The organism is uncultured Apibacter sp. (assembly GCF_946479295.1).
GTDB lineage: Bacteria > Bacteroidota > Bacteroidia > Flavobacteriales > Weeksellaceae > Apibacter.
This window is the reverse complement of sequence record NZ_CAMLFD010000005.1, coordinates 1-57,671: the sequence shown is the minus strand read 5'-3', so window position 1 is coordinate 57,671 and position 57,671 is coordinate 1. Positions and strand designations below refer to the sequence as shown.

At 30.4% G+C, this 57,671-nt stretch carries 44 protein-coding genes and 1 riboswitch (1 of these 45 running past the window's edge); of the genes, 15 read left to right on the top strand and 29 right to left on the bottom strand.

Annotated elements, in window-relative coordinates; all coding sequences use genetic code 11:
• Together Q0T35_RS05230 and Q0T35_RS05225 are read left to right on the top strand one after the other, a co-directional pair.
• Nucleotides 1-1,104, top strand: partial view of a C10 family peptidase gene (locus Q0T35_RS05230; RefSeq protein WP_295841243.1) — the 3' portion only. Its footprint begins 1,248 nt before the window's first position; the window shows 1,104 of its 2,352 coding nt (coding positions 1,249-2,352); its start codon lies off the left edge, out of view; it ends in the stop codon at nt 1,102-1,104.
• Between the two features lie 434 nt (nt 1,105-1,538).
• Nucleotides 1,539-3,902 (top strand): C10 family peptidase, encoded by a 2,364-nt coding sequence (locus Q0T35_RS05225; protein ID WP_295841242.1) that lies wholly within the window; start codon nt 1,539-1,541, stop codon nt 3,900-3,902.
• 60 nt (nt 3,903-3,962) lie between these two features.
• On the opposite strand, the gene Q0T35_RS05220 is transcribed toward Q0T35_RS05225, so the two are convergent.
• The 8 genes from Q0T35_RS05220 to Q0T35_RS05185 all read right to left on the bottom strand — a co-directional run bounded on the left by Q0T35_RS05220 (nt 3,963) and on the right by Q0T35_RS05185 (nt 17,841).
• Nucleotides 3,963-5,231: an amino acid permease gene (locus tag Q0T35_RS05220; protein WP_293918085.1), complete on the bottom strand. Its 1,269-nt coding sequence runs from the start codon at nt 5,229-5,231 to the stop codon at nt 3,963-3,965.
• 23 nt (nt 5,232-5,254) lie between these two features.
• The gene (locus tag Q0T35_RS05215; RefSeq protein ID WP_295841241.1) at nt 5,255-7,699 is read right to left on the bottom strand and encodes a TonB-dependent receptor; all 2,445 of its coding nucleotides are present in this window, start codon (nt 7,697-7,699) and stop codon (nt 5,255-5,257) included.
• A 113-nt stretch (nt 7,700-7,812) separates the two neighbouring features.
• Nucleotides 7,813-7,913: riboswitch (SAM riboswitch) on the bottom strand.
• Between the two features lie 72 nt (nt 7,914-7,985).
• Nucleotides 7,986-9,134 carry an MFS transporter gene (locus tag Q0T35_RS05210; protein WP_295841240.1) on the bottom strand — a complete coding sequence of 383 codons (1,149 nt, stop codon included), beginning with the start codon at nt 9,132-9,134 and terminating at the stop codon, nt 7,986-7,988.
• Nucleotides 9,135-9,220: 86 nt separating this feature from the next.
• The gene (locus tag Q0T35_RS05205) at nt 9,221-11,752 is read right to left on the bottom strand and encodes an ATP-dependent Clp protease ATP-binding subunit (protein WP_295841239.1); all 2,532 of its coding nucleotides are present in this window, start codon (nt 11,750-11,752) and stop codon (nt 9,221-9,223) included.
• A gap of 160 nt (nt 11,753-11,912) precedes the next feature.
• Complete coding sequence (locus tag Q0T35_RS05200) at nt 11,913-12,248, bottom strand: DUF2149 domain-containing protein (protein WP_293918076.1); 336 nt, start codon at nt 12,246-12,248, stop codon at nt 11,913-11,915.
• Between the two features lies 1 nt (nt 12,249).
• On the bottom strand, nt 12,250-12,846 hold the full coding sequence (locus tag Q0T35_RS05195; RefSeq protein ID WP_293918074.1) for a MotA/TolQ/ExbB proton channel family protein: 597 nt from the start codon (nt 12,844-12,846) through the stop codon (nt 12,250-12,252).
• A 41-nt stretch (nt 12,847-12,887) separates the two neighbouring features.
• Entirely contained in the window at nt 12,888-13,574 is a 687-nt protein-coding gene (locus tag Q0T35_RS05190; RefSeq protein ID WP_295841237.1) for a hypothetical protein, read from the bottom strand.
• Between the two features lie 19 nt (nt 13,575-13,593).
• The gene (locus Q0T35_RS05185) at nt 13,594-17,841 is read right to left on the bottom strand and encodes a cobaltochelatase subunit CobN (protein ID WP_295841236.1); all 4,248 of its coding nucleotides are present in this window, start codon (nt 17,839-17,841) and stop codon (nt 13,594-13,596) included.
• Nucleotides 17,842-18,450: 609 nt separating this feature from the next.
• Between Q0T35_RS05185 and Q0T35_RS05180 the strand changes: the two genes are divergently transcribed.
• A complete protein-coding gene (locus Q0T35_RS05180) occupies nt 18,451-20,622 on the top strand; it encodes a TonB-dependent siderophore receptor (RefSeq protein WP_295841235.1) in 2,172 nt (723 codons plus the stop codon).
• A gap of 3 nt (nt 20,623-20,625) precedes the next feature.
• Nucleotides 20,626-21,678, top strand: coding sequence for an HmuY family protein (locus Q0T35_RS05175; RefSeq protein WP_295841233.1), 1,053 nt, complete (start codon nt 20,626-20,628; stop codon nt 21,676-21,678).
• A gap of 64 nt (nt 21,679-21,742) precedes the next feature.
• Here the strand turns inward: Q0T35_RS05175 and Q0T35_RS05170 are convergent, their stop codons facing one another.
• The 6 genes from Q0T35_RS05170 to rsfS form a co-directional block, all read right to left on the bottom strand.
• Nucleotides 21,743-22,627: a bifunctional 5,10-methylenetetrahydrofolate dehydrogenase/5,10-methenyltetrahydrofolate cyclohydrolase gene (locus Q0T35_RS05170; protein WP_293918063.1), complete on the bottom strand. Its 885-nt coding sequence runs from the start codon at nt 22,625-22,627 to the stop codon at nt 21,743-21,745.
• A 189-nt stretch (nt 22,628-22,816) separates the two neighbouring features.
• The gene (locus Q0T35_RS05165; RefSeq protein ID WP_293918061.1) at nt 22,817-23,473 is read right to left on the bottom strand and encodes a phosphatidylserine decarboxylase family protein; all 657 of its coding nucleotides are present in this window, start codon (nt 23,471-23,473) and stop codon (nt 22,817-22,819) included.
• Nucleotides 23,470-24,333 (bottom strand): phosphatidate cytidylyltransferase, encoded by an 864-nt coding sequence (locus Q0T35_RS05160; protein ID WP_295841231.1) that lies wholly within the window; start codon nt 24,331-24,333, stop codon nt 23,470-23,472. The genes Q0T35_RS05165 and Q0T35_RS05160 overlap by 4 nt, the downstream gene beginning before the upstream one ends.
• 11 nt (nt 24,334-24,344) lie before the next feature.
• Complete coding sequence (locus tag Q0T35_RS05155) at nt 24,345-24,914, bottom strand: hypothetical protein (protein ID WP_293918712.1); 570 nt, start codon at nt 24,912-24,914, stop codon at nt 24,345-24,347.
• Nucleotides 24,915-25,024: 110 nt separating this feature from the next.
• The gene (gene ftsH / locus Q0T35_RS05150; protein WP_293918714.1) at nt 25,025-27,028 is read right to left on the bottom strand and encodes an ATP-dependent zinc metalloprotease FtsH; all 2,004 of its coding nucleotides are present in this window, start codon (nt 27,026-27,028) and stop codon (nt 25,025-25,027) included.
• A gap of 50 nt (nt 27,029-27,078) precedes the next feature.
• Nucleotides 27,079-27,453 (bottom strand): ribosome silencing factor, encoded by a 375-nt coding sequence (rsfS, locus tag Q0T35_RS05145; protein ID WP_293918716.1) that lies wholly within the window; start codon nt 27,451-27,453, stop codon nt 27,079-27,081.
• Nucleotides 27,454-27,591: 138 nt separating this feature from the next.
• Between rsfS and Q0T35_RS05140 the strand changes: the two genes are divergently transcribed.
• The 4 genes from Q0T35_RS05140 to Q0T35_RS05125 all read left to right on the top strand — a co-directional run bounded on the left by Q0T35_RS05140 (nt 27,592) and on the right by Q0T35_RS05125 (nt 30,857).
• Nucleotides 27,592-28,287 (top strand): biotin--[acetyl-CoA-carboxylase] ligase, encoded by a 696-nt coding sequence (locus Q0T35_RS05140; RefSeq protein WP_295841229.1) that lies wholly within the window; start codon nt 27,592-27,594, stop codon nt 28,285-28,287.
• A 108-nt stretch (nt 28,288-28,395) separates the two neighbouring features.
• The gene (locus tag Q0T35_RS05135) at nt 28,396-29,772 is read left to right on the top strand and encodes a tetratricopeptide repeat protein (protein ID WP_295841228.1); all 1,377 of its coding nucleotides are present in this window, start codon (nt 28,396-28,398) and stop codon (nt 29,770-29,772) included.
• Between the two features lie 45 nt (nt 29,773-29,817).
• A complete protein-coding gene (locus tag Q0T35_RS05130) occupies nt 29,818-30,453 on the top strand; it encodes an ACP phosphodiesterase (RefSeq protein WP_293918722.1) in 636 nt (211 codons plus the stop codon).
• A 2-nt stretch (nt 30,454-30,455) separates the two neighbouring features.
• Nucleotides 30,456-30,857, top strand: coding sequence for a thiol-disulfide oxidoreductase DCC family protein (locus Q0T35_RS05125; protein ID WP_295841226.1), 402 nt, complete (start codon nt 30,456-30,458; stop codon nt 30,855-30,857).
• Between the two features lie 31 nt (nt 30,858-30,888).
• Here Q0T35_RS05125 and Q0T35_RS05120 read toward each other — a convergent pair whose 3' ends face one another.
• Nucleotides 30,889-33,036, bottom strand: coding sequence for a DNA mismatch repair protein MutS (locus tag Q0T35_RS05120; protein ID WP_293918726.1), 2,148 nt, complete (start codon nt 33,034-33,036; stop codon nt 30,889-30,891).
• A gap of 337 nt (nt 33,037-33,373) precedes the next feature.
• On the opposite strand from Q0T35_RS05120, the gene Q0T35_RS05115 reads away from it, so the two are divergent.
• The gene (locus Q0T35_RS05115; protein ID WP_295841225.1) at nt 33,374-33,613 is read left to right on the top strand and encodes a hypothetical protein; all 240 of its coding nucleotides are present in this window, start codon (nt 33,374-33,376) and stop codon (nt 33,611-33,613) included.
• A gap of 95 nt (nt 33,614-33,708) precedes the next feature.
• Nucleotides 33,709-33,987: a hypothetical protein gene (locus tag Q0T35_RS05110; RefSeq protein ID WP_295841224.1), complete on the top strand. Its 279-nt coding sequence runs from the start codon at nt 33,709-33,711 to the stop codon at nt 33,985-33,987.
• Between the two features lie 122 nt (nt 33,988-34,109).
• Here Q0T35_RS05110 and dgt read toward each other — a convergent pair whose 3' ends face one another.
• The 4 genes from dgt to Q0T35_RS05090 all read right to left on the bottom strand — a co-directional run bounded on the left by dgt (nt 34,110) and on the right by Q0T35_RS05090 (nt 41,700).
• Nucleotides 34,110-35,483, bottom strand: a complete 1,374-nt coding sequence (gene dgt / locus Q0T35_RS05105; protein WP_295841223.1) for a dGTP triphosphohydrolase — start codon at nt 35,481-35,483, stop codon at nt 34,110-34,112.
• Nucleotides 35,484-35,715: 232 nt separating this feature from the next.
• Nucleotides 35,716-37,383, bottom strand: a complete 1,668-nt coding sequence (locus Q0T35_RS05100) for a formate--tetrahydrofolate ligase (protein ID WP_295810429.1) — start codon at nt 37,381-37,383, stop codon at nt 35,716-35,718.
• 233 nt (nt 37,384-37,616) lie between these two features.
• Nucleotides 37,617-40,037, bottom strand: a complete 2,421-nt coding sequence (locus Q0T35_RS05095; RefSeq protein WP_295841222.1) for a TonB-dependent receptor — start codon at nt 40,035-40,037, stop codon at nt 37,617-37,619.
• On the bottom strand, nt 40,024-41,700 hold the full coding sequence (locus tag Q0T35_RS05090) for a M23 family metallopeptidase (protein ID WP_295841221.1): 1,677 nt from the start codon (nt 41,698-41,700) through the stop codon (nt 40,024-40,026). The genes Q0T35_RS05095 and Q0T35_RS05090 overlap by 14 nt, the downstream gene beginning before the upstream one ends.
• Nucleotides 41,701-42,161: 461 nt before the next feature.
• On the opposite strand from Q0T35_RS05090, the gene Q0T35_RS05085 reads away from it, so the two are divergent.
• The 3 genes from Q0T35_RS05085 to Q0T35_RS05075 all read left to right on the top strand — a co-directional run bounded on the left by Q0T35_RS05085 (nt 42,162) and on the right by Q0T35_RS05075 (nt 45,082).
• Nucleotides 42,162-42,686, top strand: a complete 525-nt coding sequence (locus Q0T35_RS05085) for an energy transducer TonB (RefSeq protein ID WP_293918144.1) — start codon at nt 42,162-42,164, stop codon at nt 42,684-42,686.
• A 631-nt stretch (nt 42,687-43,317) separates the two neighbouring features.
• On the top strand, nt 43,318-43,776 hold the full coding sequence (locus tag Q0T35_RS05080; RefSeq protein WP_293918142.1) for an energy transducer TonB: 459 nt from the start codon (nt 43,318-43,320) through the stop codon (nt 43,774-43,776).
• Nucleotides 43,763-45,082, top strand: coding sequence for a M20/M25/M40 family metallo-hydrolase (locus Q0T35_RS05075; protein ID WP_295841220.1), 1,320 nt, complete (start codon nt 43,763-43,765; stop codon nt 45,080-45,082). The genes Q0T35_RS05080 and Q0T35_RS05075 overlap by 14 nt, the downstream gene beginning before the upstream one ends.
• 74 nt (nt 45,083-45,156) lie before the next feature.
• Here the strand turns inward: Q0T35_RS05075 and deoD are convergent, their stop codons facing one another.
• Nucleotides 45,157-45,873, bottom strand: coding sequence for a purine-nucleoside phosphorylase (deoD, locus tag Q0T35_RS05070; RefSeq protein WP_293918138.1), 717 nt, complete (start codon nt 45,871-45,873; stop codon nt 45,157-45,159).
• Between the two features lie 109 nt (nt 45,874-45,982).
• Complete coding sequence (locus Q0T35_RS05065) at nt 45,983-47,179, bottom strand: aspartate aminotransferase family protein (RefSeq protein WP_295841219.1); 1,197 nt, start codon at nt 47,177-47,179, stop codon at nt 45,983-45,985.
• Between the two features lie 337 nt (nt 47,180-47,516).
• Here Q0T35_RS05065 and Q0T35_RS05060 point away from each other — a divergent pair, with 337 nt between their 5' ends.
• Nucleotides 47,517-48,875, top strand: a complete 1,359-nt coding sequence (locus Q0T35_RS05060) for a hydroxymethylglutaryl-CoA synthase (protein ID WP_295841288.1) — start codon at nt 47,517-47,519, stop codon at nt 48,873-48,875.
• Between the two features lie 71 nt (nt 48,876-48,946).
• Here Q0T35_RS05060 and Q0T35_RS05055 read toward each other — a convergent pair whose 3' ends face one another.
• The 4 genes from Q0T35_RS05055 to Q0T35_RS05040 form a co-directional block, all read right to left on the bottom strand.
• Nucleotides 48,947-50,077, bottom strand: a complete 1,131-nt coding sequence (locus Q0T35_RS05055; protein WP_295810414.1) for a DegT/DnrJ/EryC1/StrS aminotransferase family protein — start codon at nt 50,075-50,077, stop codon at nt 48,947-48,949.
• 128 nt (nt 50,078-50,205) lie between these two features.
• Nucleotides 50,206-50,982 (bottom strand): FKBP-type peptidyl-prolyl cis-trans isomerase N-terminal domain-containing protein, encoded by a 777-nt coding sequence (locus tag Q0T35_RS05050; RefSeq protein WP_295841218.1) that lies wholly within the window; start codon nt 50,980-50,982, stop codon nt 50,206-50,208.
• 30 nt (nt 50,983-51,012) lie between these two features.
• Nucleotides 51,013-51,753: an FKBP-type peptidyl-prolyl cis-trans isomerase gene (locus tag Q0T35_RS05045; RefSeq protein WP_295841217.1), complete on the bottom strand. Its 741-nt coding sequence runs from the start codon at nt 51,751-51,753 to the stop codon at nt 51,013-51,015.
• Nucleotides 51,754-52,156: 403 nt separating this feature from the next.
• Entirely contained in the window at nt 52,157-52,579 is a 423-nt protein-coding gene (locus tag Q0T35_RS05040; RefSeq protein ID WP_295810405.1) for a hypothetical protein, read from the bottom strand.
• Nucleotides 52,580-52,589: 10 nt separating this feature from the next.
• On the opposite strand from Q0T35_RS05040, the gene Q0T35_RS05035 reads away from it, so the two are divergent.
• Nucleotides 52,590-52,802, top strand: coding sequence for a hypothetical protein (locus tag Q0T35_RS05035; protein ID WP_293918127.1), 213 nt, complete (start codon nt 52,590-52,592; stop codon nt 52,800-52,802).
• Here the strand turns inward: Q0T35_RS05035 and dnaX are convergent.
• The 4 genes from dnaX to Q0T35_RS05015 all read right to left on the bottom strand — a co-directional run bounded on the left by dnaX (nt 52,780) and on the right by Q0T35_RS05015 (nt 57,611).
• Complete coding sequence (gene dnaX / locus Q0T35_RS05030) at nt 52,780-53,868, bottom strand: DNA polymerase III subunit gamma/tau (protein ID WP_293918126.1); 1,089 nt, start codon at nt 53,866-53,868, stop codon at nt 52,780-52,782. The genes Q0T35_RS05035 and dnaX overlap by 23 nt on opposite strands.
• Nucleotides 53,869-53,914: 46 nt before the next feature.
• Nucleotides 53,915-54,334 carry a transcriptional repressor gene (locus Q0T35_RS05025; RefSeq protein ID WP_293918125.1) on the bottom strand — a complete coding sequence of 140 codons (420 nt, stop codon included), beginning with the start codon at nt 54,332-54,334 and terminating at the stop codon, nt 53,915-53,917.
• Nucleotide 54,335: 1 nt separating this feature from the next.
• Complete coding sequence (argS, locus tag Q0T35_RS05020; protein WP_295841214.1) at nt 54,336-56,099, bottom strand: arginine--tRNA ligase; 1,764 nt, start codon at nt 56,097-56,099, stop codon at nt 54,336-54,338.
• A 177-nt stretch (nt 56,100-56,276) separates the two neighbouring features.
• Nucleotides 56,277-57,611, bottom strand: a complete 1,335-nt coding sequence (locus Q0T35_RS05015; RefSeq protein ID WP_295841213.1) for a PAAR-like protein — start codon at nt 57,609-57,611, stop codon at nt 56,277-56,279.
• Nucleotides 57,612-57,671: the final 60 nt, after the last annotated feature.

Sequence of the window (57,671 nt, the reverse complement as noted above, 5' to 3'; positions counted from 1 at the left end):
GTTGAAAATTACACAGTAGAATATAAGGCAAATACTGATACTACATGGAAGGTAGCTACTACCACAGCTAATGCCTCTTATACTCTTACCGGACTAAGAGCAAACACCTCATACGATTGGAGAGTAAAAGCTAATTGTTCTTCTGAAAATAGTTCTGACTATGCTCAAGATGAATTTAAAACTTTATCAGATTGTTCTACACCTGAAGGACTAAAAGCTTCTTACCTATCTACTAACAGTGCTCTTCTAAATTGGAAGGCAATACCAAATGTTCAAAATTATACGATAGAATATAAAGCTAATAATGATACTCAATGGAATATAGCTGCTACTACATCAGAAAATTATTACACTCTTTCCGGATTAAAAGCAAACACCCCATACAATTGGAGAGTGAAAGCTAATTGCTCCTCAGAAAGTAGCTCCAGCTATATACAAAATGAATTTACCACTTTATTAAATGACGTATATAATTATGAGCCGAATAATTCTTTTGATACGGCTTATCCTATTGATTGCAATATTACCTATTCAGCTGGTATTGATAGTCGAGTGGATGTAGACTATTATAAATTTACTATTACTAAAGTATCCAATATAATAATTACTTTACAAAATCTTCCTAAGAATTACGATTTAGTTTTATATGATTCAGATAAAAATTATATCTCCAGCAGTACCCGTAAAGGTAAACTCGATGAATTTATTGTTCTAGATAATTTAGAAGCAGGAACTTATTATGTATATGTTTATGGATATAAGAATGCTTATAAAGACAAAAAATGTTATGATTTAACTGTATATAATAAGACTCCTGACAAAAATATTAATAACGTCGATTTGCATTCTGATTTAAGTAATGAGAAAAATAAAAACTCTATAGTTATATATCCAAATCCTGTAACAGATATTGTAAACATTAAAGGAATAGCTTCTGATCTACAAAAATCTACCACAGTAACTATACATGATAGAAATGGAAATGTAGTAAAAACTCTTCAAATAAATATAGAAGAAACCATCTCTATAAATGTATCAGATTTACCTCCAAATCATTATTTCTTACAGATTCAAAGTAAAATTTACAGGTTTATTAAAAAATAAAAATTTTTTATAAAGCAAAAAAAACGAAAGAAATATCTTTCGTTTTTTTTGCTTTTCACCTATCAATTTAAGCATATAACTAATAAAATTAAATTTTATTAATTTTACATACAATAATTTAATTAATATATGATTATAACATTTATCATATTGTTTTATATATTAACTAAATATAATTTTGTTAAATTTGAACTATAATTAATTATTAAAATATCAAATGCTTATGAATTAAATTATACTATCTTCTAATACATATTTTTATGTTACATAAAAATTTTTCAATTTTATTATTTATTTAAAAGATATAATAAAATGCAAATGCTCTTTAACTTTCTATAACTTCATGGATGGATGATCCATCCGGTTATATGAAATGACACTTATTCTTATTACAATTTTATTTTACAATTTTTATTAAACATTTATTTATTATTATGAATTTAAAATCTATTCTTTTAGGTATAGCTATATTTATATCTTATTTATTCCATGGGCAGGATATATCTGAAAAAACGGCCCGTATTGTTGCTAATAACTTTTTAAATCAAAAAAATATAAAAAAAACTTCTAACAATGAAAAATTAATTAATATTACCGCTCGTATTGATAAAAAATACGACGGATTTTACATTTTTAATAGTGAAAATGGTTTTTTTATTATTTCTTCACAAAGTGAAAACCATCCGATCTTAGCTTATTCTTTGGACTCTTCAATACCTGTTGGCGAAAAACAATCTCCCGAATTTTTATATATTCTTAATGAATACCAAGCAGCTAATGAATACTTAAGAAATAATAAGATAAAAAAAATAAACGATGATGAGAGCATTTTAATAAAAGAAGAATGGAATGCTTTACTCAATGGAAGACAATTATCCTCAGCTAAAAATAATACAAATAAAAGTGATGCTACTGATCCGGCATTTGTATTACCCTTGATTAAAACAAAATGGAAACAACGACCATTATATAATAAACTTGTTCCTAAAACTTATGAAAATTATGATTGCCCTACCGGATGTGTTGCAACTGCGATGGCTCAACTCATGAAGTATTGGGGTTACCCGAAAAAAGGAATGAGTAATCATACTTACAAAATTTCTAGTAAATATTATGACTGGAATGGAAAAACATTATCTGCTAACTTTGAAAATACTACTTATAAATGGAGCAATATGCCTACTTCACTTGACGATAGTTCCTCAAAAGAAGAAGTAGATGCAGTAGCAACATTAATGCTTCATGCAGGTATCTCAGTAGATATGATCTATGGTCCAAATAGTTCGGGTGCATATAGTTCTGATGTTCCTAATGCTTTAGTAAAATATTTTAGATATAATTCGGATCTAGATATGGAATCTAAAATTGATTATGACAATACAGAATGGATTAAACTTATAAAAAGTCAATTATCAAAAAATTATCCAATTTATTATAAAGGTTCTTCCTCAAAAGGTGGACACGCTTTTATTGCAGATGGATATGACACTGATAATTTAATCCATTTTAATTTCGGTTGGGGAGGCAAATCTGATGGATATTACCAAGCATCTAATCCAGTTGGTTACACATCAAAGCAAGCTATTATTATAAATATTTATCCTGGAGAAGATTATTGCTCAAAACCTTCCGGCCTATCAACTTCCAATTTAGCAAACTATAATATTACCCTAAATTGGAAATCAATTTCTGGAGTTGAAAATTACACAGTAGAATATAAGGCAAATACTGATACTACATGGAAGGTAGCTACTACCACAGCTAATGCCTCTTATACTCTTACCGGACTAAGAGCAAACACCTCATACGATTGGAGAGTAAAAGCTAATTGTTCTTCTGAAAATAGTTCTGACTATGCTCAAGATGAATTTAAAACTTTATCAGATTGTTCTACACCTGAAGGACTAAAAGCTTCTTACCTATCTACTAACAGTGCTCTTCTAAATTGGAAGGCAATACCAAATGTTCAAAATTATACGATAGAATATAAAGCTAATAATGATACTCAATGGAATATAGCTGCTACTACATCAGAAAATTATTACACTCTTTCCGGATTAAAAGCAAACACCCCATACAATTGGAGAGTGAAAGCTAATTGCTCCTCAGAAAGTAGCTCCAGCTATATACAAAATGAATTTACCACTTTATTAAATGACGTATATAATTATGAGCCGAATAATTCTTTTGATACGGCTTATCCTATTGATTGCAATATTACCTATTCAGCTGGTATTGATAGTCGAGTGGATGTAGACTATTATAAATTTACTATTACTAAAGTATCCAATATAATAATTACTTTACAAAATCTTCCTAAGAATTACGATTTAGTTTTATATGATTCAGATAAAAATTATATCTCCAGCAGTACCCGTAAAGGTAAACTCGATGAATTTATTGTTCTAGATAATTTAGAAGCAGGAACTTATTATGTATATGTTTATGGATATAAGAATGCTTATAAAGACAAAAAATGTTATGATTTAACTGTATATAATAAGACTCCTGACAAAAATATTAATAACGTCGATTTGCATTCTGATTTAAGTAATGAGAAAAATAAAAACTCTATAGTTATATATCCAAATCCTGTAACAGATATTGTAAACATTAAAGGAATAGCTTCTGATCTACAAAAATCTACCACAGTAACTATACATGATAGAAATGGAAATGTAGTAAAAACTCTTCAAATAAATATAGAAGAAACTATCTCTATAAATGTATCAGATTTACCTTCAAATCATTATTTCTTACAGATTCAAAGCAAAATTTACAGGTTTATTAAAAAATAATAATTTTTATAATACTAAAAAAACCGAAAGAAATATCTTTCGGTTTTTTTATTTTGCAATCTAATCATGTCTTTTATTTTTATCGAAAAAATAGAGCATTATACCTACTCCTATTATACCTAATCCAATAATACTTTCTATTGGATGATTCTTAAAGGTAAAATATAATATATAAAAGCTAAACAGTAAAAAGGTGATTGGTAATAGTAAAAAAACGTTGCTTTTAAAAAAGACACGATCTTTTTTCTTTAAAAATAAGGAAGTACTTACCGCTGTCGTTGAAAGCAACTGGAGTACAAAAGCGGTATATATGAAAATTTCTTCAAATTTACCACTCAAAATAATAATAATACTAATCAACGTATGTGCTGCTATCGCCCATATGGGTATTTTATTTTTATTTTCTTTACCTAAGGATCGCCATAAATGATTTTCTTTAGCTGTTGCTTGAGTTACTCTAGACCCTACCCATAAATTAGCACTTATAGTTGCAATCAATTGTAAAGCAATAAAATAACTTATCCACTTTACTCCTTTAACACCTAATAAATTATAAAAAGCTATATTTGCGATATCTTCCTTTCCTTCCAATTGTTCAATAGAAGCATTTCTTAAAAACACAAAATTTACCAAGACATAACTTATGGTAACAAAAATAGTTCCGGTAATGATTGCTTTGGGAAGATTTATTTTAGGATTGTCAATCTCCTCCACAATATAAGATGCAGAATTCCATCCTGTATAAGCGTAAGTAACAAATACTAGTGAACTTGCAAAAGTAGGCAACATAATTTCTTGAGTCCACGAAGAATCAAATAATAGTGCATTGGATGAAGACGGCGCAAAACTGATTCCAATGATAACAAGCGAAATAATGAAAACAACTTTCAATAGGGCAAAAGTATTCTGAAAACGACTGCTTACTTTGAGGCTAAAACTTTGAAAAGAAGCAATTACAAGAATAATAAGTATGGCAAAAGTCTTTTCATTTTCAATTCCCAGATATTTAGTCATAGCCAAAGCTGACAAAGAAACCGGTCCTGAAAATCCTACTATTAAAGAAACCCAGCTTGAAACATATCCCATAACCGGATGATAAGTTCTTGAAAGATATATATAATCTCCTCCCGATTGTTTAAAATGAGCACCTAACTCTGCATATATAAAGGCTCCTATTAAAGCTAAAATACCTCCTGCAATCCATAAAAGAAGTAAAGTAATGGTATTATGAAGGTCTGTAATCTGATATCCCAAGCTGGTAAACACACCGGTTCCAACCATATTGGAAATAACAATAGCTGTTGCTGTTTTCCAGCCAATTTTTTTCATTTTAGTTATTTAATAAAATTCTCTTAAAAATTCATAGTAAGTCTTGCAAACCAATTAGCACCAGTTGTACCCATTTGGACCGGAGCATATTTAAAAACATTATAATATGAATTTTCATATATTTGCTTATCAGGAAAAACATCAAAAACATTATTTCCGCCAAGTGTAAATACCCAATCTTTATTAATCGTATAAGCAATACTAAAATCGGTTACCAACTTTGGATCATGATGTTGCACGCCTCCAAAAGGGTATCCATCCCTAGTAACTTTCCCAAAATAAGTATTTCTTATTAAAACATTCCATTTGGGTAAGCTGTATGTTAAGCCTAAAGATGCTTTTGCTTTAGGACTCAATGATTCTATAATATTGGTTTGATCCGGTCCAAAATATTCATCTCTATTTCCTTCAAAAACATCCGGGAAATGAAAATCTACTATCTCCGTTTCAGTATAATTTCCTGACAAGCTAATGTCTAAATTTCCTTTTCCTAAGCTTACTTTATAAATAGCGACAACATCAATTCCTTTGGTTTCTGTATCGACTGCATTTGTAAAAAATCGTGCACCTTCCACTCCATAAGATTCAACTTTAGCATTAACAAACTCACTAGTCAGTACAATTCGATCTTTAACTTTTATATAGTAGGCATCTGCCGTAACGTATATTTTATTTGTAGGTTTAAATGTCAAACCTGCGCTCGCATTTATTGATTTTTCTTCTTTAAGCTTTTCAATTCCTAAAGCTTTGGCAAGTTGACTGTCATTAGTAAAAATTCCTTTAGAAACTATGCCAGAACCTGAGTTTGCTATACTTGCAAAAGAATTATTAAAATATTGTTGTTGCAAAGATGGAGCTCTAAATCCATTGCTAAAAGCCCCTCTTACAGCAAAACCATTAAGATATTCATATCTCAGAGCCAATTTTCCTATCAAGGAATTACCAAAATCGGAATAATGCTCATATCTTCCTGCTAAATCACTGGTAAATTTTCCTTTCTTAAAAGCAATATCGGTATAACCGGAAGCATTATTCCTATCTTTTTTTAATGCATTCTGGGGTGAAAATCCTATAAAGCCTTGTGATCCCCCTTCGCCTAATATATCTGAGGGATTTGTTGAAACCGTTATCGGATTTCCAAATTTATCATAACGCATCCAAGAGCCATCCTCTCCTGCCTTAATTTCATATTGTTCATATTTAAATTCTCCTCCAAAGGCAATCGTAAATATTTCATTTATTTTTTTAGAAATATCTAAATTTAATGTATTCTGTAAAAATTCATGTCCTCCTGCTTTGAATTCGGTAGGCGAATGAACACCTAAAGAAGCATTATTAGTTTGGGAGGTTTTATAATCAAATATGTTTTCTCCAAAAGTATTACTAAGGTCTATAAACCAATTATTGTGGTTATATCGTGCACCTGTAGAATTAGAAATATCATATATGTTTGATTTTAATAACGGTTGAAAGCCTACTGGGTATAATTCCGCTACGACATTTTCTTTTTCACTAGGAAGTCTTCTGAATTCCGCTCCTTCTCCCTGCCTTAAACTGGCACCGCCGAAAGAATAAAATTCAATTTTTTCAGATAATGGGTAAATGGCATTTACAAAAAACTGCTGATTTTTGATTTGGGCATCTCCGACCCGAAATCGAAAATTCTTTTGGGAAAGCTTCTTTTCAGCCATAATCTTTTCATCATCTAATCTTGCTTGGTTGGGATCGGACGCAAAATCATAGGCAAAGTTATCTCCAAACTTATCCAGATTATTATCATAGGAACGATTCGTTTTATTTCTTTGGCTCACTACAAATGACAGATTTATACTACCTCCTTGATCTCCCAATTTTGTACCGTAGTTTCCGCTGAAATTATAATTTTCTCCATCATTTCTATTAGTTAACCCATAGGTTACTGACGCTGATCCTCCTTTATTTTTCTTTAAAATAATATTAATAACACCTGCTATAGCATCTGAACCATATTGCGCAGCTGATCCATCACGTAATACCTCTATTTTTTCAATTGAAGACACCGGTATTGCGCTCATATCCGTGCCTACTGACCCATTCCCAACTGTATTTTGATAATTTACTAAAGAAGTTGTATGTCTTCTTTTGCCATTAACTAAAACTAATACCTGATCGGGGCCCATTCCTCGTAAAGTAGCAGGGTCGATATGTTCGGTACCGTCAGAAGAAGATTGTCTAACAGAATTAAAAGAGGGAACTAAATAATTCAATAAATCATTCACTGTTAGTTGTGGAGATGATTTTTCAATTTTCCTGACATCTATTACATCAACTGCGACGGGAGAATTTACCTTAGTACGGTCGGAATTACGACCTCCTACTACCACAATCTCCTCAAGGTCTAATGAATCAACTACCTGCTTTACTTGAGCATTAAAAACATTAGTAAATTCTAAAAGTATACTTACAATTAACAAAGAAACTTTTTTCATTATTTTTCTTACAGTTACTAAATTATATTTTATTGAAACTGTATCAAGAAAAACCAAAAAAGGAAAAAAGAAATTATTCACTAACTAACCAAACAACACACCAACTAGTGAATTACTCATCTTCCCCCATTTAGGGTTGGAATTAGCACCAAGCCCAGTCAGGCCGGTTGCCAAGGTATCATAGGGCCAGTCCCTCCTCCTTTCTTGATAAGCAATGTAAATATACCATTATTTTTATAAAAAAATAATTTTATATTATATATTTTTATCCCGAATGCTAAGGTAGTTATTTTATCTTAAAAAATCTAACTAAAAGAACTATTCCTAATCCGAATAAGGAAATAAATGCAAAAGAAACTTGTAATGAAAATTTTTCTGATAAAAATCCTATACAGGGAGGGCCTAGAAAAAAACCGATAAATCCTATGCTGGTTATTATTGTTAATGCTTGTTCAGGGGAAGTTGTTTTAGAATTTCCGGCTAAGGTATATACTAAAGGAACAATGGCAGATATTCCCAATCCAACAATTATAAAAGAAATAAGAGTGACGATAAGAGAAGGAAATAAAACAGCGCTCATCATTCCAATAAATATTAATATTCCACTATAAGTTAAAGTAATTGTACTGCCAAACTTACGAACAACAAAATCAGAAATAAATCTTCCTGACGCCATAGCTGCCATATAGGCAGTCAATCCATAACCTATATATCTTTTATCTGATTTTACTATAATTTTCATATATTCATTTGACCAGTCGGTCATGGTGCCTTCAGCGACCATAGCAAAAAAAGCTAAAAAACCTAATACTATAAGATAATTATCGGCTATTCTGAATTTTAATGTTGAGTTGCTTTCTTTTGGCTTGTCTTTATCTTCATCTGCTAATAAAAATCTGAAGAATAACAAGGATACTACTATTCCTGTGGAAGAATAGAATATAAAATGTTCAGAAGGCGGAATACTTTTGGCAATCATTATAGCTCCTAACCAAGAGGCAAAAAATCCACCGATACTCCAAGTACCATGCATTGAACCAATAATCTGTCCTTTATAAGATTTCGATACATTAACCGCTTGGGTATTAATGGCTATATTAGTTAGATTCCCTAAAGCACCGTAATATATTAAATTTAATTTCAACTGCCATAATTTTCCGCAAAATCCTATCCCTATTAAGCATATAAAATATAGAATTATACCTATAAGGGTAGATTTTTTACTTCCGATCATTTTAATTAAATGCCCAGCAAAGGGCAAGGTTATCAACGTACCTATTGATAAAAATAACAGTACCAATCCCCAATCAGCATCAGATACTTGTAAGGATGATTTTATGGTAGGAATGCGCGATGCCCAAGTTGCTGAACTTCCTCCAAAGAAAAAGAATAAAAAGGTTACGGCTATTCTGGGCAAATGCTTTTTATTAATCATGACTTATTAAAATATCAAATTTTTATCTAAAAAAAGCCTGCTTGATTGAATCAAGCAGGCTTTCACTTAATTTAATAATTAAAATTTTATTTGCTATTAGGAGATTCATTTTCAACCTCCATCACTTTTATATCAGTGCTATCCTTTTCTTTATTTAAACCTATATATAAGTGATCTCCATCATGAATAGATGAATTAATTATCTCTTCAGCAATTACGTCTTCTACATATTTTTGTATAGCTCTTTTAAGTTGACGAGCACCAAAATTTTTGTCCCAACCTTTTTCTATGATAAATTCTTTTGCTTCCGGCGATAATTCAACTTTATAACCGATTTTAGCTATCCTATCATAAACGTTTGCTAACTCTAAATCTATGATTTTAGAAATATCATTTTTTTCAAGGTTATTAAAAATGATTACATCATCAATTCTGTTCAAAAATTCAGGAGCAAAAGTTCTTTTTAGCGCATTTTCCAGTGTCGATTTAGCTCTGATATCTGAAGAGGATTTTTTGGCAGAAGTTCCAAACCCTACTCCATCACCAAATTCTTTTAATTCACGCGTACCGATATTTGAAGTTAAGATAATTATAGTATTTCTAAAATCTACTTTTCTACCTAGACTATCGGTTACATGTCCGTCATCTAAAATTTGTAATAAAATATTAAATACGTCCGGATGTGCTTTTTCAATTTCATCTAAAAGAATTACTGCATATGGTTTTCTTCTTACAGATTCGGTAAGCTGCCCCCCTTCTTCATATCCTACATATCCTGGAGGAGCTCCTACTAATCTGGAAATAGCAAATTTTTCCATGTATTCACTCATGTCGATTCTGATAAGTGCATCGTCCGAATCGAATAATTCTCTTGCAATAACCTTTGCCAATTGAGTTTTTCCAACTCCTGTAGCTCCTAAAAATATAAATGTTCCTATAGGTCGATTAGGATCTTTTAACCCTGCTCGATTTCTTTGTATGGCTTTAACCACTTTATTAACAGCTTCGTCCTGACCTATAATTTTACCTTTCATTAAATCCTTCATTTGAGCTAATTTTTTAAGCTCTCCTTCTGCTACTCTTTGCACGGGAACTCCACTCATCATAGAAACTACTTCTGCAACATTGTCTTCGGTTACTATCTCTCTATGCTCTCTTGAGGATTTTTCCCATTCTCTCTGTGCATTTGCTAATTTATTTTCTATTTCTTTCTCTGTATCTCTTAATTTAGCGGCTTCCTCATATTTTTGACTCTTTATGACCTTTGTTTTTTCCGCTCTAATTTTCTCAAGTTCTTTTTCATAATTAACAATTTCCTTAGGAACTTTAATATTTTTGATATGAACTCTGGATCCAGCTTCATCTAAAGCATCAATAGCTTTATCCGGCAAGTATCTATCTGTGATATACCTTGTTGTTAGATTTACACAGGCTTTTATCGCCTCATCGGTATAAGTCACATTGTGATGCTCTTCGTATTTATCTTTAATTTGATTCAAAATAATAATAGTTTCTTCCGGTGAAGTTTGTTCAACCATTACTTTTTGAAAACGTCTTTCTAAAGCTCCGTCTTTTTCAATGTATTGTCTATATTCATCTAATGTTGTAGCTCCTATGCATTGGATTTCTCCTCTAGCTAAGGCAGGCTTAAACATATTAGAAGCATCTAGCGAACCTGTGGCTCCTCCAGCTCCTACAATAGTATGAATTTCATCAATGAAAAGAATGATATCTGAATTTTTTTCAAGTTCATTCATTATTGCTTTCATTCTTTCCTCAAACTGCCCCCTATATTTGGTTCCTGCAACTAGACTTGCTACATCTAAGGTAACTACTCTTTTGTTATATAATACTCGGGAAACTTTTTTTTGTACAATTCGTAATGCCAATCCTTCTGCAATAGCAGATTTTCCAACACCTGGCTCTCCTATTAATAAGGGATTATTCTTTTTTCTCCTACTTAAAATCTGTGATACTCTTTCTATTTCCTTTTCTCTTCCTACTACAGGATCTAACCTTCCTTCCATCGCAGCTGCGGTCAAATCTCTACCAAAATTATCCAACACAGGAGTTCTACTTTTTGATTGATTGGATCTTCCTCCTTTGGGTGCTTCGTATTGATTGCCCTCACTAATGCTCTCTTCTTCAGAAAACTCATTGACTGGTTGATCGGTAAAATCCTCTTGAAATTGAAATCTGTACTCTTCCCTCACTGTATTTGCATCTATATTATACTTTTTAAAAATTTGGGTTACAGGGTCACTTTCTATTCTCAATATACATAATAACAAATGTATAGTTTCTATTTCCGGGCTTCTAAAAAGTTTTGCTTCTAAAAAGCTGGTTTTTAATGCTCTTTCGGCAGCTTTAGTAAATGGAATACTACTCCTATCTACTTTTATATTAATGTCTGGTTTATTAAGATTTTCAATTTTTTGTTTTAATTCTCCTAAATCAACATTTAAACTTTGAAGTATGGTTATAGCTTTACTATTACCTTCACGTAAGATACCCAGTATAAGATGTTCTGTACCTAAATGGTCATTACCTAAACGTAATACTTCTTCATTACTGAAGCTTATTACATCTTTTACTTGTTGTGAAAAATTTTCGTTCATGTATGACTTACTGTTCTATATTTAACTATTTTATGATTTGAATCTTGCATTTATCATGCCAGTTTAATTATCGGTTATTTTGTCATATATTTAAGGGATATATAATCTTTTTTTATGATAAATATAACATATTATTTTAAAAAATCATATAAGGCCCATGCTATTTTTCAGGAACGTATATTATTTCTCCACTTTCAAGCTCATAGGCAATACCAACCTTTTTCCCTTTTTTACCCGATGATTTTTCTTGAGAAGGTGTATATTTATTTATTTTATTTCCTTCTTTGGTAATGATTTCCATGTCATCTTTTCCCGGATTTTTGACAATTGTAAAATCTTCTTTTGAAAAGACTTCACTCATATTTAAATTCATCACCATTGCCACCATTAAAGCTACCGCAAATACCATAGCTACATCGAACAAATTTACTATCACACTAAGTGGATCGGTATCTTCTTCTTTTAAAAATCTGTTGATTCTTTTTCTCCTTCTCATTTTAATTTATGTTTCCTGTTGCTATTCTTGCTACATAATCTAAATTATTAACCTCTTTAGCATACCATCTTTGTTTAACTTGTAAGGTTACTAATCCAATGGCACTTACTACCAATCCAACTACAGTGGTAGCAAATACTACTTGCATATTATACGCCATGCCTGAAATATCGCCGGTAGATAATCCAACTAAAGCAGGGCTCATTGCTATTAATGTACCTATTAATCCTAATACAGGACCTAATTTTGCGAGCATTTTTGATAACGACAAATCTTTTTCCAGATCATTTTCGAAATTAGAAATAGTGAAATCCGCATATGCTTCATTAATTGTATTATCCAATAGTGATTTTAAATATTTTATATACAAAGAATTATCTTTTTTTGGCAATGCTATTTGTAATTCTTTTATGGATTCTTGAGTCAGAGTTTCAATTAGAGGATTTACTATTTTATCATTTTTTCTTTTTGTTATAAACTGATTGTAAAAACCTCCTAAGAGAAGCAACGAACGTGCAAATAAAATAAGTAAGATAATGATATCCGGAATTAATAAACTATTTGCTACCCAAAATAATACTTTTGATATAATTTCCATTTTTAGTTACTTTATTTTTATTATTTTTTTAGTTTTAACGATTATTTAATCTTTTTCAACTTCCATTTAATTCTATTTCCTAAAAAGCCTACAATAAAAAAGATAAGAAAAAGTCCTATAGATAAGAATATATATTTTAAGTTTATCGATTCTTCAGACGTTTTATATACTATTTTTCCATCAACCGTTGTAATGAGACCTAAAATACATATCAGTAGGCTAACAATAAAATGTACTTCGAGCCTTATATCAATTTCAGGAATAACTTTTTTGATAAACAAAATTCCCATAATTATAAGCAGGAGGAAAAAAAATGCATAAAGGAATGTTATGGTGAAAAAGCTTCTGCCGGTAAATGTAAAGATAGATTGGGTCAAACCATAGAATATTACTAAAAAGAGCAATAATCCCGGATAATATTTTAATACAATCATGACTAATTTACTTTTTTTCTTTCCAAACAATTCCTTCAATGCGGCAAAACAAAAGGCAAAACATATGGTGGATTCTACGGTTATAAGTACTGACACATTTTGCATCATAACCATATTAGATAAAAAATCCTCAATCTGTGTTTTAGATTGTTTAATAGCCAAAGGATAAATCAATAATATAAAAGCTGCATACATTACTATCATTATCCCAATCTGTCCTATTTTCCAAAAACTTAGCTTAACCATGCTATTTATCACTATAAGCACCATTAATAGTTGTAGGATTAATTCCATAAGCTCAATTTATTTTATCTTAACCGTTTTTTCTTCTTTTCTTGATATAAATTATAAGTAAAATAATAACGATGCATATGCCTGCGACAATAATAATACTGTTTATATTAGTTTTTTCTGATTTAGAAATACCTTTGGATACTTCTTCTTTTTTCAGAACCATACCATCCTTGTTGGCAGATGTGGATTCTCCTACTTCTATTTTAGTAAGTTGTTGCTTATATTCTGCAGCTTGTTGAGATTCTACCTTATTGGCAATATAATTCTGTAATTTTTTGTTATTCCCTGAAAATCCTGCACCTGAATGTCCAAACTCTTTCACGATCTGTGTATGTAACAAAGCCGTTTGCTTTAGTTGTTCATCAGTTGCCTTCCACATGCCTTTTCTGGATGTTTCTAACATAATCGCCGTTATTTCTTCTAATGCAGCAGGACTAACTTTTTTGAAAAATTCTTTCGTACCCAGATTAGTTTTATCTTTTACATATATATCATAAATTTGATTCCACATTTCATTATCAATTACTTCAGGCTTCATGACATTCCAACCATAGGTATTGGTCACTACTTCTGTTATATCGGCAGCACTGGAAGCTCCTCCTTTCATTTTTTCTTTTATATATGCCGGATTGAAGATGGTCGTACGTGCTTCTACTCCAATGGTCTCTTTTAATTCCTGCATTTTGAAATTATTGTGATTTCTATAATCTGCAAAATAAGCATCAGGGTCTTTACCTGTTACATTGCGTATAGCTAAATTCATTCCTCCCATGAATTCATATACATGATCTAAGCTTAAAGCTCCCCAGGTATTACTCTGTCTAGGATGTACAACCATATCTGTATTTTTTAATACAGCTTTCAATAAACCTTTATGAAAATTTCCCCAGTTTTTATCACTTCCATAAATTGCTCCCATATTATTTATATAGGTTTCTGCTATTTCTTTTTCATTTTCCCATTTGTCTCCGCTGGTAACCATTTCTTGAATTCCGGTCCCATACATTCCGTTTACTCCACCAAATATACGCTGTGTAGATATTTGTCTTGCCTCTTGAGGAGATACTCCTTCATCTACCAGACTTTTTTCTATATCTAAGGTACTTTGAGCTACTAAATTTTCATATTTTGAATCTTTAGCTGAGGCTGCCATTTCAACCGCTCTGGAAATAAGAGCTAATCGAGAGGCAGCTAGATCACGAAACTGTCCGGATGTTTGTACTACAACATCGATTCGTGGCCTACCTAAAACATCAGAATCGATCAGTTGTAAATCAGATACTCTTCCAAATGCATCTCTTATAGGTTCTACTCCTAACATATATAAAACTTGAGCTATGGTTGTTCCCTCACTTTCAATAAATTCACTACTCCAGAATGTGTAATTTACTTTTTTGGGATAAGTTCCATGTTTGGCTTTATACTGAGCTAAGGTTGCATTTACAAGGTCTTTACCTCTGTCCCATGCTATTTCAGTAGGGGTAGATTCCGCATTAATGGAATATAAATTTTTACCCGTTGGCACTCCATTTGGATTGGCTACGGCATCTCCTCCTGAAGAAGGCTCTATATAACCTCCCGATAAGGCATTAATTAATGATTTAAATTCTAATTCTGGACTTAATTCCAGGTTCTTTTCATATTTTTTTATGTTAGTAATCGTTCGTTCTATTTCTATTATAGCCCTCGCTCTTGCTTTTTGTTCTTTTGTATACACCACTTCCTTTTCAGACATTCCATGCATCGTTTTCTTTTCAGAATTTGGATGATGTGGAGCTTTAGCATTTTTTTCTAAATCTTTATGATCGTGTTGTGCGGACAAAGTCGAAGCAGTATTCTTATTATCATCTGGTTGTTTGGCATTCATTGAAGGCTTACCAGCTGTACTTTTAGTGCTTTTTTTAAATTTCCTTTTTGGAGGAGATATAATTACTTTAGATTGTTCTAAATCTTTTTCTTCAATACCAGCAAAATTGCAAATTAATGTAGTATTTACTTCTTTTCCGGCTAATACTTGATTAACCAGATTTTTAGCAATATCGAGATATTTTTGTCTAAAGAAAACTTTATTTTTTAATTGTTTTTCCGTAACCTTTCCTCTTTGCTTATCTAAACTAGCTAAACTATAAGCTATTGGATCTGTACTCATAGCCAGTACTGAAGATTTTATTTTATCTTTAGAATAAGGTATTCCAGATGTATAGAGATGACCTGTCATTTTTTCATTGGAAATTTCTTCCGCGAAATTTTCAATTCTTTCAATTTCCTCAAATTTATAAGGTCTTGTAAGAATGCTGTCTAAACGCAAATCTCTATGAAGTCCCATTTTTACCGCTATTTTTTTCACTTCTAACGATGCTACGGGTTGATTTTTTTCTTCAGATTTATAGTAATATTGAATCTTATCCTGCAATTGCTTAAATTGAGTACGGGTCTCACTTTCCATAAATGCAGGGGTTAAATAAGATATAAGAGTAGCATAGGAACGTCTCTTAGCCATCATACTTTCTCCGATATTTCCTATGGTATAATAATAAAAATGAGGTAAAGTCCCAACTAATCGATCCGGCCAGTCATTATTGCTTAATGCAACTTGTTTTTGTGGAGTAAACTCAAGACTTCCATGGGTACCAAAATGAATAAGTGCATCAGCACGGAAACCATTCTGAACCCACAAGTATGATCCTATGTAGGTATGAGGGGGTGCACTTTTTGCTCCATGTATAATTGCAAAGCTGTCCTCTCCCAACCCTGCCATAGGCTGCGGTAACAAAACAATATTGCCAAATTGAATTCTAGAAATTGCTAAATATGAATTCCCGTTTATATTTTTACTCATATAATTACCTGGTGCATCTCCGTAAATAGAAGTTACTTCTTCATATTTCTCCTGAGTAAGCGTCTTTTTCGCCCAGGATTCATATGTATTTTTATCGATCAATTCTGGATTTCCATTTTTCAAAAATTCGTCAAAGGCACCATGTGCATATGTACTCATTACAGAACCTTGAACCATGAGCATGCGTTCGAATTCCTGGACGTTATCGGGTAAATTATCTACTTTATAACCTTCTTGCTTTAATCTTTTTAAAAAATTATACAGTGAAGGTACAGTCTCTAATCCCTGAGCAGTTAAAGATTCTTTCCCTGGACCTTTATAATAATAGATTGCGATTTTTTTGTCTTCATTCTTTTTCTTCTTCAGTTCTATAAAATTGTTAATAATTTGTATAAAATTGGTCAGCCTTTCAGGTACTGCTTTAAACAGGTATAGGTTTTTCCCTGTTAATTCTTGTGTATTTAAAACATAGGGATAAACAGATCCGTCTAATTCCGGCATAACTACACTTTGAGAAAGAAAACCTCCCATCATTCCCATAGGATCATTTATCCATTCTTCTTTTGTTTTTAAAATCGTAAGCGGAGTAAAAACAGGAATATTCCTTTCTTTTAACCAGTTAATTGCTTCCTCTGCATTTCCTAATGCTAATCTTCCGTGTGCAAAATGGATAACGGCATCGGGTTGTATTTCTTTCAAAAATTCAAGTCTTTCAAAAGTGGATGAAACAGGGTATACATTAAATCCTCTTTTTTGTAAGGAAACGATTAGACTATCTAGATTGTCTCTATTTCCGCTATACGGATCATTTAACCCTCCTAGAATTGCTATCTTGGAAGCTCCCTCTTTATAAAATTTTTTGTTCTTAAGGTACGCTTCGTATTCATTTATATTTTTAAAGGAAACATTTTCATCTATATGATAATATACATCTTCGGCTGTTTCCACAGCTGGATCCGGAGAGTTTACAAAGAATCTTTTCTTATCAATATTTTTACGGACATATCGAGCAAGACTTTGATAGTTTTTTTTATTTCCACTATCCATATAAGACTCGATAGCTTTTCTTTTAATACTGTCTAAATTACAGAGATTATTTTCTGGATTGGTAGCACGGTATATATAGAAGGGAATTCCATCCTCCATTATTTTTTTTAACTGTTCCCTATCCTCAGCACTAGCCTTCATTCCCATACCAAAACCTAAAATAAAGTCATAATTTTTTAGTTTCGACAAATTATCTAAGGATACTTCTTCGAATTGTATGAATTTATCTTTATTGGATTGTATAAGACTTGTGGTTTGAAATTTTTGGAAATTAACCAAAGCTATTTTAGTTGGAGAGGCTGTTTTTTCCCAAACTATCCAGCCTGTTACTAGTAAAAGCATGCATAATAAAACGCTGAATAAGAGCTTCTTTTTTTTCATTTTTATAATATTTATGTAAAATATGATTGTTATTTATTTTTATTATTTTTTATCTTAGTCAAATAATTATTTCTACTTCTGCTTATTGGCTAGCTGTCCAAGAGAGTATTTACTCCTTTCAGATATTAAATTTTACTTTTATTTGAATAAATTAATGCTTGTCGCTAGACCTAAATTTATAAATATCAGACAGTCTGAATGATAATAAAATACCCCTCTTTTATATTTTTTAATTTATGATAGTAATAATTTATTTTTATCAATTTGAAATTCTTAAAAAACTGCTCAATTTTTTTTTGATTTTTCCCTAATGAATTTCTTTGTATATCAATTGTTTTTTGAATAATAAAAATGACATGAGACCATTTATTGATAATATTTGATAAGTTCAATGAAATATTGAGAATTTTATCTTTTTGGCGCTGTACATTTACTTGCTTTAACCAAACATGTAAAGACATAATCCTTTTCATACTGTTAAGTTTTTTGTTCATTTTATTTTGCGCAAATATAAATATTATTTAGAATTGTTCTCAATTATATTTATAATTATTCTAAATAATATTTAGAACTATTCTAAATTATTTTTACTTTTGTCAAAAAAAAACTATGAAAAAGAATAGCTACAAAAAGTTCTTTTTATTTTCATTAACGATAATAATATGTTCTTTTACTTATTCACAGGAAACTAGGGATAAGGAAAATAAAGAAAAAGATATTGATGAGGTTGTTGTAACCGGACAATATCAGCAACAAAGTGTTAATAAGTCCATTTACCAAGTTGAAGTAATTTCTCAAGAAGATATTAAAAATAGAGCTGCTACGACGATATCGGACATTTTAAGTTATTATCTGAATTTTATAACCATACCCAACAGCAAAAACGGAGATTCCGAGGCTTCACTTTTCGGCTTGGATGGTCAATATTTTAAAGTATTAATTGATAATATACCTATGGTTAGCGACTATGGAATGGGTTCGAATGTCGATTTAACTAAAATTAATTTAGATAATGTTGAAAGAATTGAAATTGTACGAGGTAGTATGGGAACTGATTACGGTTCTAATTCTCTTACCGGTGTTATTAACATTATCACCAGAAAGAAGATTAATTCAAAATGGAAAATTAACGGATATTTACAAGAAGAAACTGTAGGTAAAGAGTACGATTGGAAGGAACAAGGAAGGCATATTCAATCATTTGATATTTCTCATTCCTTATCCGAAAAATGGTATATTTCCATAGGAGCTAATCGTAATGATTTTAAAGGCTATTTTGGTAATAAAGAAGGAAAGAGATATTTTGAAAATGATGGGAAAAGAGGGTATGAATGGTTACCTAAAGAACAATGGAATTCAAATGCTCTGATCAATTATAAATCAACAAATTTTAATGCTTTTTACAATTTACAATACTTAAATGAATTAACCAACTATTATAATCCTATAGTTGATTACAGATCTCTTTCTGATGGAGGGCTTTTCACTTATGCTTCTAAAGACAGAAATTACAAAACAGATCGTTGGCTCCATCATTTATTTTTAAATGCTAAACTATTTAATTATTTAAATTATAACGGAGATTTTTCCTATCAAAAACAAAGTCGTAAAAGCAGAGATTATGTTTATGACATAGGAATGAGAGAAACTTTCGGAAAGAAAGATGCTTATAAAAAATATGCAGGCACGGAAGCTTGGTATACTCGTGGAACATTCACATCACCCTCAATGAGTAAATTTTTATCTTATCAAATCGGTTATGAATTTAATTTTATAGAAGGACTAAGATCTGCTAATTCCAGTTCTATTGGAGGAATGAATACTTCAGGTTTTCAGAAAGATTTACGAAAACATTTAGACAATTATGATGTATTTGGTTCCACTGAGATTAAGGCAAGCCCCGAGATTTCTTTAAAGCCCGGGTTCAGAGCTAGCTTTAACACGAAATTTGAAAATCAATATTCTTATTCGCTTGCTATGAAATATCAATTATCCCCCTATTCAAATTTCCGAACAGAAATAACCACAACAAATCGTACACCAAATTTTGATGAGTTATATACTTATTTTGTTGATACCAATCATAATGTACAAGGAAATGAAGATTTAATTCCTGAAAAAGGATATTCCAGTTCTATTTATTGGAATCAAAAATTCAAATCTAAGGATAACTTCAAAGGCGATATTACATTAAGCACGCTTTATATCAATCTCAAAGATAGAATTGAACTCGCAACTGTAAATATGCAGCCTTTAGAATATAAGTATTTGAATGTAGATAAATTTAAGAGATGGGGAGTTCAATTAAATTCTAATATGAGAATAAATAATATTCATTTTAATTTGAATGCTTCTTATTTCGGAGTTTCCAGAACGTTAGAAGATAACATTAACGGAATTCATATTACCACTCCTGATAACGATTATCTATACACATTTCAGCTAAACTCAAATCTTAATTACACTTTAAAAAAATGGGGAACAACCTTTTCTCTCTTTTATAAATACAATGGGAAAGAGTCTTCTTATGTCTTGGATTCTAAAACTGATTCCTATTATTTAGGAAAACAAGATGACTTTAATTTACTTGATTTTTCTGTAAGAAAATCATTTTTTAACAAATTTATTGAATTGACAGCGGGTGTACGAAATATTTTTGATGTTAAAAAGGTAAATACGACTGCTGCGCAAAGTGGCGCTCATGATGGACCTATAAAAAGTATTAATTTATTTTACGGTAGATCGTACTTCGCTAAACTTGGATTTAATTTTAATATATAACTCATGAAAAAATATTGTTTTTGCATACTTACCTCTTTCTTTATCATTCTCAGCTGTAAAGAGGATGACAGTCCTATATATGTTCCACAGCCCGGAGCCATACTAGACATTCCTGTCGGAGGTCCTACGGAACCGAATCAGGTTTGGGTAGATTTGGATCAAAGCAGAGTCAACGTAAATCAACGAGACATTTGGGATTTCGGGTTTTATGGTGGAGATCAATTTCGTGTAATTTTAAATAATTCTATCTTAATGGCTGCTGCAAAGTTGAATAGTATTTCTATTGATGAAGTTAATGAATCCGATGTTGCTTCTCTAAAATCGCTGGTAACTGTTGGTGATTTCCAACCAGATAATGTAAAGTATGTAGATGATATAATGGGAAATTATCTAGATCGTACCGCTATAGACGAAATCAGTTTAAAAGAAGATGAAAATCATGTTTATCTTATTAATATGGGACACTCGGTTTACCAAAATAATACGGATGATCTAAAGGTTGTCGGAGAACATAGGGGTTGGAAAAAAATTAGGATACTTAGAAATGATTCTAACAGCTATAAAATTCAATATGCTGATATTTCTGACACTACCCATAAGGAGATGATTGTTAAAAAAGATAAAGATTATCATTTTTCTTATATTAGTTTAGCTCACGGAATTGTAAATGTTCAACCTCCTAAAGATCTGTGGGATATGTGTTTTACTGTATTTATTAACGAAAATAAAGGACATGGTACGTATACGTTCTCGGATTTCGTTATAATTAATACGATGAATAATACAGGCGCGTATCAAGCAAACCTATCTGAAGTAGGTAGTTACGAAGATTTTACTAAAGAAAAGGTGGATCCTACCAAATTTGTTTATAATGACCATCGGGTTATCGGCTCTAGTTGGAGGACAACCTATGGGGGAGCTAAGGTATATACTGATAGATTCTATGTACTTAAGGATTCAAAAGGGAATTTGTTTAAATTGAAATTTTTGAATATGACTGATAAAGATGGACGAAGAGGATATCCTAAATTCGAATATAGCTTGCTCATTAATTAATTTATTTATTTATAATTTGAAAACAGGTTGTTGTAAAAAAAATCAACAGCCTGTTTATTTTTTTTTATTTACTTATATTTTGGGTGTAGGCAAATAAGGTATTCTTTAAGAGCATAGCTCTAGTCATGGGGCCTACTCCACCTGGAACAGGTGTAATCCAAGATGCTTTTTCTGCCACTTCCGGAAAATCAACATCACCTGCTAGATAATAGCCTTTTTCTTTGGTTGGATCTTCTAATTTAGTAATTCCCACGTCCACTATCACTGATCCTTTTTTAATCATATTGGCTTTTAAAAAATGAGGTACACCTAAAGCGGTAATAATAATATCGGCATTTTGAGTATGTTTAGCTATATTGACGGTTTTAGAGTGAACTAATGTAACAGTTGCATCTCCCGGATATCCTTTTTTGCTTAATAGAATACTCATGGGGCGTCCTACAATCCTGCTTCTTCCTATAACAACTACCTCTTTACCTTCGGTAGGTATTTCATATCTAGATAGCATTTCCATAATACCATAAGGAGTTGCCGGTAAAAAACTTTCTATTTCCAAAGCCATTTTTCCAAAATTAGTAGGATGAAAACCGTCTACATCTTTTTCCGGATTAATAGCCATTATAATTTTTTCTTGATTTATATGCTTAGGAAGAGGTAACTGAACTATGAATCCATCTAGATCATCGGCCTCATTAATCTTTTTTATTTCTTGTAATAATTCTTCTTCAGTTATCGTACTCTTAAGTTTTATTATTGATGATGTAAAACCTACAGCCTGACAATCTTTAATTTTATTATTTACGTAAGTTTGGCTTGCAGGATTATCACCTACAAGAACTGCTAATAAATGAGGTTGACGATGTCCTTGGTTTATATATTGGGAAACTTCTTCTTTAATTTCTTGTTTTATTTGTTTAGATAATTTAATACCATCTAAAATATTCGCCATAATTCAATTATTATTTAGTTTGGCAAATGTAAAAAATTAACTCTTATATGTTTATATTTAAATAGTTAAGATTTTCAATTTTGTTAAAATTAAACTAAATAAATTTTTATAAAAAATTAAAGGTAAATGTAGAAATATATAATAAAAGTATATATTTAAATCAATTATCTAAGTTATATTATTTAAATTTTAATTCCTCAATCTGGCAATTACTTTTTCACCACCATTTAATATAACATCCCCAACTTTAACTAAAATTTCAGTTTTTAAAGGAAGAAATACATCCATCCTTGAACCAAATTTAATAAATCCGAATTCCTTACCTGCAACAGCCATATCCCCTATTTCTGAATATATAACAATTCTTCTAGCCATAGCACCTGCAATTTGCCTAAATAAAACCTTTTGATTAAAAGGTGTTTCAACTGCTACGGTAGTTCTTTCATTTAATTCTGAAGATTTTTCATGCCAGGCCACTAAGAACTTTCCGGGATGGTATTTTTTGAATATAACTTTTCCACTGACAGGATACCTACATACATGTACATTTAAGGGAGACATAAATATAGATACTTGTATACAATTGGTTTTAAGAAATTCTTTTTCGTAAACTTCCTTTACTATAACTACTTTACCATCTACCGGAGCAATTATCTCATTCTCTTTAGCATCATAATTTCTAATTGGATTTCTGAAAAACCAAACAGTAAAAAATAAAAGGATAATGAATGGTATTGCAATTATAAGCCCCCAATATTTAAGAAAATAAAGTGCAAGTATACTTACCAGAATACTTGTTATAAAACTAATTCCTATAAAGGGCTTTCCTTCCTTGTGTAATCTCATATGATAGCACTTAATAAATAATAGGTAAATATTGCAGGAACACATAAGATAAAACTATCTAATCGATCCAACAATCCACCGTGTCCTGGAATTAAATTCCCGGAATCTTTTACAGAAAATTTTCTTTTCAGCTTTGATTCGGCTAGATCGCCAATTGGTGCAAATATAGCTATAATTAAACTTATCACAATCCAGTTGCCTCGTAATCCTGGTACGAGATATTCCAATAGAAAACCTATTAGGATAGTTCCCAGTATCCCTCCGATCAAACCTTCAACCGATTTATTAGGAGAAATTTTAGGCGCAAGTTTTCTTTTCCCAAATTTACTTCCCACTAAATAGGCAAAACTATCACTGATCCATAATAGTAAAAATACATAGAAAATCTCTGGCGTTAATGGATTTATACTTTTTGGAATCGTTAAAGAAAGACTAAAAGGAATGCTCAAATACGCAGTAGTAAAGATTAGTTTGGCACTATCTGTATAGAGTTCGTCTGAATAATAAAATAGAGTTACAATTGAGAGAATAAATAATATTAAAATTAATATATATCTCCAATATAATATTTTTAAACTAAAACTGCTATTAAAAAAACTTTGAGAAAATTTAAAATATACGATACCTATTAAAACAAATGTTAATATCTTATATATAATATTTGAATATTTTAAAAGTTTTATGGTCTCTAAAACGCTTCCCAATAGAAAAATTGTGAGTAAGCTATAAAGTAGATAACATGGATTTATTTTTATATCGAAATAAATATGTAATAAGTCTGATAAAAAATTAGTAGTGCATAAAAAAATAAGCAACACATATACTAATCCTGATAGGGAACGGATAATTATCGTTTTCACAAAATTAAAAATTATTCTTCAACTAAAAGCAAATACAATTTTTTTGCATTTGAAACACTACTAAATCCTTGCACTTGATTGCCATATAAGGAAGTTATATTAGATGGTATTTTATCTTTTTTAGCGTATCTTATTTTAGCTAGACCTACGCTTGAGGAAGTAATTATCTGATTTGGAGTTGCCCAAACTATTATTTTTTGAGGTAAATCAGACTTTTTTAAATGATAAGTCTGATCCGATGAAATCATAATAGATCCATCTAAGGCCACCAAATATTCACAGTTTATTAAAGCAATATCTTGATCTCCCGTACTATGGCTTGTATAATTACAATCTAAGCAATTAATCATCGAAATAAGTTTAGGGTCTACACATAGCACTTCACTGATGTCTTCATTTTTAAGTATATTATGTAAATATTGCAAAGATTCTTCTTTGTTTTCACAATAGAAAAACATACCTCCACCTGCCTTAAATTTCCTAGCAAATGCTACATCCTCTTCTTCTCTATCATTATAAAAATCTAGATTAGTAGCTTCTTCTTTGTTTTTTTTACCAAATATTTTGTTAAGAAATCCCATTCACTTTATAAAAGTTAAAAATCAAAATTATTTTTGTAATCAAATATATAAAAAAAACTTTTTAGTTCATAAATACGTAAGATTTTTAAATTTTATTAAATTATTTTCTATTATTCGGATTTAAATTCGTTTTCCGAAGAATTTTGTGCTTTATTTTCAACTTCTCGTATTTCTTCGGAAAAAGTTTCATCGTCAAATTTGCGTTTTCCAAAAATTTCTTCTAAATCTTCTTTAAATATGACTTCTTTTTCTAATAATTTATTAGCGAGCATAGAAAGTTTATCTTTGTTTTCAGATAAAATCTGTATTGCCCTTTTATATTGAGATTCAATAATTTTAGAGATTTCCTTATCTATAGTTTCTGCAGTTACTTCGGAATAAGGTTTAGTAAATCCGTATTCATTACCTGAACTATCATAATAAGAAATATTACCTATCTTATCGCTCAATCCGTAAATAGTAACCATAGCATTAGCTTGCTTTGTTACTCTTTCAAGATCAGATAATGCTCCCGTAGAGATATTATTAAAAAAAACTTCTTCTGCGGCTCTTCCTCCTAGAGTTGCACAAATTTCATCTAACATTTGTTCTGTAGTTGTCAATTGTCTTTCTTCAGGTAAATACCATGCTGCACCTAAAGAGCGACCTCTTGGTACTATGGTTACTTTCAATAATGGAGCGGCATGTTCTACCATCCAACTAATAGTGGCATGTCCTGCTTCATGGAAAGCAACTCTTTTTTTCTCATGTGGTTTAATTACTTTATTCTTTTTCTCTAACCCACCAATGATTCTATCAACAGAGTCAAGAAAATCTTGTTTTCCTACGCTTTCTTTCCCTTTACGAGCCGCAATTAAAGCAGCTTCATTACAAACATTAGCTATGTCAGCTCCACTAAATCCCGGAGTTTGTTTTGCTAAAAAATCTATATCTAAATCTTCATCTATCTTCAATGGCTTTAGATGAACTTGAAATATTTCTTTTCTTTCATTTAGATCCGGTAAATCTACATAAATAGATCTATCAAAACGTCCCGGACGCATTAAAGCTTTATCTAGCACATCAGCTCGGTTAGTTGCAGCCAATACAATCACGCTCGTATTGGTTCCAAATCCATCCATTTCTGTTAACAATTGGTTTAACGTGTTTTCTCTCTCGTCATTAGATCCGGTAATATTATTTTTACCTCTGGCCCTACCAATTGCATCGATTTCATCAATAAAAATAATTGAAGGTGATTTTTCTTTAGCTTGACGAAACAAATCTCTTACTCTTGATGCTCCTACCCCAACAAACATTTCTACAAAATCAGACCCAGATAAAGAGAAAAAAGGTACTTTTGCTTCACCTGCTACGGCTTTTGCTAGAAGTGTTTTTCCTGTTCCCGGAGGGCCCACTAATAAAGCTCCTTTAGGAATTTTACCTCCTAACTTAGTATATTTTTCAGGATTTTTCAAAAAATCAACAATCTCTTCTACCTCTTCTTTAGCTCCTTCTAATCCAGCTACATCTTTAAAAGTAACTCTTACATTATCGTTTTCATCAAAAAGTTTAGCTTTAGAACGTCCTATATTAAATATTTGTCCTCCGCCACCTGTTCCACCACCTGTCATTTTTCTAAATAAGAAAAACCAAAGCAATCCAATGAATAATAAAGGCAGTAACAATTGTATCGTTACATCTCCCCATTGACTAGGATTTTCAAATTCCAAATTAGTAGTTAATTTATATTTAGCCTTATTTTCATTGAATCTTTCTTCAAAAAGCTGTTTATCGCCGGCTATAAATGAAAATTGAGGTGAATCTGATAATTGCCTAAACGGACTGAAGCCTTGATTGTTCATATCATACACTTCAGGGTTTTTCATAGCATCCTGAGTTAAATAAACTTTTACTTCAGATGATCCGTTTAAAAACACCACTTTTTTAACATATCCTTTTTCTAAATATGAAAAAAACTTATCAACACCTATTTTTACATCTTTTCCCGAATTTAAAAATTCTTGAAAAATCAATAATACTGCAAATATTATTAATATACCATAAAACCAATTAAATGAAAATGGTTTATTATTTTTTTTCGTTTTATTTTTGTTATTATTATTTGTTTCCAAAATTAAGTCTTATTTTATAATTATAGGATTATGCAATTTTAAAGATCTTTTTAATTTTCCGGATTAGGAATTTTTATAATTTCCACATCTCCCCATAAATTTTCTAAATCATAGTATTCTCTATATTCGGGTTGGAAAATATGAACAACTATGGATACGTAATCCATCAAGACCCACTGCTGGTTGTCAACTCCTTCTACATGCCAAGGCTTATCCTTAGAATTTTTTCTCACGTACCTTTCTACAGAATTGGAAATTGCCGAAACTTGTGTATTGGTTCCGCCGGTACATATGACAAAATAATCTGTAATCGTATTTTCTAATTTAGTAAAGTTCAAAATAGTTATATCGTATCCTTTAACTTCTTCTATCCCTTTTATTATATTTTCTAATAATGCTTTTTTTTCGATCTGTGTTTCATCCATCTAATAGTCTATTATTCAAATATTATAATATATCTTTCGTGATTATTTTTCATTTTATGCAAAAATAATCATTTTAACACTTATATTAATTATAATTTATTTAATAATTTTATCATTAATTTGTATTGGTCAAATCCTATGCCATTAGAATATTTTGATAAAATTGAATCTACGAACGATTTTGTAAGAGAGCATTTGTCTGATTATGCATCAAATTTTCATGGGGTGTATTCTTTTCAACAAACGAAAGGCAAGGGAGTTAATGACCATAAATGGGTATCTGAACCGGGAAAAAATATAGCTCTGACATTTTGTCTTACCGATTCATCTATAACAAATAATTTTCTCAGTTTTTGGGTAGCTATAATGGTTTGTCGTTTTATAAAAAAACAGGCAAAAACCGATGCTACTATAAAATGGCCCAATGATATTCTCATCAATAAAAAAAAGGTCAGTGGAATATTAATTGAAAAATCAGGGAATACTTTTATTATAGGTATTGGCATTAATGTTCTTCAGAAAGAATTTCCAGGTATTCCTCATGCCTCATCATTGAGTTGCTTTTCATCTCAAAAATTTGAACTTGTTGAATTGGTAAATGATTTAATACATGAATTTAAGACAAATTTTCATATTTTAAACGATTCTTTTTTTCTTCTTAACACATATAATTATCATTTATTTGGCAAAGGAAAGGTAATGGCTTTTAAAATTAATGAATCTATAATAAACGGGATAATTAGCAAAGTAGATAATGATGGACTTTTACAAGTTGAAGTTGAAAACATGGGAACTAAAAAATTTAGGATTAAAGAAATAGAATTTTTATATTAAATCATATAAATTATGTTTAATACTTGTGAATAATAAATTATTTTAAATAGTTATTTTACTTTTTTTTTAATTATATTTACATAATTTAAAAGAAATAAATAAAACTAAGTGGAAGATTTTTTTGACAATGAGCTAGTTAATATATTTGAAGAAATGTTAGAAGAAAACAAATCTATTTATTTTGAAGCAGATGAATTTTGCGAAATTATTTCTTTCTACTTGGATATTTATGATTTCGAATATGCTTTAAAAGCGATTGATATTGCATTTTCTCTTTATCCAAATAACATTGATATTAAAGTTAAACAGCTCGAATATTTTGTAGGAACTGAAGATTTACACAATGCTTCCGGTTTAATAGATAATCTTAAAGAATTATGTTTTGCTAACACAGATTATCTAATCGCAACGGCTCGTTATTGGTCTTTAAGAAAATTTCCTTTCAAATCTATAGATTTCTATTTAGCAGCCTTAAAAAATGAGGAGGACGAAGATTATATATATAATTGTTTGGGAAATGAATATTTGGAGATTAATGAACCTACTTTAGCATTAAATTCTTATAAAAAAGCTTTGGAATACAATGAGAAAGATGAATATTCATTATTTTCCTGTATACATTGCTACGAAATTTTACATCATCACCGAGAATGTATTACTTTTTTAAATCAATTTATAGATGTAAACCCTTATTCAGAAGAAGCGTGGTTCCAGTTAGGCTTGCAATATTTAAATCTTAATTGGTATGAAAAGGCTTTATATGCATTTGATTATACAGTAATTATTAATCCTAAGAGTATAGCCGGATACACACAAAAAGCCTTCTGCTACGAAAAGCTTAATAAATGGGAACAAGCCATAGCTGTATATAGTGAATCGCTTGTTTTTGATGACACTGCTGCATTTACTCTTTTCAAAATCGGTCAGGCTTACAACAAACTTCGCAAACCTATTCAAGCTCTTAATTCTTTTCAAAAAGCGGTAAAAGAGGATCCACAGTTTGATAAAGCATGGTTTGAACTTTCTGATATTTATGATACTTTAGGTAACAATGAGGAGGCATTGCATTATATAAAAAAGGCTTTGGATGTAGAATCTAAAGAAGTAAATTACTGGAAAAAATATGCTTACTTAAATATTCAATTAGGTAAATACGAAGAAGCTTCTGACTCTTTTAAAATAATTATAGATTTAGAACCAAATCATTTTTATAATTGGTTGGCTTATTCTGAATTATTAATGAGTTTAGGCGATTATTCCAAGGCAGCTCTTATATTGCATAAAAGTTTTGAAAATTTCCATAGAGCAGAATTATATTATCAATTAAGCAATTGTTATTTCTTATTAAAGAATAATGAAAAGAGCGAAAAATTTTTAAAGCTGGCATTAAAATTGAATCCATCTATTAAACAAGAAATGCAGGAAAAATATTCAATTTTACTAAGAGGTAATAATATAAAATATAAAAATCCAGGCATTATTTAAAATCTATTTATAGAGAAAACTTGAAAGAATAATTACATAAAATCAATGAACATTGTAGCTCATCAATTGCTATCATATAAAATACCTGATATACAATTAGGTAACGTATTGGGTGAAATTGTTCGAGGTAAAGATTATCAAAATTATCCGCAATCTATTGCTACTGGTATATTATTACATAGACATATCGATTCATTTACCGATTCTCATCCTATTGTAAAGCAAACTACAAGTATTTTCCATAAATCATATGGAAAATTTGCTCCTATAATAACGGATGTAATTTATGATTATTTTCTAATAAAAAATTGGTATTTATTCAGTAATGATGAATTTGAGACTTTTAAAAAATCGTGTTATGAATTAGTAATTGGAACAGAAATTTTGTTTCCAAAAAAATTAGAAAAAATCTTAAATACTTTAATTGAAGATGATTGGTTTGACAAATACAGAACGTATGAAGGTATAGAATGGACTTTACATCATCTAACCAAAAAGTCTAAATTTAATCATCATATTGCTGATATGGGTAATTCCATTAAAGAAATTTATTTACAAGAAAAAAAAATAGAAAATCATTTTCTCGAATTTTTCCCTCAATTGGAAATTTTTTGTAAAAAATTTATTATTAGATTAATGCCGGAATATGAAGTATTAATCCAAAAAAATAGTGTTCATTGATTATGAAAAAATATATTATTTTGTTTGATGGTGTATGTAATTTATGCAATTCTACTATTCAATTCATTATTAAAAGAGACAAAAAAAATTTATTTAAATTTTCTTCTCTTCAATCGGAATTTGGACAGAATTTTTTGAAAGATAGAAATCTTTCTACTAAAGATTTTAATTCTATAATTTTATATGAACCTGGAATAGCTTATTATACAAAAAGTACTGCTGTAATAAAAGTAGCTCAAAAGCTAGGGTTTCCATATAATCTCTTATCTGTTTTTTTGATACTTCCTGCACTTATACGTAATCCTATATATTCATATTTGGCTAGAAATCGCTATAGTTGGTTTGGAAAAAAGGAAAGTTGTATGGTTCCTACTCCGGAAAATATAAAAAAATTTATTCAGTAAGTAATACATTACATTCTCAAACTATAAATCTCTAAACTTTTTCAATTTCGTATACTGAAATTTTGGTTGTAAACAAGCCATAATTGAGAAATACGGTTTCTCCTTCTATCTTATCTATAGTTGCAGCACTGCTGCTCCCCTTAATTCTAACTCTTTTTCCTTCCTTCATCCATTTTTGAGCTCTATCAGTGGTTGTTCTTATTTCTTCTGCTTTGGTTTCTTGCAACTGTTTTTTTATTTCCTCTTTTTTTAATTCTGTTTTAACTTTAGTTCGTTGTCTTTTAGTTTGGATTTTTTCAACTTCAGTTGCTTGAGTCTTTTTGTATTTCTCTTGTTCTAAAATTTTAGAAAAATCTTTTAAAATATCTCTTTTTTTCTTTCCGTTGGAATAGGCTTCTATGTATTTCTCAAATTTTTGTCCTAATTGATTTAAACGTGTTTCTTCATCATATAATTTTTGGAAATTCACCAATTTTTGCTTATAACTGTTTATAGTATCTGACAATTGTCTTTTCTTTTCTTCAGAATGATCAATTTGTTTATTTAAATCACCCTTCAATTTTTCAACCTGATATTTTTCCTGCTGAAGTCTAACAATAGTTTTATCTAAATTTACCTTGTCTTTTTCAATTTTTTGTTTAGCAACCTGTATAATTTCTTTAGGAATTTTATTTTTTTCAGCAACTTCGAACGTAAATGAGCTCCCTACCTGCCCCACTTCTAATTTATATATAGGATGCAGAGTCTTTTCATTGAATAACATAGAAGCATTTTTAGTATGAGATAACTCTTCAATCTTTAACTTTATATTTGTATAATGGGTTGTGATAATTCCAAAAGATTTTTTCGCATAAAAATATTCTAAAAATGCTTCAGCCAATGCTCCCCCTAATTCCGGATCTGATCCTGTTCCAAATTCATCTATTAATAGTAAAGTGTGAGAATCTGCCTGTTTTATAATTTGCTGCATTTTTCTCAATCGGGAACTATAAGTACTAAGCTGGTTTTCAATAGATTGATTATCACCTATATCAGTAAGTATTTTATTAAAAAAACCTATTTTTGATTTTGGATGAACCGGGATAAGTATACCGCTTTGTATCATTAATTGTAATAAACCTACCGTTTTTAACGTAATACTCTTTCCTCCGGCATTTGGACCGGAAATACAAATAATTCGCGTATCTCTATCTAATGTTAATGTTTGAGGAATGGTTGTTTTTTTCTCCCTTTTATTGGTAAGGAATAATATAGGATGATAAGCATTAACAAGATGGACTTCTGCATAATCGGTTATCTCCGGCAAGACTGCATCAATAGCTTCTGCATATCTTGCTTTTGCCTGAATAACATCTAATTTATATATATATTTCTGATATTTTTCTAATAAAGGGTAATATTCCAGAATATTTTGGGTTAAAGTAAAAAGAATTTCTTCAATTTCTTTTTTTTCTTGACTTATCAATTCCATTAACCTTACATTGGGTTGGATAACAGATTCAGGCAAAATAAAACAAATAGAACCTGTTTTAGAAAAACCTAATACTCGTCCTTTTACCGATTTTTTAAAAGATGACTTTACAGCTAATACTCTTTGATCATCTATCACACTTTCCCTTATCTCATCTAGAATTCCGGTTTGAGAAAAATGTGTAAGTGTTTTATCAAAATTTTCCTGAATTGTTTTTCGTATAATTTGTATTTGATCTCTGATATTTTGTAGAGTAACCGTTGCATCATTTTTTACTTCCCCAAAACGGTTAAAAATTTTATTAACCATTGCAATAATCTCTTTGGTGTATTCTATATGGGATAGTTGCTGATGAAGAGTAGGAAAATAATCTTTAAATTTTTCAAAATGAACAATCAACGAATTTATTAGTTGAGATAAATCTCTAATTTTATGAAAAGATCTGGCTTCTAAGATAAAATTCTCTATTAGAAGCATTTTTAGTTCTGTTTCTATATCATTATATTCTCTGAAAGGAATATAATTTTCATTGGAAAAACTTCCTAAATATTCATTTACGCAATTCAAATTCTCCTTTATTTTTTCTTTTCTTAAAGGTCGAAGTTGAGCTACAAATTCTCTTGATTTTTCGGAATGGCAAAAGGGTAGTATTTCTTCTAGTATCTTTTGATATTCTAATTCTTTTAAGGTATCTTCTGAAATCTGCATCTTATTATTCTGTATTATAAATACATTTATGCAAAAATAACGCTTTTTTCTGCTTAATTAATTTCTAATTTTTTTTCTTAATCCAAACATTTATCATTGTATATGTTTCTTTTTTTCAATAGCTATTCTTAAATTAGGATAAGTATATTTATAATTATATCCTTACTATTTAATAATACAACGCCTATTTTAATAAATCAACTAATGATGAATCGTAAAATTTTAAAATTTATATTGTTATGTTAGAGTATTATCTTTTATAATAGGGAGTATTATTTACATTATTAATAAACAAAAATCATCATATATATATTCGTTCTTGTTAACGGAGTTTTTAATGTTAACACCTGCCTGTATTGGTTTCGTAGTTGAAAAAAAGAAATTTTCAGAGACAACAAAAACAATTGAATTGAATTTCAAGCATACCCATTGGAAACAAAGCATGAAACATCTAAATTTAACTATTTTTTATTATTGCTTTTTAATTATGTTCAATAGATATTTATTAGGTAATGTATTAGAAATAAATGGTTTCAGAAAATTAGCTACGGATTATACTATGCTAAATGATGAATAAAAAAATCATTACCTGATTTTTTTATAATAAATATTACTTGACTATTTTATTTGATGTAATGATAATTAGTAGTATAATTTCTTATATCACCATGAATGATTTTAGGTTTAGGGGTGGAAATTGGTTGGAAAGGGTTTTTACAGAAAAATATAAAAGCAAACTTTTTCAAAAAGAATATACTTATTGGAAGTATTTGGGGAATTTGGCATATACCTATAATTTTAAACGGACATAATTATCACTCTCATGCTGTATTAGGTATCGGGGTACAAATACTTTTATGTATAGTCTTAATTTTTTATCTTTCCATTGCGTTAAAAAAACAAACTGTTTCTTTGTTATCGGAGCACTTCATGGAGGTATCAACGCAATAGCAAGAGTAGTTTCAATTACACAAATAAATTATATAGATGTATTAGGACTTGTAGGATTATTAATAATTTTTTCTATTATAACCCTATTGATAATAAATTATATACTATCTGTAAAATTCAATTTATAAGGTCATTCCAATATCAATTCCTTTAATTTTGCGATATAAATCAGTAGCATAATTATCAGTCATTCCTGAAACAAAATCAATTATTCCTAAAACTTTTTCATAGTCACTACTATCCTCGTAAATAAATTGTTTAGGAATAAGCTTAATAGCTTTTTTTTCATATTCCAAACGTTCATTTTCAGTTTTTATAATAGGAGGTATAAAATGGTCTAAAAGTTCATACATTACATTATAACCAGCATTTTCTATTTCAACTACCGATCTATGATTATATATATGAGTTTTAGAAAATTCTTTGATAGTTCTAATAGCTTTGCATTCTTTTTCAATTAAATCAAAGATGGAAATTTGCAAAGAGCCTTTCAGTATTTCCTCAAAATTGTGTTTATATAATTCAACAGATCTTGATATAAGTGCGCCTATGGACACTGCTCTTAAAAAAGAAATACGGTCATTTTTATCATCAATACTATCCAATTTCTTTTTTACTCTGTTCCATTTGTTATTACCTTGTATTTCTGTAATAATTTGTTCTAAGAGTTCCTCACAAACTTGAGCATTGATAAAACCCAATCTCTGCGCATCTTCCATATCAATTATATTATAACAAATATCATCAGCTACTTCTACGATCCAAACAAAGGGATGTCTAATATAGCATAAAGGTTCATCTTGCTCTATAATTATAGACATTTCTTGTGCAATATCTCTGAATATGTTTTTTTCTGATTGAAAAAAACCGAATTTTTTTCTCAATAGTAAATCTTTATCTCTAGCAATTGATTCGCAGGGATACTTTGCTATAGATGCCAGAGTAGAATAGGTAAGCATAATTCCTCCATCTGATTTTCCATTTTGTTTCTGAGTTAAAATATGTATAGCATTGGCATTTCCTTCAAAATTTATAAAATCACACCATTGTTTTGTAGAAAATTTTTCCTTTAGCTGGGAAGCATTTCTACTAAAATAACTGGCAATAGCATCTTCACCCGAATGTCCAAATGCCGGATTTCCGATGTCATGACATAAACATGCGGTAGATATCACATTATATAAACTATGACAAAATAAATCTTTGTTTGATTCTGTTAAATCGGAAGCATAAGCAGTAGCAATATAATTACCTATTTCACTTCCTAAAGATCTTCCCACTGATGCTACCTCTAAAGAATGCGTTAACCGATTATGTACAAAAACACTTCCCGGAAGCGGGAATACTTGCGTTTTGTTTTGTAGTCTGCGGAAAGCAGTTGAAAATATAACTCGATCAAAATCTCTTTGATATTCACTTCTTGCATCCAACTTTCTATCTGAAGAGTGGTATTGTATTCCCGTTCTTTTATCTGAGAACAATCTATTTATATCCATTATTCATATAATGATTATGAAAAATGGGATAGCAGGTGAAACTTTCAATGTAACCCGTATATCCCTATTTTTACAGTATTTATTTAATGTTATAACTATATTTTTGTATGTAATAGTAATCAAATTAGAATACTAAATTATATTCTAGTTTACTATTTTATAAAGTCTAATATTTTAATTTTCGCATAGTTTTTTTCAATTATTTATATCTGAAATTATTTTATTATTTATCTCAACTTAAACCTTCGACTAATCCATTAACCAAATCTATATTCATAGCTACTGGTTTTTTAGGCAATCCTGGCATTCTGAGAATATCTCCGGCAATAACAACAATAAATTCAGCCCCCCTATTTATTACAATGTCTTTTATTTCAAAATCAAAGTTTTTGCTCACTCCGTAAGAAAGTGGATTGGCTGAAAATGAATATTGTGTTTTTGCAATGCATATCGGAAATTTACTCATATCACTCTTTTCCAGATTTCCTATTTTTTTGGAAGCTTTTTTGCTGAAAGTTACTGAAGAAGCTCCATATATATTTTTGGCTATCTTTTCAATCTTAACTCTAATGGGATCTTCATCTTCATAGGCAAACTTTAATTTTTTTGAAGGATTATTTTCAATTGTTTCAACCACTAATTTAGCTAGATCTTCGGCTCCTTTTCCTCCTTCCATAAATGCATTATTTATGGCAAAACCTACTTCTCTTTTTTTACAAAATTCTTTTATTTCCGATATCTCCTCTTTCGTATCTGAAGCAAATTTGTTAAAGGCGACTAAAACAGTTTGCCCGTAAGATTTGATATTTTCTATATGTTTTTCAAGATTTTCAAGTCCTTGGATTATACCTTTGATATTTTCTTCTTTTATTTGAGATATATGAACTCCACCATGCATCTTTAAGCCTTGACCTGTTACTACAATTACGGTCAATTTTGGCTCTAATCCTGATTTTCTACATTTAATATCATAGAATTTTTCAGCTCCTAAATCTGCACCAAAACCGGCTTCCGTAATAACATAATCCCCATAAGTCATGGCCATTTTAGTTGCTATAACGGAATTACAACCGTGAGCTATATTAGCGAAAGGACCGCCGTGTACAAAGGCTGCGGTATTTTCTGAAGTTTGAACTAAATTTGGATTTATTGCATCTTTTAGCAAAACTGTAATAGCTCCTGCAATTCCTAAATCTTTTACAGTAAAAATGCTACCATCTGTTTTATATCCTAATAATATATTTTCAATTCTTCTTCTTAAATCGTCAATATCCTTTGCCAAACATAAGATAGCCATAATTTCAGAGGCCGGAGTAATATCAAATCCTGATTCCTGAATTACACCATTCACGTTCCCTCCCAACCCTGTAACTATATTTCTTAAATTGCGATCATTAACATCTATTACTCTTTTCCATACCACTTCTTTTAAAACATGTTCTGTACCCTGATTTTGATATATATAATTATCAAGTAAGGCTGTTATCATATTATGAGCAGAGGTTATTGCATGAAAATCTCCGGTAAAGTGAAGATTGATATTTTCCATAGGTAAAACCTGGGCATATCCCCCGCCAGCAGCTCCACCCTTCATCCCGAAACAGGGTCCTAATGATGGTTCTCTCAACGCTACTATCGCCTTTTTACCGATTTTATTCAAACCAAGAGCCAATCCTATGGATACTGTCGTTTTTCCAATACCTGCTTTAGTAGGTGTAATTGATGTTACTAATATTAGGTTTGATTTTTTTACTTTATCTTCTGATTTTTGATCTTGAGGAATTTTTGCAATGTAATTTCCATATGGTATTAATTCATTTAAAGGAATGGATAAATTTTCAGCAACTTCACTAATAGGCTTTAATTTTATAGAACGAGCTATTTCTATATCTGATTTCATAGTTTTATATCTATTTTTGATTATTATTATTATATTTCATATATATAAATCCAAATATAATAAAATTTATCTCATTTAACCTAATAATACTTATAAAGTAATTGATTCTAACAAATAACACAACAATTTCTCTTACTATTTTACATCAATAAAGTTTGGCTTATCGCACCCTATTTTTATAATTTATTACTAGAAAATTGAATTGCATCTGTTATAAAATTAGTCTCAGAAAATTATAATTTTACATTCAATTTAACATTAAAAAATCTTCCTGTTAGTTTGTTAGGTACGGCATAATATGAAGTTGAATTTACATCTCTTATCCATTCATTACTTATGGTATTTCTTACATCAAACACATTAAATATTTCAAACCCTAAAGTTAATTCCTTAAATTTTTCCCAATAGGACCCTAAACGTGCTTTATTCATTTTTTGATCTACAACAACATATGTCAAACCGACATCCGCTCGTTTATAATCCGATAAAGTTGTTTGATACACATATGGATCTGTATAAAGTGGTGCTCCATTGGGAAGGCCTGAAGCATAAACCAAATTTACATTTGCCTTAAAACGAGGATAATTTTTCATATAATCTTGAAAAAATAATCCTACTTTTAATCTTGGATCAGTAGGACGCGGTATATATCCTCTCCCATCTATACTTTCTTTTGTCTTACCATACGAAACTGACAACCACGATTCAGCTCCGGAAACAAATTCTCCATTCAATCGAGCATCTATTCCATAGGCATACCCTTTGGAATTATTTTCTCCGGTGTAAACTATTCGTACATTATCTATAAAATAAGGGATAAGGTCATCTAATTTTTTATAATAAATTTCTGTTGTTAATTTAAACGGATGCTTATTAAGCATTTTAAACTCATAATCATTACCTAAAATAAAATGTATGGAACGTTGTGATTTTATTTTATCATTAAGTGTTCCATCCAGATGCATTATTTCCTTATAAAACGGGGGTTGGTAATAAAATCCGGTTGCAAATCGAAATAACATATCTATTTCCCAATCGGGTTTAATTGCTATTTGTGCTCTCGGACTGATATTGGTTTCTCCGTTAAAATCCCAATGAGTAGCTCGCACTCCTGCATTAATCAATACACGGGTTCTATTCCAAAAAAATTTTGTTATATATTGCAAATACCCATTAATACGATTAGATTTGAGCTTATTATTTGCAGAAACATGATGTAACAACACCAAATCGGATTCATCTAAATTTCCGGGGGGAAAGATAGGCCGGGGTATAGAATACCCAGCTGAATCTATAAGCATCCATTCGTTTTTAATGTTTCTTATATCTTCGCGTTGATATTGAAAACCTGCTTCAAATGCTGAATTAACATTTAATTTATATTTACCTTTTAACTGTGTCCCGATTACAAGCATATCCAAATTATTTCTTCCGTGATTAATTTGTCCCCCAGTATTAAATGAAGGAATCAAATCTCCAGTATCATTATCGGCTTCTCGTAGCATATATCCGGCAGAAATATCAAAATATTCTTGTTCTTTCGAATGAAATCCATATCCATCCCAATTAAATGCTAATCTATTTGAAGGTTTAAATTCCAAAGATAAGGTACCATTTGCCGTTTTATATTTATCTTTTTCTTGCCCATTATAAGCAACATTCAATTTTATTGGCTGATTTAAAGTTCCGAATTCTACTTCTCTTTTTTTAGGTACCATTTCATAATCATTGGATGCGTAATTTCCTAAAAATGAAAGATTCCATTTCGTAGCTAATTTATATTGAAGGAAAGTTTGTATATCAAAATATTCGGGATTAAAATCCGTATCTCCATCGAATGTATTTAGAATAAGATCTGTATTTCGATATCTCGCACCTAAAAGACCAGAAAATTTTTGTTTTTTATCAGCATAGCCAAAAGTAGCTCCTCCTCCTAATAAGCTTGCCTCCAGATCGGTTTCAAACTTTAGCGGTTTTCTATAGAGTATATCTAATACGCTTGACATTTTGTCTCCATATCGAGATTCAAAACCACCCGCAGAAAAATTAATGGAGGAAACCATAGCCGGATTAATAATACTCATACCTTCTTGTTGACCACTACGAACAGTTAGAGGTTTATATACTTCTACTCCGTTTATATATACTAAATTTTCATCGTAGTTACCCCCTCTCACTCTATAAAGTGAGCTAAGCTCACTGGCCGTACTAACAAATACGGTATTTAATATTTCTTCTACCCCTCCGGAAAGAGTCGGTGTGTTTTCAATATTATTAACGGCGATATGATGCATGGATAAATCGGAGGATTTTTTACGAGTTCCTTTAAAAATAATTTCAGGAAGAACCTTTTCTTTCTTTAACTTAAAATCAGCTACAATATCTATATCTTTTATGTCAACATTTATAGAATCTTTAACAAAATTATCATGTTCAACAGTCATTACTACCGTAGTATAAATAGGTAGTTGTAAACTATAATATCCACTCCGATCAGATATAGAATGCTGACCATAGTTTGAATAAACATGCGCTCCCTGTATAGGATTTCTTTGTTTATCTTCCACTTTACCTGAAATTTTTATGGTCTGCCCCCATGCGGTAAAAGAGATCATCCATAAAACTAAAAACGTGAGAAATTTATAATTTTTCAAAGTTGCTCGTATATATACTTTTATTATTTACTTTATCGGTAACTATTACTTCTACTTGATGTTTTCCTACTTCAATTCCTTCTTTTGTTAAATCGGAAATAAAAAGGCTGTTGTCCTTGTATTCGTATTCAGCTAATATCCATTTCCCGTCAATAAAAACATCATAAGTGTTAATACCCGAACCTATATCTTTGATTTTAAAAATTAGCTTATTCCCTATTTTTTCTGTTTTTGAAAGCATAGGACAGTTAATGGTTGGTACTGATTCGTCCAATACTAAATAAAATATTCCAAAATCTTTGGGAGTAGCTTTATATTTACCATTTTCAAAGGACGTATCTAAATATTCTTTCTTTAGCGGACCAAAATTGGATTCTCTAACAATAACATATTTATCCGCTTTTGACTTATCTAAATTACTCCAATCGGGAGTGAGAGTCATATCATATTTTTTATGTATTGGTACTGAAGATCTGTGTACAAGATATTTGTTAACACCTAATTTTTTATAATCAAATATAAAACTTTCATAAAATGAACCTTTCTCAAAATCTAGAGATAGTCCGTCTTGCTTAAAGGTATAAGATTTTTTTAAATTAACAGAGTACTTATCATTTGTAGGCAATGTTTCCTTATCTTTTTCAAAACTTTTTTGAGTTACTCCATTCATGGTGAAATTTCGAGTTGTGATATTTCCAGAAAAATCTCCTACTTCTATTTTAACAGTATAGATTTGTCCCTCTTCTACTTTTACAATCCCTCTATTTACCTCTTGTTCATACATTTGTAATGTATTACCTGGTAATAAATAAGTGCGATATATCCAACTATTTTTCGATAGCAACTCCGTATAATCTACAGAAGCATTAATTAAACGAGTTTCATTAAAATAATGTTTATCTGCCTGAAAAGTTGATAATAAACTTCCATTGACATAAGTTTTTATAAAATAAATACCATTTAAATTATTAGATCCATTTTGTTTGTCATAAGCTTTTACTCCAAATCCTATTTCTCCACTTACAGTATAATTATCTCCTTCTGCAACAATTATTTTATTTGTCTTATTATTTACTTCACCATCGTTAATAGGATAAATCCATATCCCTGATATAATTGGCTTTATGTTATCGCCTATATCAAATCCAAATAAAAAAGGATTTAAAACTTCTTCGGTTTTAGTATCTCTAACTTCAAAATGTAAATGCGGGCCTCCCGACCCTCCCGTATTTCCTGATAGAGCTATTATTTCCCCTTTCTTTACCGGTATTTCTCCCGGTTTAAGGTAAAAATCTACAGCATATTTTTTATCTTTATACTGTTCTTGGCGAGCCCTTTCTTCAATAGTTCCTTTCAGCTCACTTAAATGCCCATACACGGTAGTATATCCGTTGGGATGATCAATATAAACTGCTTTTCCATATCCATAGGCCGAAATATTTATTCTGGAAACATAACCTTCTTGGGCCGCCAACACTGACAGACCTGTCCTTTGCTGGGTTTTGATATCTAAACCGGAATGGAAATGATTTTTCCTTAACTCACCATAATTGGCTGATAAGGAAATAGGTATAGATAATGGAGAGACAAAATCTTTCGGATAATTTTGAGAATTAGAGAAGATCGTGAATACAATGAATACCGTGCTTGCTATTTTTTTCATGTAATTTTTTTAAATACACATCTTGATTAGATATAAAATATAGTAAATAAACTAAATCTTCGTCAAAATTAAGAATTTCATTTTTATTTAGATTATTTAACATTTTAATTCAATTAACTTTTTCCTCAACAAACTCCATAATTTTAATTAATCAAAAGAGAAAGAATTAGTTTAAACAAATAATTTGTATACTCTTTGTATACTTTTAAAAATATAGAGTTAACATATATCACTTATTCATTTACAAAAAACATCTTACTTAAATGAACTTCACAATTCAATTCAATTTTTTTTTATTTATATAATATACTTTAAATATCTAATAAATAACAATATAATGTCTTAAAAAAAATCTAATATAAATAAAACGCGAATTATTATACTTAGCAATTGATTTTTTTCATTATTTTACACCATATTTATTATTTAATATTCATAAATCTAGATAAATTACAACTATTATGCTAACTAAAAAAATAACTAGAATAATACCAGCACTGCTTATTTTCTTGCTTGTCAATAGTCTTTCTTCTCAAAAATTAGAAAAAGATACAGTTAATTATATATATGAACCCAATCAAGTTCGTACCAAAGGAGAATATGAAGGGGGAAAGAAGCAATTACTTGAAACTTTATCATCCAATCTGAAATATCCGGATGAAGCTATAAAAAATAATATTCAAGGAAAAGTGATTGTTAAATTTGTTATTGAAAAAGACGGTACAATTAGTAATTTTAAAATCCTAAAAGATATCGGATACGGATGTGGTGAGGAAATTATTCGAATTTTAAATGAAACCCAAACCAAATGGAATTCAGCAAAAATCAATAATAAGAACGTACGATCCTATTATACTTTAAGAGTAAAGTTCAAAATACGTAAAATAAATAAAGATGAATCTAAAGTTGATATTTACTTAATGCCATTCTTATGTATTTTGAAAGTAGTGTTATTTGTTCTTTCGGATGGACGTATTGGCGACTAAGGAAATTACTCAAGTTTTAAAGAAAACCTAAACCAAATGGAATTCAGCCAAAATCAGTAATAAGCGCATGCGATCCTATTATTTTTTACGAGTAAAATTAATACATAAAGATCAATCTAAAAGTTATATTCACTTAGAGCCAATCGTGAATATTTTAGATTTCGTGCTTACTAATATTTTCATATAATTTTTCAAATATACACAATACACACCTTGATTAGATATAAAATAAATACAGTAAATAAACTAAATATTCATCAAAATAAAAAATGAAATTTTTAATTTTGATTATTTAACATTATTAATTCATGTTTAATCAATTAAAGAGAAAGAATTAGTTTAAACAAAAAATTTGTATACTCTTATTTGTATACTTTTAAAAATATACAGTTAACATATATCACTTATTCATGTAAAAAAGACATCTTAATTAAATTAAACTTTAACGACTCAATTCAATATTTTAAATTTATATGATATACATTAAATATCTAATAAATAATAATATAACATCTAAAAAACAATTTAAGATAAATAAAATGCAAATAATTATCTTTAACAATTGATTTTTTTCATTACTTTACACCATATTTATTATTTAATGTTTCATAAATTTAGATAAATTTCAATTATGCTAAATAAAAAAATAACCAAAATAATACCCATATTGCTTGCTTTCTTGCTTGTTAATAGCCTTTCTTCTCAAAGAGTAGAAAAAGATACAGTTAATAATATATATGAACCCTATCAAGTTCGTACCAAAGGAGAATATGAAGGGGGAAAGAAGCAATTATTTCAAATTTTATCATCCAATCTTGAATATCCGGATCAAGCTTTAAAAAATGATATTCAAGGAAAAGTAATTGTTAAATTTGTTATTGAAAAAAACGGAACAATTAGTAATTTTGAAATCTTAAAAGATGTCGGATACGGATGTGGCGAGGAAATTATACGAGTTTTAAAAAAAACACAAGCTAAATGGAATTCAGCCAAAATCGATAATAAGCGCGTACGATCCTATTATATTTTAAGAGTAAAGTTCAAAATACATAAAGATCATAAACTTTATATTAAAGATGCGAATAACTAAATCAGGATTTCTTATTATTATTTCACTTTTAGTTTTTTTTTCTATTAGCTTTTCCATAGCACAAACCCCTAAAGTTTATGCTGAACAGGTTATCAAAAAATTAACCTCTTCTGAATTTTCAGGTCGCGGCTATGTTGATGACGGAATGAAGAAAGCATCAGAAGAAATTGCTTCACAATTTGAAAAAATCGGAATACTAAAGTTTCAAAATTCTTATTTCCAACCCTTTACCTATCCAATAAATATTATTGAAAAAAGTTCTGTATCCGTAAACGGTAAGGAGTTGAAATTTGGTTCGGATTATTTGGTAGGTGCCGGTTCTCCTTCTCTACAAGGAGATTTCTCGCCTATTACTTTCAATGCTTCCGTCATAGAAAGTCTTTTTGAATCGCAAGATTTTTCCTATTTCAATAAAGAAATGAAAAGAATAGACAAGAATTGTGTGATTTTTCCGAATAAAGTATTTCCTGAAAATATGACCATGCAGGATAAAACGGCAAATGAATTATATCACGATATTCCTCAACTTATTTCCAATGGAGAATTGGATATTTCCGTACCCTTGATTATACAGTTAACATCATCTAAGTTTATACACTCTTTGGGCCCTATTCAGACTAAAACTGTAGATCTATTTATCAACAGTCAGTCAGTTCCGGAAACTATCACTTCAGTATCCTTAGATATTAACACACGTTTTGAGCCAAATTTCGAAGCTAAAAATGTAATAGGATTTATTAAAGGTAAGCGTTCAGACAGTCTTATCGTTTTAACCGCCCATTACGATCATCTTGGCAAAATTAATGATGTTATTTTTCCCGGAGCTAATGATAATGCAAGCGGTATCGCATTATTACTATCTATGGCAAAAGTTTACAAACAAAATACACCTGATTTTGACACAGTTTTTATTGCCTTTGCTGGAGAAGAAGCCGGATTAAAAGGATCTCAGTATTTTGTAGATCATTCGTTGTTTGATTTAAATAAAATAAAATTCCTTCTTAATTTTGATATAGTTGGTACTGGAGAAGAAGGAATACAAGTTGTTAACGGAAAGGAATTTTATAAACAATTTAATAAACTTGAAAATATAAGTTATATGTATAATTATTTAAAGCAGGTCAAAATTAGAGGAAGCGCATGTAATAGCGACCATTGTCCTTTTTATGAAAAAGGGGTTCCTTCTTTTTATATTTATACTTTAGGCGGTAAAAGTGGATATCATGATATATACGATACAGAAGTATCTTTGTATGCTTTTGACAAATTGATAGCTTTATTAACAAAATTTATAAATGCTCTGTAAAAAAATATGGTATATAAAAAAGGCAGATATGTAATAGATATCTGCCTTTTTTGTTTATAATAATTTTTACAGCCTTACTCAAACCCTATAGCTGTTTCTAGTGCAAGTATCATCATACTATCAAAAGACGTCTGTCTTGCTTCTGCCGATATATTTTCTTGGGTAATAAAGGAATCTGAAATAGTTAATAAACAAGCTGCATTTTTACCTAAAACTTGTGCATTATGAAATAAAGCAAAACTCTCCATTTCAACACAGGCGCATTCATGCTCTTGAACTAATTTTTTATAATCTGTCCCTCCTTCTACATAAAAGACATCACTGGAATGTATGCATCCCTTATGAATTTCAATTTTCAATTCAGCTGCTTTGTCTGAAATATATGAATTTAATTTTTCTGAAGGATATGTTTTATCTTTATCGTACCCTGATTGAACTTTGGCATATGTTGATTCACTATAAGCACAACTACCTAAGACAATGTCATATATCTTGATATTTTCTACGTAAGAACCTGCAGAACCAATACGAATAATCGTATCTACACCATATTTAGAGTACAATTCGTAAGAATATATACCAATACTTGGCATTCCCATTCCGGAACCCATTATGGATACTTTTTTCCCTTTATACGTTCCTGTGTATCCAAACATATTTCTTACTGAATTAAATTGCTTTGCATTTTCCAGATATTTGTCCGCAATATATTTTGCTCGTAAAGGATCTCCGGGCATCAATACTGTTTTTGCAATTTCTCCTAATTCTGCTTGAATGTGTGCAGTAGCCATATTATTTAATTTTAATTATTTATTATGCGAAATTAAAGATAGTATTCTTATCCTTATTATGTATATGTTTTTTATAAGTCTATAATTTATATACTGAAAAAATATTTACTTAGAATTCTTTAGCTATTTCATCAATGGATTCTAAAATTATATCACACCCTTTTTTTATTTCTTCCGACGTAATGGTTAAAGGAGGAGAAATTCTTAAAAATTCATTCCTATAGAATTGCCAAAACACAATTAATCCTTTTTTCATACATCTTTCAGCTACTTTCAAGCTAAAATCAGGCGATCGTAGTTGGACCGCTAACATTAGTCCTCTTCCATTAATAGATATAATTTCATTATGGATTAAATGATCTCTATACAATTTTTCTTTGTAATGTACCTGTTCCATCAAATCGGTTGTGAGTAGTTCCTCCATAACCGCACAAGCAGCAGCTGCCGGTATTGGGTTTCCTCCAAAGGTAGTGACATGTCCTAATTTGGGATGATCCGCCAACGTATCCATCATTTCAGCCGAAGCCATAAATGCTCCAATAGGAACTCCTCCAGCCATGCCTTTACCCATTGCCAATATATCGGGAACTATATCATACCATTGAAAAGCAAACAATTTACCAGTTCTTCCAAAACCTGGTTGAATTTCGTCTAAAATCAATAAAGCTCCAACTTCTTCACACCTATCTTTTAATTTTTTTAAGTAATTATTTTCAGGAGTAATAAAACCTGCTGCTCCTTGAATAGTTTCTACTACTACGCCAGCAGTTTTCTCAGTGATTTGACATAAATCTTCTTCTTTATTAAAATTTATAAATTTAATTTGAGGTAATAAGGGCTCAAATGGTTTTTTATTCGTATCCCTGCCTGCTAAACTTAGAGAACCTTGAGAGTTTCCATGATAAGCATCTACAAAGGATATGATCTCCTGTCTACCTGTATATCTTTTTGCTAATTTCATAGAAGCTTCTATAGCTTCAGTACCTGAATTTACCAGATAAGTCGTATGTAGAGGATACGGAACATTTTCCGATAACATCTTACATATTTGTACCGGCTTTTCTAGGGCATATTCCCCATATACCATAACATGAAGATACTTATCCGCTTGATCTTTTATTGCCTGTATCACCTTTGGATGCGAGTGTCCCAAAGTATTTGCAGAAACTCCGGCGACAAAATCCAAATAAGCTCTACCATCTTTCCCATATATATAATTACCAACTGCCTTATCCACCTCAAAACCTGAAGCATAAAGAGTTGTTTTTGCCTGATAGTTAAAAAAATCTTCTTTTAATTTACCCATTGCTTATTGACTTTTGCATGCAAAAGTACGGAATATATTGCAGCATAAGTAAAGTGAATTTCTAATTAAATTTTCTAAACGTTTCACATTTATTACCTTGAAGTATATGAAGGATAAAAATTTAAAGTAATTTTAAATATCTCTGTGCATATTCTTATTTTTATCTAAATTAAATTCAATTATCAATAAGCATTTATACTTAGAAATAAAATATGATTACGAATTATAATTACCGTTAAAAGCTTTTTATTCTTCGTAAATATTATGTTGTCCACCCTTTTAATAAATTAGTTTTTATTATTTTTGTAAAGAATTTATTGATATTATGAACTATGATATAAAAGTGGGTATTGATGCATTCTCTTTTGATATCCCAAAAATATATTTACCAATAAAAGATTTAGCTATTGCTAGGGATATAGAGCCGGCCAAACTCGAGAAGGGATTAGGATTATTAAAAATGTCTCTTCCGGATGTGCATCAAGACGTTATAGTTTTTGCAGCAAATGCGCTAAGAAAGCTATTGAAACAAGAAAAATTGCAACCGGAAGAAATTAGTCGTATTTATGTAGGAACAGAAAGCGGTATAGATTCCTCCAAGCCCATTGGATCTTTTTTAATATCATTAATGGAAGATATTTATGGTAATGGTTCTTTTGAGCATTGTGATGCAGTCGACCTTACTTTTGCCTGCATTGGCGGTGTGGATGCCTTTCATAATTCATTAGACTATATTCGATTAAATCCTGACAAAAAAGCAATTGTCATTTGCACTGATTATGCAAAATATGATCTTAATTCTACTGGTGAATATACTCAAGGAGCAGGTGCTGTAGCTTTATTATTATCTGCAAATCCAAGAATAATTTCATTTGGCAATCAAGTAGGAATTAGCACTAAGGGGGTTTTTGATTTTTTCAAACCCAAAAGAATCATATCTAAAAAAGAAGTAACCCAAAATGATACTAATTCAGAATGGTTTGGAATACAAGAGGAAGAAATCAACCTTTTCAAAGAGCAACCCATATTTGATGGTCAATATTCCAATATGTGCTATCAGAGTAGGCTAAAAGGTGCATATTTCCATCTGAAAAAATTATTAGGCATAGATATTACTCTTTATAATCAGTGGAAAAGTATTATTGTACATTCACCTTATTCCTTTCAAGGAAGAAGAATGTTCTCAGAAATATATGCTTTAGATTCTAAACTAAAAGAATCTTTACCTACCCAGGAAAAGGAATATGCTGATCGTATTAAAGAAATAGGGAAAACTGTAGAATACAAAACATTTGCAAATGAGAAATTTGGTCCTGCTGAAATAGCTTCTTCTAATATAGGAAACATGTACACTGGATCGATTTTTATGGGCTTATTATCCACTTTATATTATCATTTTAAAAATAACTCAGAGATAACTGGAGAAAAATTTGGTTTCTTAGCTTATGGAAGCGGTTCTAAATCTAAAACTTTTGAAGGCCTTGTCGAAAAAGATTGGAAAATTCAAACTGAAAAGCTAGGTTTATTTGAATATTTAGCTTCTACTCATTCCATTAATATGGAAACCTATCATTCTTTGTATAAGAAAGAATTGAAAAAATCTATACTCCCTCCTAAAAATGAATATATTTTAGACAGAATTGAAAATGATAATCCTGAGTTACTGGGAGCGAGATATTACAAATTTATAAATTAAAAGAAATTCAAATAATTTTATATAAAAAAAGCCTGAGATAATTCTCAGGCTTTTAACTTGTATATTTATTTTTATTTAAAAAAACCTAAAACATTTTCAGTTATATATTTGAGTTGATCATCTTCTAATTCCGTATGCATAGGTAAAGAAATCACCTCATTAATTAGTCTATCAGTATTAGAAAAATCCTCATCTTTATATTTACCTGTGTCATAAGCTTTTTGTTTTCTTAAAGGAACCGGATAATAAATCATGGCTGGGATTTCTCGCTCTGAAAGATATTGTTGTAAAGCATTTCTATCAGAATTTATTACCTTCAACGTATATTGATGAAATACATGAGTGGAATATTTTTCCATTCTTAAAGGAATAATTAAATTAGGGTGATTGGAAAAAGCTTTATCATAAAAATCAGCGGCCCTTCTTCTTTTTTCATTATACGAATCTAATAAGGGTAATTTCGCATCCAATACGACTGCTTGTAAGCTGTCTAAGCGTGAATTTACCCCTACTTCATCATGGTAATATCTTTTATACATCCCATGGTTTACAATTCCTCTTATTCTATAAGCTAACTCATCATTTTCAGTAAATATGGCTCCCCCATCTCCATAACAACCTAAATTTTTTGAAGGAAAAAAGGAAGTTGTACCTATTGTACCTATTGTACCGGATTTCTTACGAGTTCCATCTTTAAAAATATACTCAGAACCTATGGCCTGAGCATTATCCTCTATGACATATAAATTATGCTCTTTAGCAATATTCATAATCTCTTCCATATTTGCACATTGTCCAAACAAATGTACGGGAATAATAGCCTTAGTTTTTGGTGTAATAGCTTTTCTTATGGCTTCTGGACTTATCGTAAACGTTTCATAGTCTACATCTACTAATACGGAATTCAATTTTAGTAAACTAATTACTTCTACAGTAGCTGCAAAAGTAAAATCAGTTGTAATTACCTCATCACCGGGTTTTAAATCCAAAGCCATTAGTGCTATCTGAAGGGCTTCTGTACCGTTAGCACATGGAATAACATGCTTAACATCCAAATATTTTTCTAAATTTTGAGAAAATGCTTTTACTTGGGGACCGTTTATAAAAGCTGCCGTATTTAATACCTCTTCAAATCCTTTATCTATAGCCGGTTTTATATGCTTATACTGGTTGATTAAATCTACCATTTGTATTTTCTTCATAAGTAAATAATTTTAAGCACAAATTTAATAAATCAAATTGTAACCTAACTTTTATAAAAAGAAAAACTCTTATTTAAATTAAATAAGAGTTCATTACTTTCAAAATGGTGCTTTTTTAATAAATTATTTTATTTATTTTTCTGTTGCTGCATTTGATTTTTCAATTGTTCTATTTGTTCCGGTGATAATTGTTCCATACCTGCTTGATCTTTTAATTCTTTTGGCATAGGTTTAAAGTCAACTAATTCAACCTCAAAAATCAAAGCCATATTTGGCCCTGCCGGCCCGTTATCTCCATAGGCTAAATCTGATGGTACATATAAAGTGTATTTTGCTCCTTTAGACATCAATTTAACGCCTTCTCTCCATCCAGGTACTACTCTTGATAATGGTATATCTGCTGGTTTACCGTCAGTTTGTTTTTTAGAATCTTCAATAACAGAGCCATCTATACCTTTTAATATATAGTTTACAGATACTATATCTTCATCAGAAGGTTTATCTCCTTTTCCTTCTTTTTCTACTTTATATTGTAAACCTGAAGCAGTTGTTTTAACCCCGTCTTTCTTTTTATTTTCTTCTAAGAATTTTTTACTTTCTTCGGAATTTCTTTTAGATACTTTTTCAAGATGTTTAGGAATATAATCTTTCATAAAAAACTGTATAGAATCTTCTGAAAATAATAATTCTTTATTCCCAAATTTATCTTCCATAGCTTGCTTTATAATATTCACATTTAAATCTTTATCGAATCCTTGAATTTTAAAGTTATGAGCTAAATCCAAGCCAATTGCATATGCAGCTTTTTCATCATCTGAATTTAATTTCGTAACTTTTTGTTCTTCCTTATTACATGCAACAAGGCTAAGACCAACTAATGTCAATAAAAATGTTTTTTTTATCATTTTGTTAAATAGTTATTATAAAATTATTTTCTAATTTGAATTATCTTCTTTCGTAGTTTCAGGTTGTTTGTTAAAATCAACTAACTCTATATCAAATATCAATACTGAGTTTGGGCCTATCTCTATACCTGCTCCATTTTGTCCATAAGCAAGTTCAGAAGGTATATAAAATCTGTATTTTGAACCTTTAGTCATTAATGCAACTCCTTCAGTCCATCCTTTAATTACTCTATTTAGCTGAAATTCTATAGGTTGTCCAGAATTATTTTGGTCTGTTGAGTCAAATATTTTTCCGTCTAATAGTTTTCCTGTATATTTAACTTTTACCATATCTTCAGGCTTTGGTTTTTCAACGGACTTACCTTTTGATAAAATTTCATATTGTAATCCTGAAGCAGTGGTAATTACACCTTTTTTCTTTTTATTTTTTTCTAAAAATGCTAATCCTTCTGTTTTATTTACTTCGCCTTGTTCTTGTCTTTTCTTTTCGAACTCAAGTCTTTTCTTAGCAAAATATTTTTGCATAAAGGAATTTAAAGAATCCATTGGCATTAAAGAAGGCTTACCGGCTATTTCATCTTTCATTGCCTTAGTGAATACGTCTATATCTACATCATTTAACATATCCTGTTGCTTTAAACTCTGAGCAATATTTATTGCAATAGAATACGAAAATTTATCTTTATCTGTTTTAAGTTCTATTTTGTCCTGTGCAGAGAGTGACCATGAGGATGCTATAAATAAAACTGCAATGAGGGTGTTTTTTTTCATTCGTTTATTTTTAATATTATATAATACTTAACAATCTAATTTTTATACTGAAAATGATTGTAATTTATTCCTTTTTTCCAATATAATAAGAACAATGCAAATATCCGATATTTTATCGAAACACGAATATAAATTTTAGTTAATATTATACAATAAAGGAATTAATTTTATTTCAGTAATAATGAATTTATAAGTTATTATTTTTCAACATATTTTTTTAGAAATTTTTTCCAATATGCGAGATAAATGTATAAAATTTGATCTTGATATAAGTACTTTTAAAATAAAATAAATCTAAAATTAATTGTACAATTTTTATTTTTATTAATTAGGTCATTCTTAAGTTAAAATTTATTTATTCTAATGCTTATTTCATGACTTTCTAAAAAAATTCTTATCAATTTTAAGTATCGAAATCTAAACGGAAATCATTTTTTAATCTCTCCAATAACGGATTAATTTTAACCATTTTATTATATTTATCTTTATCTGTCAAAAGTATAGTTCTTTGAGTTTCTTTAATTTTGTATTTAAAATTTATAGAATAATTATTAACTTCTTTTTTCAGCTTCTGAAATATATCTTCTCTCAAATTTTCAAATTCATCATAAGCCGAATTGGAAGGGAATTCAAAGAAAACTATATGGTCAGGTTTTACGGTACATTGGGTTGTATTTAATATACTATAAACGACTGGTTGATTTTTTAATGTTTCCAAATATTTATTCCAAAAAATCTTAACTTGATCTATAGTAAAATCGTCCTTATCTTTTTCAGAAGAATCTAAACTACTCACCTCATCTTCTTTCTGCAAAGCTGAATGCAAAGAACCTTTTATGGAAAGAAAAGATGTATTCTTAGTAGGATTTCCTAATGGTGTATTACTTTTAACATTTTGTTTTACAGGAATAGTTTTAACAACCGGTTCTTTCGTTTTTTCTAAAACTTTTTGGGGACTAGCATCTACTAAAGGTTTTTCCGGTAATTTAATTTCTTGCTTAGCTAAAACAAAATTAGGGGGTGGTATTATTCTAAATTTTTTTTTTTAACATTACCTCCTCCTGCAGTTAACGAAGCTAATTGCATGAGAGCTATCTCTATGGAGAGTTTGGGGCTTTTACTATTTCTAAAGTTTATATCTGCTTGATGGCATATTTCAATCGCATCTATTAAAAATTTCGGAGTACACTTTTGCGCCTGTTGAAAGTATTTTTGTTTTGTATTTTCGCCCACCTCTAATAATGCAATAGTTTGTGGGTTTTGTGCTACCATTAAATCTCTGAAATGACTTCCCAAACCTGAAATAAATATTTGTGGGTCGAAACCTTTTTTTATGATACCATTGAATGACAGTAATAAACCCGGAATATCATTTGTTAAGGATAAGTCTGTAATTTTAAAATAATATTCGTAGTCGAGAATACTAAGATTTTCTGTAACCGCTGCGACAGTTAAATTTTTTTGTGTAAATGTGACCAGCCTGTCAAACATGGAAAGGGCATCTCGTAAACCTCCATCGGCTTTTTGAGCGATGATATAAATCGCATCGTCTTCGTATTGAATACCTTCTTGTTCTGCTATTTTTTTTAAATGATTTTTTATATCATCAGTTTCTATTCTTTTGAAATCATAAATTTGACATCTGGAAAGAATAGTTGGAATAATTTTTTGCTTCTCAGTAGTAGCCAAAATAAAAATAGCATGTGCGGGAGGTTCTTCCAAGGTTTTTAGAAAAGCATTGAAAGCAGCGTTAGACAACATATGCACTTCATCTATAATATAGACTTTGTATTTCCCTACTTGAGGAGCATAGCGTACCTGCTCTATCAAATTACGTATATCATCAACAGAATTATTAGAGGCTGCGTCCAATTCAAAGATATTGAAAGCAAAATCATTCTCATCGGTTTCTCCGTATTTTTCATTAATTTTCCTTGCTAAAATACGCGCACAAGTAGTTTTACCCACACCTCTGGGCCCACAAAAAAGTAATGCCTGAGCTAACTGATTGTTAGTTATGGCATGTTCCAACGTATTTGTTATGTGACTTTGCCCAACAACCGCATCAAATTCTAAAGGTCTATATTTTCGAGCTGAAACTACAAAGTTTTCCATGAGTTTACAAAGTTACTTATTTTTTCTTCTTCTCCTCGTTAATTTCTTATGTAATCTTTGAACATTCTACACACAATCCGTGAACAATTATATCCAATTTTTCAGCAATAAATCCTGAGGGTATATTTACATAAGGAGTTTTTACCGAATGCATACAAAATATTTTTTTACAATTCTTACAGCAAAAATGTATATGACTATCAGCATGATGCTCTTCTGAACAATCATCCGTACATAAGGCATATACTGTAATGTTCCCTTCATTGATGCTATGCAATAATCCTTTTTTTTCAAAAGTTTTTAAGGTTCTGAACAAGGTGGTCCGATCCGAATAATCAAAATCCGACTCTAAATCCGATAAAGATATAGCTGTATTTTGTTTGAGAAAATATTCTAAAACTAACAAACGCATCGCTGTCGGGTTGATATCTTTGTTCCGTAATATATTTTCTAACTCTTGATTCATATTACATTCTTTCCGGGGCCCCTATGCCCAACAATTGCAACCCATCTTTAATCACATTCCCTGTCCATTGCGTTATAGCTAATCGTATTTGTTGCTCTTCCTCTATATCTGCATCCAAAATGCGATTATTTTGATAAAAAGAATTATATTCTTTTGAAACCTCATATATATAGTTTGCTATTAAAGCCGGATTTAAGTCTTTAGCAGATTTTTCAATTATATCTTCATAGGTAGATAATAAAATAATTAATTTTAGCTCTGCTTCATTTAAATTTTTATGCTTAATTTCAATAGGTTCATGTGAAGCTTTTCTTAATACGGAACAGGTTCTGGCATAGGTGTATTGAATAAAAGGACCTGTATTTCCATTAAATTCAATACTTTCATTCGGATCAAATAAAATTCGTTTCTTGGGATCGACTTTTAGTATAAAATATTTCAAAGCTCCTAACCCTATAAGTTCATTTACCTGTTGTTTTTCAATCTCTGTATAACCCTCTAGTTTTCCTAATTCCGTTGTTTTCTTCACCGCTTCCTGATGCATCTCTTCCATCAGTTCATCGGCATCTACCACCGTACCTTCTCTAGATTTCATCTTACCACTAGGTAGATCTACCATTCCGTAGGAAAGATGGTATAATTTATCAGCCCAACTATATCCTAATTTTTTCAAGATAAGAAATAATACCTGAAAGTGGTAATCTTGTTCATTCCCTACTGTATATATTAGTTCATTGAGGCTATATTTGTTAAATCTTTCTACTGCTGTACCTAAATCTTGTGTTATATATACAGATGTACCATCTCCGCGTAATAGCAATTTTTGGTCTAACCCTTCATCTGTTAAATCAGCCCATACAGATCCGTCCTCTTTCTTAAATAATACTCCTTTTTTTAATCCTTCTTCGATGACATCTTTTCCAAGTAAATAGGTGTTACTTTCATATTGTACCAAATCGAAATCTACGCCCAATCTTTGATAAGTTTTATTGAAACCGGCGTATACCCAACTATTCATTTTTTCCCACAATGTTCTAATCTCTGGGTCTCCTGCTTCCCATTTCTTTAGCATTTCTTGAGCTTCCAAGAGTATAGTAGCTTTCTTTTTAGCTTCCTCTGCATCTACACCGGTAGATACTAAATGGGTTATTTCTTGTTTATATTTTTGATCGAATATTACGTAATATTTCCCAACAAGATGATCTCCTTTAATTCCTGTTGATTCGGGAGTTTCACCATTACCGTATTTTTCCCAGGCAAGCATGGATTTACAGATGTGAATTCCTCTGTCGTTTATGATTTGCCCTTTTATTACTTCATTCCCTGCAGCTTTAAGAATATTGCTGATTGAAAATCCAAGCAAATTGTTCCTAATATGGCCTAAATGAATTGGCTTATTGGTATTGGGAGAAGAATACTCTACCATTATTTTTTTTGGATTCTTTTCTGTAAGCGTAAAATCTTCTGTCTTAAACTTTTCTTTTAATAATCGAGTAAATATGGTAGGATTTAGTGTTAGGTTGAGAAATCCTTTAACTACATTAAAAGATACAAAATCTTCTTCATCTGTTAAATACGTTCCAATTTTGTTAGCTACTTCCTCCGGTTTTTGTTTCACTAACTTAACCAAAGGAAAAACTACCAAGGTATAATCTCCTTCAAATTCTTCTTTAGTTATTTGTATTTCAACATCTTCAACTTGTATTTGAAACAGACTCTCAATTGCTTTTATGCATTGTTCTTTTATATAAGATTTTAGGTTCATTATTTTAAATTAGCATTGAATTCACAAATTTAGGGATTTCCCTTAAAAATGTAACTTTTTATCAGACAACAATTAAAAATGAATTCGTAAGCCTCTATTTGATTATACTAACAAAGTATGGATAAAAGCATTCTTACAGCAACTTTTTGATTGTTCTCGATAAAAAATTATAGTAAACTAAATGTTGGCTGCAATTACAGGATTGCCTGCTCCCATGCTTTTTTGCATTTTTTCCATCGCTGTTATTAAATCTCCGATCATGTGTCCTTCTTTAAAACCGCAATCTTGTGGTACTACTATTCGTTGTACTCCCTTTTGATTAGGCATACCTCCACTTAGTATGCCCCATGTGCCACCAATAGTTAAAGCGCCTGCTCCTATCGTTCCTATGCTTCCTCCTATTCTACTTCCGATAGGGCCCAGAACAGAACCTCCAATACCTCCTAATACAGGTAATGATGGAGATAACAATACGGCACCGGGCAAAACTATTTCTCTATTATCTTGTACTGCATTTAATGGATCTTTTGTTCCTATATAGGCTTGTATATGATTGGTATTTTTTTCCATTTGATTTCTTTCATAGGTTTTATCGTGAACTGCTGCCGCATTGTAGGTATAGGTAGAATATCCGGTTCTTGATCCCGCTGCCGTAGCCAAGCCTCCTCCTAAGGAATGCCCGGTAATACTCACTTCCCCCGTTATAATCCCTTCATTTTTAGCTTCTTTTATTTTATCAGCCAATTTCACGGAGGCATCGTATTGATCGGAACTGATACCCAAGGCCTGCACCACATCTTCTTTTATATCATTGATTCCTGCCCCAACGTCTGTTCCCCGATAAGCCACTACCACATTGCCGTTTTTATCTTCAAATAGGGTTGCATAAAATCCATTATCTTCGTCTTGATTCAAAAAATACTTCCAATCCTTACCCAAAATTTCCTTCGCTCGTTCTGCGCTTACCGGCTTGTAACCATCTATTTCTTGGTTATTTTCCGGATGGTCGTAATCTATATTTTCATATACTTCTCGCGCTAATCGGGCATGGGTTAGCGCTTTGTCCATATCGGGAAGTATTATTTGTATCAGCCCTCCCATTTTACAACTGAGCTGGGCTTTTGCTAATAAGGCTTGTTGCCCTTTTATGTACACTTTTGGATGAACTACCGTCCAATGAGAAGAAGTACACAAGGTGCTACACAAACTCGGCAATACCCTACTGGACTGACTACCTAATAAGCCCCCCGCAAACCTTCCGGCTAAAAACCCTACAAATCCTCCTACCGGACCGCCCAAAGCTCCCACGAGTGCACCTACCATTCCTCCCAACGATGCTGCTCCGCCTGTCATCTTTTCACAATTAAAGTTACCTTTAAACCGGTCGTTTTCCGTGGCTTTTAATTTCCCGTTCATATAGGCCTTGTTTTGGGAAACTACATGAATCCGGCTATTTTCCTTTCCTTCACTACAGCTTACTAAAGCTCCATCCGGTACATACGATTGACTCATATTTCTAATTTTTTAACGGTTGACCGGTTATTGTTTTTCCTGCTGCTAATGAATCTTTTA

Coding starts and splice junctions, on each gene's coding strand:
- Q0T35_RS05115 (WP_295841225.1), top strand. CDS start 33,374: ATGTTAACACCTGCCTGTATTGGTTTCGTAGTTGAAAAAAAGAAATTT.
- Q0T35_RS05075 (WP_295841220.1), top strand. CDS start 43,763: ATGCGAATAACTAAATCAGGATTTCTTATTATTATTTCACTTTTAGTT.
- Q0T35_RS05125 (WP_295841226.1), top strand. CDS start 30,456: ATGAAAAAATATATTATTTTGTTTGATGGTGTATGTAATTTATGCAAT.
- Q0T35_RS05035 (WP_293918127.1), top strand. CDS start 52,590: ATGGAAAGAAAAGATGTATTCTTAGTAGGATTTCCTAATGGTGTATTA.
- Q0T35_RS05120 (WP_293918726.1), bottom strand. CDS start 33,036: ATGCAGATTTCAGAAGATACCTTAAAAGAATTAGAATATCAAAAGATA.
- Q0T35_RS05220 (WP_293918085.1), bottom strand. CDS start 5,231: ATGAAAAAAATTGGCTGGAAAACAGCAACAGCTATTGTTATTTCCAAT.
- Q0T35_RS05170 (WP_293918063.1), bottom strand. CDS start 22,627: ATGGCGAATATTTTAGATGGTATTAAATTATCTAAACAAATAAAACAA.
- Q0T35_RS05180 (WP_295841235.1), top strand. CDS start 18,451: ATGAAAAAGAATAGCTACAAAAAGTTCTTTTTATTTTCATTAACGATA.
- Q0T35_RS05165 (WP_293918061.1), bottom strand. CDS start 23,473: ATGAGATTACACAAGGAAGGAAAGCCCTTTATAGGAATTAGTTTTATA.
- Q0T35_RS05090 (WP_295841221.1), bottom strand. CDS start 41,700: ATGAAAAAAATAGCAAGCACGGTATTCATTGTATTCACGATCTTCTCT.
- Q0T35_RS05065 (WP_295841219.1), bottom strand. CDS start 47,179: ATGGGTAAATTAAAAGAAGATTTTTTTAACTATCAGGCAAAAACAACT.
- Q0T35_RS05175 (WP_295841233.1), top strand. CDS start 20,626: ATGAAAAAATATTGTTTTTGCATACTTACCTCTTTCTTTATCATTCTC.
- Q0T35_RS05225 (WP_295841242.1), top strand. CDS start 1,539: ATGAATTTAAAATCTATTCTTTTAGGTATAGCTATATTTATATCTTAT.
- Q0T35_RS05130 (WP_293918722.1), top strand. CDS start 29,818: ATGAACATTGTAGCTCATCAATTGCTATCATATAAAATACCTGATATA.
- Q0T35_RS05110 (WP_295841224.1), top strand. CDS start 33,709: ATGATTTTAGGTTTAGGGGTGGAAATTGGTTGGAAAGGGTTTTTACAG.
- Q0T35_RS05185 (WP_295841236.1), bottom strand. CDS start 17,841: ATGAAAAAAAAGAAGCTCTTATTCAGCGTTTTATTATGCATGCTTTTA.
- Q0T35_RS05045 (WP_295841217.1), bottom strand. CDS start 51,753: ATGAAAAAAAACACCCTCATTGCAGTTTTATTTATAGCATCCTCATGG.
- dnaX (WP_293918126.1), bottom strand. CDS start 53,868: ATGGAAAACTTTGTAGTTTCAGCTCGAAAATATAGACCTTTAGAATTT.
- Q0T35_RS05190 (WP_295841237.1), bottom strand. CDS start 13,574: ATGGAATTAATCCTACAACTATTAATGGTGCTTATAGTGATAAATAGC.
- Q0T35_RS05100 (WP_295810429.1), bottom strand. CDS start 37,383: ATGAAATCAGATATAGAAATAGCTCGTTCTATAAAATTAAAGCCTATT.
- Q0T35_RS05210 (WP_295841240.1), bottom strand. CDS start 9,134: ATGATTAATAAAAAGCATTTGCCCAGAATAGCCGTAACCTTTTTATTC.
- Q0T35_RS05055 (WP_295810414.1), bottom strand. CDS start 50,077: ATGAAGAAAATACAAATGGTAGATTTAATCAACCAGTATAAGCATATA.
- rsfS (WP_293918716.1), bottom strand. CDS start 27,453: ATGGATGAAACACAGATCGAAAAAAAAGCATTATTAGAAAATATAATA.
- Q0T35_RS05015 (WP_295841213.1), bottom strand. CDS start 57,611: ATGAGTCAATCGTATGTACCGGATGGAGCTTTAGTAAGCTGTAGTGAA.
- Q0T35_RS05050 (WP_295841218.1), bottom strand. CDS start 50,982: ATGATAAAAAAAACATTTTTATTGACATTAGTTGGTCTTAGCCTTGTT.
- dgt (WP_295841223.1), bottom strand. CDS start 35,483: ATGGATATAAATAGATTGTTCTCAGATAAAAGAACGGGAATACAATAC.
- Q0T35_RS05195 (WP_293918074.1), bottom strand. CDS start 12,846: ATGGAAATTATATCAAAAGTATTATTTTGGGTAGCAAATAGTTTATTA.
- argS (WP_295841214.1), bottom strand. CDS start 56,099: ATGAACCTAAAATCTTATATAAAAGAACAATGCATAAAAGCAATTGAG.
- Q0T35_RS05140 (WP_295841229.1), top strand. CDS start 27,592: ATGCCATTAGAATATTTTGATAAAATTGAATCTACGAACGATTTTGTA.
- Q0T35_RS05080 (WP_293918142.1), top strand. CDS start 43,318: ATGCTAAATAAAAAAATAACCAAAATAATACCCATATTGCTTGCTTTC.
- Q0T35_RS05025 (WP_293918125.1), bottom strand. CDS start 54,334: ATGAATCAAGAGTTAGAAAATATATTACGGAACAAAGATATCAACCCG.
- Q0T35_RS05200 (WP_293918076.1), bottom strand. CDS start 12,248: ATGAGAAGGAGAAAAAGAATCAACAGATTTTTAAAAGAAGAAGATACC.
- Q0T35_RS05205 (WP_295841239.1), bottom strand. CDS start 11,752: ATGAACGAAAATTTTTCACAACAAGTAAAAGATGTAATAAGCTTCAGT.
- deoD (WP_293918138.1), bottom strand. CDS start 45,873: ATGGCTACTGCACACATTCAAGCAGAATTAGGAGAAATTGCAAAAACA.
- Q0T35_RS05215 (WP_295841241.1), bottom strand. CDS start 7,699: ATGAAAAAAGTTTCTTTGTTAATTGTAAGTATACTTTTAGAATTTACT.
- Q0T35_RS05155 (WP_293918712.1), bottom strand. CDS start 24,914: ATGGGATTTCTTAACAAAATATTTGGTAAAAAAAACAAAGAAGAAGCT.
- Q0T35_RS05085 (WP_293918144.1), top strand. CDS start 42,162: ATGCTAACTAAAAAAATAACTAGAATAATACCAGCACTGCTTATTTTC.